This window comes from Chitinimonas prasina (assembly GCF_030160395.1).
Taxonomy (GTDB): domain Bacteria; phylum Pseudomonadota; class Gammaproteobacteria; order Burkholderiales; family Chitinimonadaceae; genus Chitinimonas; species Chitinimonas prasina.
This window is the reverse complement of sequence record NZ_BSOG01000001.1, coordinates 899,973-957,643: the sequence shown is the minus strand read 5'-3', so window position 1 is coordinate 957,643 and position 57,671 is coordinate 899,973. Positions and strand designations below refer to the sequence as shown.

Genomic DNA, 57,671 nt, shown 5'->3' with positions numbered 1-57,671 from the left:
TGGGCATCCCCTACAGCGACAAGCTGGGTCATCGTGGCGCCAGCCATGCACTGCTGACGGCATTGGTCGTGTCGGGGCTGGCCTGTGGGGTGGTGGCCCGCTGGCGCAGTGCGTGGGCGTGGTGGTTTCTGTTCTTCGCCATGGCGTCACATGGCTTGCTTGATAGCCTGACCGACGGCGGCAAGGGCGTGGCCTTGCTTTGGCCCTGGTCGGATACGCGCTGGTTTGCCGGCTGGCGCCCGATCGAGGTATCGCCCATAGGCTGGTCGCGGTTCTGGTCGGCGCGGGGCTGGGAGGTGGTGCAGTCGGAATTCGTCTGGATCTGGCTGCCTTGCGCAGCCTTGACGGCGATGTTGCTGCTTTGGCGGGCTAGCGTGCCGTGGCGGCGTAGCTAGTGGGTGGCAGGAGTGCGAGGCGTGTGTACCTGCCGGCTCCTGCCTGCCTGCACATGATCAGGCCTGCTGTTGGTTGGTGGCACGGGCCAGTTGCACGGTAGCGGTCTTCGCTGCGTCCTGGGCCAGGCTGCGTTCGATGCGGTGCTGCGACAGATTGCCTATGCCTTGCAGGGTGACCAGCATGACCATGGCAACGGAAGCAGCGGTAGTCAGGCGAACGATCAGGTCTTGGGTCTGGGTCTTCATGGTGTGGCTCCTGGGTAGTGGCGTTGTGTTTCGATAGGCGTATCTTGGCAAAAGCCGACACGCAAGGAACGCGGAAGGCGACGATATGCAGAAATCTGGGGACGAACTACAAGCTGGCCGGATAAATGACACGGCATGGTCTAGCAGGAGACGGATGGCAGGGCGTTTGCACATCCAACCGCGTTAGGCCGGGCAGGGTTGCCACTAGCGCAAGGCACGATAGGTGGCTAGGCAGTGAGTGCGGTTGCAGGATGGCGAATTGAGTCTGCCTTGATCATGCGATGCGATGTCAGGGCGACCGTCTGGCAGCATGGCGTGGCGCCCCAGTGTGCGTTGTCGCGCGTCTGACCATGGCTTGATCACGGTTTGCCTGCAGGCTATGCCTTTGGGCGGAATGCGGAAGGGAGCTTGCGTCGGTATCTGGCTGCCTTGCGCAGCCTTGACGGCGATGTTGCTGCTATGGCGGGCTAGCGTGCCGTGGCGGCGTAGCTAGCGGGTGGCAGGAGGGCGAGGTGTGAGTACCTGCCGGCTCCTGCCTGGTTGCACATGATCAGGCCTGCTGCTGGTTGGCGGCGCGGGCCAGTTGCACGGTAGCGGTGTGCGCTGCGTCCTGGGCCAGGCTGCGTTCGATGCGGTGCTGCGACAGATTGCCTATGCCTTGCAGGGTGACCAGCATGACCATGGCAACGGAAGCAGCGGTAGTCAGGCGAACGATCAGGTCTTGGGTCTGGGTCTTCATGGTGTGGCTCCTTGGTAGTGGCGTTGTGTTTCGATAGGCGTATCTTGGCAAAAGCCGGCACGCAAGGAACGCGGAAGGCGACGACATGTAGAAATCGTGGTGCGAATAGCGGGCAGGCGGGACAAATGACAGAGGGTGGCCCTTGCCACCCTCTGTTTGCCTAACTGTTTGCGCAATGAAACGGCAGCGCCGAGTGCGGTCCAGCGCCAGGGTTGCCCTGGCGCCTGCACTGCCCTCACCACCCTGATATGACTTGAGTCCAAAACAGGCGCTGAAGCCCATTCAGAAAGATATCGAGCGTCAGCGAGGCTCCCGCGCGGCGGCGCGGGCGGGGGGTGTGGATTCAATCAAGGGGAGAGCCTACTGGTTCAGACTGCGCAGGCGTTTAGCGCCAGGGTTGCCCTGGCGCCTGCACTGCCCTCACCACCCTGTTATGACTTGAATCTATATCAGGCTCTCACAGTACGTAGCGGGCCAGATCCTCGGACTGCGCCAACTCGCCCAGACGGCTATCCACGAAAGCCGAATCTACCGTGACCTGGCCTGCCAGGGCACCGAAGGCCACTTCTTCCAGCAGTCTTTCCATCACGGTGTACAGTCGGCGGGCACCGATATTCTCGGTTTTCTCGTTGACCTGGTAGGCAATCTCGGCCAGCCGGCGTATGCCGTCATCGGTCCAGTCCAGCTGGACCGATTCGGTGGCCAGCAGGGCCTGGTATTGGCGGGTGAGGCAGGCGTCGGTGCCGGTCAATATCTGCTCAAAGTCGGCCACGCTCAGCGAATCCAGTTCCACCCGGATGGGGAAGCGTCCTTGCAGTTCCGGTATCAGGTCGCTGGGCTTGGCCAGGTGGAAGGCGCCTGAGGCGATGAACAGAATGTGGTCGGTCTTGATCATGCCGTACTTGGTGCTGACCGTGGTGCCCTCCACCAGCGGCAGCAGATCGCGCTGCACGCCCTGGCGCGACACCTCGCCGCCCTGGCCCTCGCTACGGCTGGTGACCTTGTCTATCTCATCGATAAAGACGATGCCGTTCTGCTCTACCGCTGCCAGTGCCTCGGCCTTAAGGTCGTCCTGATTGACCAGCTTGCTGGCTTCCTCGTCCACCAGCAACTTGAGGGCGTCAGCCACCTTGAGCTTCTTGGTCTTGCGCTTTTGCTGTGCCATGCCCTGGAACATGCTTTGTATCTGGTTGCTCAGGTCTTCCATGCCGGGCGGGGCAAAGATCTCGGTGCTCATCTGGGCATCCAGCACTTCAATCTCGATCTCCTTGTCGTCCAGCTTGCCCTCGCGCAGCATCTTGCGGAATTTCTGCCGGGTTTCGCTGTTCTCCGGCGTGGCGGCCGGATGGATGCCGAACTGGGCCGGCGGTGGTGGCAGCAAGGCATCGAGCACGCGTTCCTCGGCAGCGTCTTCGGCCAGCGCCCGTACCCGGCGGGTAGCGATATCGCGGGTCTGCTTCAGCGCCATCTCCACCAGATCACGGATGATGCTGTCCACATCGCGGCCCACATAGCCCACTTCGGTGAACTTGGTGGCCTCCACCTTGATGAAGGGGGCGTTGGAGAGCTTGGCCAGGCGCCGGGCTATCTCGGTCTTGCCCACGCCGGTCGGGCCTATCATCAGGATGTTCTTGGGCGTGATCTCGCTACGCAGTGGCTCGGCCACCTGCTGGCGGCGCCAGCGGTTGCGCAGGGCGACGGCCACGGCGCGCTTGGCCCGATGCTGTCCGACGATATGCTTGTCCAGTTCGTGGACGATTTCCTGGGGAGTCATCTGGGTCATGGCGTGGCCTTACAGCGTTTCGATCAGGTGGTTCTGATTGGTATAGATACAGATGTCGCCGGCTATCTCCAGCGACTTCTTGACGATGTCGGCCGGTGCCAGCGCCGTATTCTCGAACAGGGCGCGGGCCGCCGCCTGGGCAAAGGCGCCGCCTGAACCTATGGCAGCAATGCCTTGCTCCGGTTCCAGCACATCGCCATTGCCTGTGATCACCAGGGTGGCTGTCTTGTCGGCCACGATCAGCATGGCCTCAAGCCGGCGCAGCATGCGGTCGGTACGCCAGTCCTTGGCCAGCTCCACCGCCGAGCGGAGCAGATGGCCCTGGTGCTTCTCCAGCTTGGCTTCGAACCGCTCAAACAGCGTAAAGGCATCGGCCGTGCCGCCGGCAAAGCCAACCAGCACCTTGTCGTGATAAAGCTTGCGTACCTTGCGGGCGGTGGATTTGATGACCACGTTGCCCAGGGTGACCTGGCCGTCGCCGCCGAGCGCGACCAGATCACCGCGGCGCACCGAGACGATGGTGGTGCCGTCGAATTGCTGCATAGGGGGAATCCCGTTGGTGTGAAACGATAGTTTCTAAGATGGGATTGGCTGGAGAAAATGCAAGCACGGCATGAGTTGGATAGACGGAATCCTGGCCTCTCAGTGCAGTGCATGCACCCAGCGCCGCTGGCGCTCATACGCCTCCCCCCGTTTGGTGGGCAGCAGCAGGTACACAAAGCGGGTGCGCAGCGGTGCAATCGCCAGGCCAGGCGATTCGTCAGGCGACGGTCGCTACGGGCTACTTCTTGCGAACTATCGTCGCGACATCCGAGATGCCCATGATGCGGAACAGCGCCACGATCAGCTCATTGGCGCCAAAAATGGTAACGCGCTTGGACTGGGCCGTGAGGCCTACCAGCACGTTCATCAGCATGCCTGCGCTGACAAAGTCCACCCGCGGCACATGTGAGAAGTCAATGCGGACTTCGTCGTGGCTGTTGGCATAGGTATTGAGCGCAGTAAACATCGCTTCGGTGGCGGAGATGATGGCACCATCAAAACGGTAGGCATCCAGCACCGGCTCAGGTGGCGGTGCCTCGGCACGCAGCTTGGCTTCTTCGGCAGCGACTTCTGCGACCGTCTTGGTTTTGGCTGTGGCATCCCATGATGGCGGCGACATTTCATAGGTCACGGCGTAATCCACTGCCGTATTCTCGAAGTCTTCCTGCAAGCCCAGCAACTGGAATATCTCCAACAGCAACAGCCAGTAAGGGGCTTCGTCGTCGACCTTGCGCATGACCTCGATGCGGGCCTTGAGTTTTTCCGCCAAGGCTGGGCCACCTGTGGGCTGGAACTTGGCTTTCTTTTTCTTGAATTTCACCCAGCGCGCCACGATGGCGGCGGCGGCGGCTGGTTCTATATCTTCAATACGGCCGAAATCCAGCCTAACCGCCACACCGCCTTGTGTGTGCTTTTCCAGCTGATCCAGCAAGACTTCGATGCCGTCGGCTATCACCTTCTGCGGGAACAGAAAGTATGGGCCGCCCGCCTTGGCTTGCGGCGTGGCTGCGGGCTTGGGCTTGCTAGTATCTGTATTGCGCCAGACCGGGGCGCTGCGTTCGTAAACCACCACGAACTTCATGGCCAGTTCGTCGAACTCGGCACGACGATTGCGCATTTGATAAAGGTCGAACAGCATCAACCAGGTATCGAAGGCATGCTGTCCTTCGGTGGTCTCGATATCGGCCGCCAGGATGCTGATGGCGTCGTCTATCTGGTCATTGGCGAAGCTGATGGCAGCCTGCTCCATGGCCGGAGAGAGTTGATCGCTGGATTCGACGACATCGATACGGGCGCCCGAGATGGTGGTCGGCCCTATGGTGGTGAAATCCAGTACCGGTAATTCGCGCTGGTCTTCGGCCTCTTCCTTGCTGGACGACGAACCACCTGCCTGTGCGCCGGGAGGCGGCGCTACAGGCTTGGGCTGGATAATGCGCGGCTGCCTGGGCAGCGGCTCATCCGGCTCTGCATCTTTTTTCTTGAAGAAGGAAAACACCACAGATTCTGACCCCGATTACCTGTGCAAAGCCGCACGGTGTGCCGATTCTACTGCTTGCGCCGAACGATGTTTAGCCCGGAATTGTATCAAAGTATGCTTATTGCATCATTTGTCGGCGTTTTTTTGCCTTGATGTCTCTTCTTTATCGGCCATATTGACCGCGTACTTGAAATATAACCTGCCTTTTTGTGCGCCCCTGGGCATCTTGCAGCGCCAGTTGATGCTGGCCTGGGCTGGGAGTCCAAGCCAGATCGGCATCAGCGCGCCCAAGCTGCTGACCATTCAATAGCCAGTGTAAGCCTTCTGCATTACTGGCACGTAACCATATGCGTTGCCGCGCGGCGGGGATATCCGGGTCCAGCGCCACGATCAGGCCCTCCGCAGGGTAGACAATGGCGGGGCCCGGTTGGTTGCCGGTCAACTCCACCGTATCGGTGGCGGTGCCGGCAAGAAAATACTCCTGCCTGGGGGCTTCGACGGCAGGCAGGTAGCGCAGCATCCTTTGCTCCAGCCCAACTGGCGGGCCGGGTGGTTCGCCCGGCTGGCCCAGTAGGGCGATGATGGCCCGCCAGGCCGGCGCCGCACCGCTGACACCGGAGACATCCCACATGGCTTCGCCATCGGCATTGCCTACCCACACGGCCACGGTATGGCGGGCGGTATAGCCCACCGCCCAGTTGTCGCGCATGTCCTTGCTGGTGCCGGTCTTGACGGCCGCCCATACCGGGGTGGCGAGCGCGTTGTCGAAACCAAAGGCGGCGGCGCGGGCGCCGCGGTCGGCCAGGATATCGCCCACCAGCCAGCTGGTGGCGCGGTCGCTGACCTGCCTGCCAGGCACGGGCGCTGCGGCAACCAGGCGCCAGGGACTGAGTTGGCCGCCGTTGGCCAGGCTGCGGTAGGCATTGGCCAGGTCGATCAGCCTGACCTCGGCCGAACCCAGCGCCAGGCCGTAGCCATAGTGGGCAGCGGGACGATCCAGCTGCAACCCCAACTGCCTGAGCCGGCCGTGGAAGTCGTCCAGGCCCACCAGCAGCAAGGTGCGTACAGCCGGGATATTGAGTGAGGATGCCAGGGAAGTGCGTACGCTGACCGGGCCGCGAAAACTGCGGTCATAGTTCTGCGGCACATATTGGCCGGCCGGGGTGGCCAGGGCAACCGGGCTGTCGTCCAGCAGGGTGGCGGCCGTGATCAGCTGCCGTTCCATGGCCAGGCCATAGAGAAAGGGCTTGAGCGTGGAGCCGGCCTGGCGGGGTGCGAGGACGCCGTCTACAAAGCGGGCGCTGCCGCCAGCACCGGGTGTGCCTACCCAGGCCAATACCTCGCCGCTGGCATTATCGAGCACCACGGCGGCGGCATCGCGCACATTGCGGCCGTACAGCTGCGCCAGTTGTTCGCGCAACTGCGCGCGGACCTGGCGCTGCAAGCGGGCATCCAGGGTAGTGCGCAATTGCTGGCCGGCCTGGGGCTGCAACTGGGGTAGCAGCTCGGGGCTGTCTGCGGGGCCGGGCAAGGGTTGCTGTGGCGCATTCAATACGGCCAGAGTGTAGGCGCGTAGTGCCGGGCAAGCTGGTGGCCTGGGCAGGCTCAGCGCCAGGGCGCAGGCCCGTTGGGCTACTCGCTCCGGTCTGGCATTGGGCGCGCGCAGCAGGCTGGCCAGGATCAGGCTGTCGCGTTGGTCCAGCTCGCTGGGCGCCTTGCCCAACAGCACCCGGCTGACGGCATCGATACCTACCAGTTCGCCACGGAACGGCGCCAGATTGAGATAGGCCTCCAGGATCTCGGGCTTGTTCCAATCGGCTTCCAGGTGTCCGGCCACCCGCATCTGCATGATCTTCTGCCAGAGGCTGCGGCGGCCATCGGCGGGGCTGAGGCTGTCGTCCAGCAGGCCGGCGAGCTGCATGGTGATGGTACTGGCACCACGGGTATCGCCACCGGCGGTATCGCGGGCAGCGCCAAACAGGGCTAGCCAGTCCACGCCGCCGTGTTCGTGAAAGCGGCGGTCTTCTGCGGCAAGTACGCTGCTACCCAGTTCGGCCGGCAACTGCTTGAGTGGCACCCAGGCCAGCCGTCGTGCCTGCTTGTCTACCCGAGTCTGTTGCAGTGGCTGACCATGTCGGTCCAGCAGCAGGGCCTCGGAGCTACGCCATGCCTGCTGCACGCTGGTGGGCGGCGGCGGGACGGAGCAAGCGGTCAGCCCCAGCAGAACCAAGCCCGTCATAAAAGTACGGAACCCAGGCCACCGGGCACGGTCGGAGACAGTGTTGCGCGAAGTGTTGCTCCGCTTCATCGCGTACTGCTCCTCGTATCCTGTCTCCCCAACAGGATAAGCTTGTCGGCGTGATCTTTTGATCGCGCCGCTTTTTTTGCGGTTTTCAGTAGCGTGCCATGGCGGGTTCGACTGCATCCGCCCAGGCGGCAACCCCGCCTGCCAGGTTGTAGATGTCGTCGAAGCCGGCACGCTCCAGAAAGGCAGCAACCTGGTAGCTGCGCATGCCGTGATGGCAGATCACCACGGTAGGCCGCTCGGCGTCCAGTTCGGTAACGGTGGCCGGTATGCTGTTCATCGGGCGGTTCTCCGAGCCGGCGATATGGCATAGCGCGTATTCCCAGGCTTCACGAACATCCAGCAACAGCGGTGCCGGTGTCTGGGTATCGGCCAGCCAACTGGCCAGCTCGGTGGGGGAGAGTTGCTTCATGGCTTGTCTAGGTAAAGTGCGGCGAAGACCGTGATGTTAACCGGGCTGGCCGTTCGGGGGCACGCATTAAAAATATCCCGTACCACCAGCCTACTCCGCCGCGCTATACAGCTCGCCCTGGCCATCGCGCAGTAGCGCTGTCAGGTTTCGGCCGGCATTCTTGGCCTGGTATAGCGCCCGGTCTGCTGCCTGCAGCAACTCGGTGGCGGCCTGGTCGGTGGCTTCCGCTGGCAATTGGGCCGGTAAGGCGGCGCAGCCAAAGCTCATGCTGACGGCGATGGGCTGGTTCTGCCATTGGGTGGCATCGCTCAGTATCAGGCGGCGCAGCCGGTCGGCCACCTCGGCGGCACCGTCCACATCGGTTTCAGGCAGCAGGATGGCAAATTCCTCGCCGCCCAGCCGGCCTACCGTGTCTATGGTGCGCTTGTTGTCATCCAGCAGTTTCGACACATGTACCAGTACGGCATCACCGGCAGCATGGCCCAGGGTGTCGTTGATGGCCTTGAAGTAATCGATGTCGGCCATCACCACAGCCATGGGCCGCTGGCTACGCTGGCTGCGGCGGGCCTCGGCATCCAGCGCGGCCAGGAAATGCCGGCGGTTGGGTATGCCGGTCAGGGCATCGGTGGTGGCCAGCTTGCGCATCTCGGCCTCTGCCTCGGCCAGCCGGGCATGCTGCTCCCCAAGGCGGGCATAGACGCGGGCATTGGAGACAGCCACGCCCACATAGGCACTCAGGGTGCGGAAAATCAGCTGCTCACGGGCACCGTAAGCATGTTCTTCGGCTGATTGTATGGTCAGCACGCCCACCAGGTCTTCGCCCACCAGTAGGGGGCCGAACCAGGAGGCGTGCATCTCGCGGGTGCCAGGGATATGGGAAGCCGCCCGCTGCCCGGCCGCGTATTCCAGCAGTATCTCGCGCCGCTCGCGGGCGCATTGGGCTGCCTTGGAGTTAGGGTCGTCCAGCGAGACACGCCGTTCCGGCATGGGTCGTCCATCCTCCACGCCGCGCCGTATCAGCAACCGGCCCTGCGCATCGAGTACCGACAAGCCCACATAGCTGACCCGTGCCAGCTTGCCCAGGTGTGCCACCAGGGTTTGCAGCACGCTGGAAAGATCGAGGTTGACAGTGATCTCGCGACCGATGCGGCCGAGATTTTCCAGCACCTGCAGCGAGGTGCTCAGCTCCTGTGCCCTGGCCGCTTCGGCCTCGGCCAGCATGCGCTGGTGCTGGGCCTCTTCGCGCTGCTGCTCGCCGCGATAGCGCATTTCCAGGGCCGCCATGCGATTGCTCAAACGGCGCTGTTCCGTCACCGCCAGGCGCTCGCGCGCCCGGCGCTCGTAACGCAAGGCCCGGGCGTAATCGCCTGCGCGCTCGCAGGCACTGGAGAGCGCATCCAGTATCTCCAACTGCTCCTTGTCATTGCCCTGCTTGGCGGTCAGTTCCAGCGCCCGCTCCAGATAGGTCATGGGCAGCTGCTGCTCATTGGGCCTGGGATGGTTGCAGTGTATTTCGGCCAGGGCGCGATAGATGTCGGGCTGCCACATCGGCAGCTCATGCTGTTCGGCCAGCAGCAGGGCCTCCTGCGCCAGCGAGCGGGCGGTGTCGACCTCGCCCAGCATGGCCTGCGCCCTGGCGGCGACCGTCATAGCGTCGATCACGCCGGCCCAGGCGCCAACGGGCCGTCCCAGCTGCTCGGCCCGTTGGGCGGTCAGCAGTGCCTGTTCGGCATGGCCGGCATCGAGTTCCGAATGCGCTAGATAAGCGTGGGCCAGCACATTGCCGCGGGATTCCGGTGCAATGCCCAGCCATTCCACGGCCTCCTTGAGCAGCAGCAGCGAGCGATCCAGCTGGCCGGTCTCCCGCGCCAGGCTACCCAGCAGTGCCAGAGCATCACCTATGGCCAACGGCCAGCCGGCCCGGCGTGCCAGGGCCAGGGCCTGGTCGGTCCAGGCATAGGCGTTGTCGTTGTCGTCGACATTGGAAAGCGCGGCCGCCAGCGACAGGCCTATGCGTATGCGCATATGCACCATGCCTGCCTGGCCTGCCTGTGTGGCCAGGGCCATCAGCTGGGCGGCGGCCTGCATCTGTTCGCCGGTATCGAACTGCCGCAGCGCTTCGGCCAGACCTAGCAGGGTCGCCACCGGCACCGATGGCCAGGGCGCCAGTGCCCGGGCTTCAGCCAGACGCCTCAGCGTGCTGTCGGGGGCGGCATAGACGCTGGCTTGGGCGGCCCAGGCGGCAGCAATGCGGCTGCGTTCCAGGTCTTCGGTCAGGCCATAGGCCTGGGCGGCCAGGCCGGCAGCGGCGAGGTTGCCCCTGTTGTCGCCCCGCAGGGCGGCCAGCAGGGCGGACAGCATATAGCTGTCGCCCACGCCCAGTGCGTCGTGCGCAGCCTCGAAGGCACTCTTGGATTGGGCCAGGAGTTGCGTGGCCTGCTCGAACTCGGCCAGCAGGCCCGCCACCTCGGCCCGCAGCAGATCCAGCCTGGCATGGAGTGGATGGCCGGGTGGCAGGGCCGCGGCGGCCTCGTCTGCAAGCTGCAGTGCCCGACGGCTGTCTCGCTGGCGTAAGAACCAGGCCAGCTCCACCCGCTGCTCCAGCAGAAGCTGGCCTAGGCTAAGGCGGGATTCAAGTGTGGCGACGTGGCTGTCGTCGGCGTAGAAGTCCATCTGCGCAATCTGGGTAGAGGTTGCATTGGGTGTACACCGGCCAGGCGTGCAATACAATCGCCATGCTCGGCCTACTCCCTGCTATCAGGCGTTTGCACCACAGCACTTCTTGTATTTCTTGCCGCTGCCGCAAGGGCAGGGGTCATTCCGACCCACCTTGGGCGCATCGCGCTTGATGGGTTGCTGTGGCTCGCGCTCGGTTTCCTCATCCTCGTCGTCATCTTCATCGGGGTGGAAGCAAGCCCAGCGGCCGATCTCGGCGGCGATGTCGCGGGGGTAGCCCCAGCCATGGTCCAGTTCCTCGGCCTGACAGGTGGCCCAGTCGCGCTGCATCCGCTGCTGGGATTCCTCCAGTTGCAGGAAGGCGTCATCCACCAGGCCGTCTTCAAACCATTCGGCTACCTGCTCAGCCAACTCGGCGGCACCGATTTCTTCCATCGTTACTACCAGCTCCGACAGGTAGTCGGTTGCGCTGCCCTGTTCCGGCTGCAAACCTTGGTCCACCATCCGCTCGGCTTCGCGCTGGCTGGCTTCCGTCAGCCAGGCCAGCAGGCTGGCGCGTGGGTAATCACCCTCCAGCGTGCGCAAGGCCAACGCCCGCAAGGCGGCCGAACGACTCCAGAAATACGCCTGGCTGTCGTCTGCCAGTGCCTGCAGGGCGGCTTCGTCGCCGGGGCAGGTGGCGGCCAGGGCGCGTGGAAGTCCCTCAGTCAGGTGATCGCCCAGCAATTCCTCCAGCGTCTCGCCGTCCAGGCGAGTCATCGCCAGCAGCGGGGCGAATGCCGCAGGTTCGCGCAAGGCCGCCAGCAGGTGCATGGCATACAGGTGCAGCATCCAGCCTTCATCGTCGTCTGTGCGCTTGCCTGGCTGGGCCGCGCAATCGGCCAATTCGGCCACCAGGCCGGGGATGACCAAGGCAGGTTGGCGCAGGGCGGCAGCCAGCGCCAGCAGCGGGAATTCACCGTGGTAATGGCTCAGTTGTGCGGCAATGGTTGGCCAATCCTGCGGTAGACGGGCTTCCTGTTCGGCAGTCAGAGCGGGTAGGGGGGCGGTCATTGGGGGTTCACAAGCTTTCTGATCAATAGGGGCAGGGCCAATAGGCCCGCTGCAGCTTTCAATTGTAGCTGGCCTGTCAAAGAACAAGGGCCGCATGCGCAGCCCTGGTTCCATGACTTGATGTTCGGTAGCAGGCTTATTCCTTGTGATACACCTCGGCCCCGCGCTGCACGAACTCGATGGATTTCACTTCCATGCCTTTTTGCAGTGCGGCTTCCGCCGCAATACCCTGCTTCTCGGCAAAGTCGCGCACGTCCTGGGTGATCTTCATCGAGCAGAAGTGCGGCCCGCACATGGAGCAGAAGTGCGCCACCTTGGCACCCTGCTGCGGCAGGGTCTCGTCGTGGTATTCACGGGCACGGTCCGGATCCAGACCCAGGTTGAACTGGTCCTCCCAGCGGAACTCGAAGCGGGCTTTGGACAGCGCGTTGTCACGTATCTGTGCGCCGGGATGGCCCTTGGCCAGGTCCGCAGCATGGGCCGCAATCTTGTAGGCCATGATGCCTTCCTTGACGTCATCCTTGTCGGGCAGGCCCAGGTGCTCCTTGGGGGTGACGTAGCACAGCATGGCTGTGCCATACCAGCCTATCTGGGCGGCACCGATGGCGCTGGTGATATGGTCGTAACCGGGGGCAATGTCGGTGGTCAGCGGGCCCAGCGTGTAGAAGGGCGCTTCATCGCACCAGTCCAGCTGCAGGTCCATGTTCTCCTTGATCAGTTGCATGGGCACATGGCCCGGCCCTTCTATCATGGTCTGCACATCGTGCTTCCAGGCCAGTTGGGTCAGCTCGCCCAGGGTCTTCAGCTCGCCCAGCTGCGCGTCGTCATTGGCATCCCAGCCCGAGCCGGGGCGCAGGCCATCACCCAGCGAGAAGCTGACGTCATAGGCCTTCATGATTTCGCAGATATCCTCAAAATGCGTGTAGAGGAAGTTCTCCTTGTGATGCGCTAGGCACCACTTGGCCATGATGGAGCCGCCGCGCGATACGATGCCGGTCATGCGCTTGGCCGTCATGGGCACATAGCGCAGCAGCACGCCTGCATGGATGGTGAAGTAGTCCACCCCTTGTTCCGCCTGCTCGATCAAGGTGTCGCGGAACAGCTCCCAGGTCAGCTCCTCGGCCTTGCCGTCCACTTTTTCCAGTGCCTGGTAGATGGGCACCGTGCCGATGGGCACGGGCGAGTTGCGGATGATCCACTCGCGCGTCTCGTGGATGTGCTTGCCGGTGGAGAGGTCCATGATGGTGTCGGCGCCCCAGCGTATGCCCCAGGTCATCTTGGCGACCTCCTCCTCGATGCTGGAGGTGACGGCCGAGTTGCCGATATTGCCGTTGATCTTCACCAGGAAGTTGCGGCCTATGATCATGGGCTCGCTTTCCGGGTGATTGATGTTGGCCGGAATGATGGCGCGGCCACGGGCAACTTCCTGGCGGACGAACTCGGGCGTGATGTCCTGCGGAATGGCCGCACCAAAGCTCTGGCCAGGGTGCTGGCGGGTCAGCAGCTCCACCATCCGGTCACCCAGCTTGCCGCCAGCCTGGCGCAGCGATTCGATATAGTCCTTGCGCTTGAGGTCTTCACGCAGCGCGATGTATTCCATCTCGGGGGTGATGATGCCGCGGCGGGCATAGTGCATCTGGCTGACATTGCTACCGGCCCTGGCGCGCAACGGTTTGCGGGTCAGCTCGAAGCGCAGTTCGTCCAGGCTGTGGTCGGCCTCGCGGCTGCGGCCGTAGTCGCTGCTCATGCCGTCCAGTTGCTCGGTATCGTTGCGTTCGGCTATCCATTGCGCCCGCAGCGGGCTCAGGCCGCGACGCACGTCTATCTGCACCGCAGGGTCGGTGTAGGGGCCGCTGGTGTCATAGACATAGATAGGCGGATTCTTTTCGCCGCCAAAGCTGGTCGGCGTATCGGTCTGGCTGATTTCCCGCATGGGCACGCGGATATCGGGCCGGCTGCCTTCTACATAGACCTTGCGGGAGGCTGGGAAAGGCTGGACCGAGGCTTCGTCGACGTGGGCCGTCTGGGAGAGGAACTTGCTGGGCGCGTTCATGCGGGCTTCCTATGAACGGCGCAGGGGCGGAGACGGGGCAAGCCGTGCGACGCTTCCCTACGCCGGTGTTAACCGGATCAGGTGCTGAGGGTTTTTCTCATCCGCCGATCTGGCGGAACCCCTAGCGTCTTGGTGCCCGGCCGCGGTATGGACCTTCTCCAGGCACCTTCATGGCTGCCAAATACAGCCAGAGATCGTGTGAAGCTAAGGCAAGTATGAAATAATTACAAGGATTTGATACAACACAAGCAGTCGCCACCCGTCCGGTGGCGCCTTCGTCTGGAAAGGATGCACGAGATGGATTGGGATCAAGCCCGCTTCAATATGGTAGAGCAACAGATACGGCCCTGGGATGTGCTCGACCTGACCGTGCTTCAGCTCTTGTCTGTCGTCAAGCGTGAGGATTTCATCCCCGCCGCGCACCGCGAGTTGGCGCTGGTGGACATGGAACTGCCCCTGGGCCCAGGCCGCAAGACCTGGTCGCCCAAGCTGGAGGCCCGCGTGGTGCAGGAAGTCGCCTTGACCGGCAAGGAGCGCGTACTGGAGATAGGCACGGGCACCGGCTATGTCGCCGCCCTGCTGGGCAAGCTGGCCAAGCAGGTCTACACCGTGGAGAGCGACGCCGCCCTGGCCGCGCAGGCCGCTGAACACCTGGCTGCAGCAGGTATCCAGAATGTCACCGTGGAAACCGGCGATGCCGTGCGCGGCTGGAGCAAGCATGGCCCTTACGACGTGATTGTGGCCTCCGGCTCCTACCCCGTGGCGCCCGAGTTCCTGTTCGAACAACTGGTCGAAGGCGGCCGCCTGTTCGCCATTGTTGGTGACGAACCCGCCATGAGCGGCACCCTGTTCCAGAAACAGGGCGGCTCGGTGGTCGCCACCAAACTGTTCGAGACCGTGGTGGCGCCATTTGCCAATGCACCGCAGCCGGCAAGGTTTGTGTTCTGAGACCGGCGCGCGCCAATTAGAGCCGCTACGCAGGGTTGTGCTCGCAACGCTTAAAAGCACTGGTTTTCACCAGTGCTTTTTTGTTGGCGTTTGCAGGTTGTGTTTCGGGCGGCTGGTTTGGGCTTACTCCGTTCCTTGGCAGGTGCCAGTGCGCAATTGCTATCTATTGTTTCATGCACTAGGTAGGTGCTATCGCTAGGGTATCCGCAGTGCCTGGTCGTAATTGCAATGTGCTGGGTGTGATGTATAGTAACTATTGTCGCCATAGGTGAGGCTGTGTGTGATTTTGTTAGTCAGGCAAACAAATGGCACGTCTTGTTGTGAGTCAAGAAAAATCCAATCTATTGATTTTTATGTGAATTTTCTTGAGTTGTATGCGCTATTTGGCTCTCGCATTAATAGGCTAAAGTATGGGGGGTGCGAATGTCTCACTCTCGCTATTTAATTTTGTTTCTAATGTCGCTTGGTGCACAAGCTGCAGCCCCGCTTTACTTTAATTTGGGGTCGTTTTTCCACGACCTTGCTCTTTACCTATTGGTGGCTATTTCGCTTGCGGCTGTTTTTATGGCCGCAAAAACTAAGTCGGTGAAGATGTCTGCGGGCCTGCTGTTTTCTCTGTGCTTTCTGGGGCCTCCGGCATATATAGTTTTTTCATTAAAAGAAGCTTCCATGAGCCGTGAGAGGGAGCAGAAGGAAAGTGAGGCGGGAAAGCAAAAAAACCTAGAAGCATTTGGGCGCTATTGTAAGGGTGGGAAGCAAGTCATTTATGACAGAGTGCCTGCAAAGGAGGAGCTTTCGATCTTTGTGCGGATTGAGAAAAAATTCATGGGCGATGAAATAGAATGGGGCGCCCATTCGTATGATGAGTATTTCAATGCAATGTCTGATTTGTGCAAAAAAACAGGCATAGTTTATATGGAAGGGATGTACAGCTCATATAATAAGGCAAAGAAAGGCTTTGATATAGAATTTAGGCGCCACCCAATATGCGCTAGGGCTGGAGAGGAGTGGGTTGTAGGCTCGGAAATTCAGTCAAGATATGAATTGGTACTTGGGCAGACTGGGCGTAAGGATCCAGCGCCATGGCGGGGGAGCCTTGCAAGTTCATCCATTCAAATAATGGACCGACAAACCGGAAGGGTATTGGCTGAAGATGACATGTATTTTCTTTCGGGCCATCCGTCGGGGGCTGATTGCCCTTGGGGAGGGGGTCAATTGTCGGAGCTTTTGGTAAAAGTTTTTGGCCGGTCTCCTCTAGAGGTCAATTGAGAAACGTTCGAGTTTGGCTGAGGCTCTGACTTAACCAATAGGAATTACAGAGTCTCAATACTGTTCGGTTAGACTGTTCGTACGATCAACTCTATCTACCACGACAGCCACTGGATTGCACCGTAGTCATGGCTTGGCCAAAATTGATTCATCCGCGGCAGAAATGCTGAAATCATTCTAACCGAACAATATTGGATATTGCCCCCGTTTTCTATTTGTGGTCAGCCTCGCGTCAGTCCCCGTAAAACCGCGCCTCGCCCTCTGGCCGGGTCTTGAAGCGCTTGTGCAGCCAGAAATACTGTTCGGGCGCCTGCCGTATGCGGGCTTCCAGTTCGGTATTCATGCGCAGGGCGTCGGCTACGGCATCGTCGCTGGGGAAGTTGGCCAGCGGGGCGTCGAGCACCAGTCGGTAGCCGTCGCGTTCGCGATAGACAAAGCAGGGCACCACGGCCGCGCCGCTGACGCGGGCCAGGCGTGACATGCCGGTGATGGTGGCGGCCTTGACGCCGAAGAAGGGCAGGAATTCAGCGTCGCGGGGGCCGTAGTCCTGGTCGGGCAGGTAGTAGAGCCGCAGGCCTTCGCGCAGGCCCTTGATCATGGGGCGCACGCCCTCGGTACGCACCACCAGCCGGCCGCCGAAGCGGCCACGCATGGCGGCCAGGCGGGCATCCAGGCCGGCATTGCTCTGGCGGGTGTAGAGATCCATCATCGGTACATCGGCCGATAGCCGCAGTCCGCCTATCTCCAGCCCGACAAAATGGCCGGCGAACAGGATGACGGGCTGATCCTTGAGGGCGTCGAGATGCTGCATGCCTTCGACCCGCACCAACTGGCGCAAGCGCGTCGCCGGGGCATACCAGCAGTAGCCATATTCCAGCATGGCCGTGGCCATCAGCTGGAAGTGACGGCGCAGCAGTTGCGCACGTTCCGCCTCCGAGAGGTGGGGAAAGCACAGCTGCAGATTGATTTCACCGACGCGGCGGCGGCGGCCGGCCACGCTATAAAGCAGGCTGCCGAGCACCTTGCCCAGCAGGGCGACAGTGCGGAAGGGCAGCCAGCGCAGCAGCCAGAGGAAGGCAGAGAGTAACCAGATCATTGTTTGTCTTGTTCTACGGCGGGCGGTGCGCCAGCCGGTTGTTTGTAGCGGTTGTAGCTCCACAGGTACTGGCTGGGAGCCAGCCGTATCAGGGCTTCCACATTGGCATTGAGGGTGGCGGCATCGTCCTGCCGGTCACCGGTGAACTCGCCTTGCATGGGTTGGATACGGACTTTGTAGCCACGGCCCCAGTCCAGCCGCTCGGCAAAGAAGAACAGTACCGTGGCCCCGGTGGCCTGGGCCAGCCTGGGCAGGAGGGTCATGGTATAGGCCGGCCTGCCGAAAAAAGGTGACCACACGCCTTCGCCGGCGCCGGGTGCCTGGTCGGGCAGGATGACGGTGGCTTCGCCGGCCTTGAGTGCTTTCATCAACAGGCGTACGCCGGCCCCGGTGGCCGGTGCCGTGCGCGCATTGTCGCGTGCGCGGCCGGCCTGCATCAAGGGCTCCAGCCAGCGCAGCTTGGGTGGCCGGTACATGGCGGTGATGGGGAAGGGCAGCCGGCCGCTGACATAACGGCCGGCGATATCGAAGGCGCCCAGGTGCGGGGTGACGAAGATCAGCGGTCGGCCGGCAGCCAGGGCGGCCTCGGCATGCTCCCAGCCCTGGCACTCGCGCACCAGCCGGCTGACGGCGTCGGCCGGCCGGCCCCAGGCCGCCAGTAGCTCCAGCGCGCCCTTGCCATGCTGGGCAATACTATTGCGTAACAAGTCGTTATAATCGCTCAAGCCGGACTGACGCAGGTTGTCGGCCAGTTGGCGGTGATAGCGGCGATCCAACAGCCATGCCAGCCAGCCCAGGAGAATACCCGCAGCGTGGAGGACCAGCAGCGGGAATCGGGCGAGGAACTTCAGTAGTAGAGTCAGCATCCACATCACATTTCAAATCTAATCCGCTCATTTTAGCGGGTTGCCCATTTCGCCGCCGATCTGGTGGCATAGCGACAAGAGGAAAAATCCATGCGCGAGTTCCTGTTCTCTTCCGAATCGGTTTCGGAAGGCCACCCTGACAAGGTTGCCGACCAGATTTCGGATGCCATCCTGGACGCCATCCTGGCCCAGGACAAGCACGCCCGTGTGGCCGCCGAGACCCTGGTGAATACCGGTCTGTGCGTGCTGGCAGGTGAGATCACTACCCATGCCAATGTCGATTACATCCAGGTGGCTCGCGAGACCATCAAGAAGATCGGTTACGACAGTTCTGATCTGGGTTTCGATTACAAAGGCTGCGCGGTGCTGGTGGCCTATGACAAGCAGTCGCCCGATATCGCCCAGGGGGTGAACGAGGGACAAGGCCTGGATCTGGACCAGGGCGCCGGTGACCAGGGGCTGATGTTCGGCTATGCCTGCGATGAGACGCCCACCCTGATGCCGGCTGCCATCTATATGGCCCATCGCCTGGTGCAGCGCCAGTCCGAATTGCGCAAGGATGGCCGTCTGCCGTGGTTGCGCCCGGATGCCAAGTCGCAGGTCACCCTGCGCTACGACGCCGATACCGGCCGTCCGGTGGGCATAGACACCATCGTGCTGTCGACCCAGCACCACCCAGATATCGCCTATGACGTGCTGAAAGAGGCGGTGATCGAGGACATCATCAAGCCGGTGCTGCCGCCCGAACTGATCAACGGCGACATCAAGTACTTCATCAACCCCACCGGGCGCTTTGTCATCGGTGGCCCGCAGGGTGATAGCGGCCTGACCGGCCGCAAGATCATCGTCGACACCTATGGCGGTGCTGCACCTCATGGTGGCGGTGCCTTCTCGGGCAAGGACCCCAGCAAGGTGGACCGGTCGGCTGCCTACATGGGCCGCTACATCGCCAAGAACATCGTGGCGGCCGGTATTGCCCGTCAATGCCAGGTGCAGGTGGCTTACGCCATCGGTATCGCCAAGCCGGTGTCCATCATGGTGGATACCTGGGAGACCGGCAAGATCAGCAATGAGAAGATCGTCGAGCTGATCCAGCGCCATTTCGACCTGCGTCCCAAGGGCATCGTGCAATCGCTGGACCTGTTGCGTCCCATCTACGGCAAGACGGCGGCCTATGGTCACTTTGGCCGCGAAGAGCCGGAGTTCAGTTGGGAAGCGACCGACAAGGCCGAGGCACTGCGCGCCGACGCCGGTCTGTAATACGCTGATATATCGGCACCACACCCCAGCCAGTCTGGGGTGTTTTGTTTTATACTGCTGCCTTACCGGGGAGCGTTGCGAGATCGATCGATCCCAGGCCCGGTATCTCAAAACTGCGCTCACCTGACCAACCCCCGTGCCGGGCACGGGATGCAAACAGGTGAGAACCGCATCCCGCATTTCCCGGCCACATGCACAAGGAATACGCTGTGGCTGACTTCAACGACTATGTTATTGCCGATCTCTCCCTGGCCGATTGGGGCCGCAAGGAGATACGCATCGCCGAAACCGAAATGCCGGGCCTGATGGCCATCCGCGAGGAGTTCGCCGCGGTTCAGCCGCTCAAGGGCGCTCGCATTACCGGTTCGCTGCACATGACCATCCAGACCGCCGTGCTGATCGAGACCCTGCAGGCACTGGGCGCCCAGGTACGCTGGGCTTCGTGCAACATCTTCTCCACCCAGGATCATGCCGCCGCCGCCATCGCGGCCACCGGCACCCCGGTGTTCGCCGTCAAGGGTGAATCGCTGGCCGATTACTGGGAATACACCCACCGCATCTTCGAGTGGGCGGACGGCGGCTACTCCAACATGATTCTGGACGATGGCGGCGATGCCACCGTACTGCTGCACCTGGGTGCCCGTGCCGAGCAGGATGAGACCGTGCTGAGCAAGCCCGGCAGCGAGGAAGAAACCATCCTGTTCGCGGCCATCCGCGCCAAGCTCAAGACCGATCCGCACTGGTACTCGACCCGCTTGGGCAAGATCCAGGGCGTGACCGAGGAAACCACCACCGGCGTGCATCGCCTGTACCAGATGCACCAGCGCGGCGAGCTCAAGTTCCCCGCCATCAACGTCAACGACTCGGTGACCAAGTCCAAGTTCGACAACCTGTACGGCTGCCGTGAATCGCTGGTCGATGGCATCAAGCGCGCTACCGATGTCATGGTCGCCGGCAAGGTGGCCGTGGTGTGTGGCTACGGCGATGTGGGCAAGGGCTCGGCCCAGGCCTTGCGCGCCCTGTCGGCCCAGGTATGGGTGACCGAGATCGACCCCATCTGTGCCCTGCAGGCCGCCATGGAAGGCTACCGCGTGGTGACCATGGATTACGCTGCCGACAAGGCTGACATCTTCGTCACCGCCACCGGCAACTACCACATCATTACCCATGACCACATGGCACGGATGAAGGATCAGGCCATCGTCTGCAATATCGGTCACTTTGATAACGAGATCGAAGTGGCGGCGCTGGAGAAGTACCAGTGGGAAGAGATCAAGCCGCAGGTTGACCATGTGATCTTCCCGGACGGCAAGCGCATCATCCTGCTGGCCAAGGGTCGCCTGGTGAACCTCGGTTGCGGTACGGGCCACCCCAGCTATGTGATGTCGTCCAGCTTCGCCAACCAGACCATAGCCCAGATCGAGCTGTACACCCGCCATAGCGACTACCCGGTGGGCGTCTACACCCTGCCCAAGCACCTGGATGAGAAGGTGGCTCGCCTGCAGCTGCGCAAGCTCAATGTGCAGCTGACCGAGTTGTCCGATGCCCAGGCCGCCTATATCGGTGTGCAGAAGCAGGGCCCGTACAAGCCTGACCACTACCGCTATTGATCGTCCCGCGCTGTAGCTATGGTGCTGGCCTGGCTGTGTCACTGCCGCAGCGGCGCAGCCTGGGGTAGATTGCCCCCTGGCGCCTGGATCACAAAACCCCGCCAAGTGCGGGGTTTTGTTTGGCCAGCGCAAGCAAGCCTATGACGGAGCGACCATGCAATTGCACATACCCGTACTGCAGACCGACCGCCTTGAGCTGGTGGCGCCGGCTGAATCCCACTTAGATGTCTATGCAGCCATGTATGGCGACCCCGAGCTCATGGCTCATATCCGGGGCGGGCAAACGTTTGACCGGGCTGGCAGCTGGAACAAGATTGCCGTGGCGCTGGGGCATTTTCTGCTGCGCGGCTATGGCTTGTGGTCGGTACGCGAGCGCGCCAGCGGCGAGATCGTGGGCCAGGCTGGGCTGATCAACCCGACCGGTTACCCGGCCATGGAGATCGGCTGGCTGATACACCGGGACTACTGGGGCCGTGGCTATGCCAGCGAAGCGGGCCAGGCGGCGCTGTCCTATGCGCTGGAGGTGGTACAGGTGGCAAGGGTGGAGGCGCATATCGAGCCCGCCAACCTGGCCTCTCTGGCGGTCGCCCGTAAACTGGGCATGGTGGTGGATGGGCTGGCATCCAGCCCGACGATGACCATACTGGAGAAAACACGGTCTGCTGCATAAGAACATGCATCGAATTCATTAGCTGGCTTGTTTTACGGTGTTAGCATTCATTTAACGATTGCATTGATTGGGTATCCCATGAGCCAGACCTTCAGTTTCGAATTCTTCCCGCCCAAGACGCCGGAAGGCGTGGAAAAACTGCGCAATACCCGCCGCCAGCTAGCGCAGTTCAAGCCGGCGTTCTTCTCCGTTACCTTTGGTGCCGGCGGTACCACTCAGGAGGGCACGCTGGCTGCCGTGCGCGAGATACAGGCCGAGGGCTTTGCTGCTGCGCCGCACCTGTCCTGTGTCGGTGCTACCCGCGCCAATGTGGCCGAGCTGCTGCAGGTTTACCGTAATGAAAACATCCATCGTATTGTCGCGCTGCGGGGCGATATACCCAGCGGTATGGTGGAGTTCGGTGAATTCCGTTACGCCAATGAACTGGTTGAATTCATCCGACGCGAACACGGCGACTGGTTCCATATCGAGGTGGCGGCCTACCCCGAATACCACCCGCAGGCACGTTCGGCCCATGATGATCTGGCCAATTTCGTGCGCAAGGCCCAGGCCGGCGCCAATTCGGCCATTACCCAGTATTTCTTCAACCCCGATGCCTACTTTGCCTTTGTCGACGAAGTGCGAGCACGCGGCGTAACCCTACCCATCGTGCCGGGCATCATGCCCATCAATAATTTCTCGCAGCTGGCCCGTTTCTCCGACAGCTGCGGTGCCGAGATACCGCGCTGGCTGCGGCTCAAGCTGCAGAGCTACGGCGATGACACGGCTTCCATCAAGGCGCTGGGCCTGGATGTGATCACCGACCTGTGCCGCAAGCTGCTGGAGGGCGGTGCACCAGGCCTGCACTTCTACACGCTCAACGCCGCCGGCAACGTTTCCACCATCTGGCAAAGACTGGGCCTGTAGCCCGCCCCGGCGCCCGTGTCGCTGGCGCCGGTGCTGAGCGTGGACACGCGAATAAGCTGCTAAGCTGAAAGTCTATGCAGCACCGTTCGACCGGTCAAGCATGCGCTTGGCCGGTTGGCGTTTATAATCGCTCGCTTATTCCAGAATTTCCTCGCTACATGCTCAAGTATCTCGGCCTCGATAGGCCTTTTTTGTTGCTCGCCAAAAAGCTGCTGTTCAGCGTGGTGCGTACCCACGTCATGTCCGACGGCTTGCAAAGCCTGGGCTTGTCGCCAGACAAGCCGGTGGTCTATGTGCTGCAGCGGCGCTTCCTCAGCAATATCCTGGTGCTGGACAAGGAAGTCAGCGCAGCAGGCTTGGCCTCGCCCCTGGCCGAGCTGACGCACCAGGGCGTGCGTGAGTCGCGGGCCTTCTTCTTTACCACCCGGGCAGAGCGCTGGTTTGGCCGCAGCAGCAATGTCGGCTACTCGCCCCGGCTGGCCCGCCTGGTGCAGGCCGCACGCAATCGTGCCGACTTCGATGTGCAACTGGTGCCGGTCAGTATCCTGTGGGGGCGCACGCCCGACAAGGAAAGCTCGATCTGGAAGCTGATCTTCTCGGAAAGCTGGGCGCCCCGTGGCAGCCTGCTGCAGCTGTTCACCATCCTGCTGCATGGCCGCCAGACGCTGGTGCGGTTTGGTCAGCCCATCTCCTTGAAGGAGCTGGTGACCGACACCGAGGACGAGGAGCGCGCGCTGCGCAAGATCGCGCGGGTGTTCCGGGTGCATTTCCGGCAACAGCGCGAAATGGCCATCGGCCCCGATCTATCGCACCGCCGCACGCAGGTTGAAGGCTTGCTGGAGACCGAGTCGGTGCGGGCCGCCATTTCAGCGCTGGCCGCCGAGCAGGGGGGCGGGGCAAGCGCCATGCTCAAGGCCGAAGAGAAGGCCCGCCACTACGCCTGGGAGATTGCTGCCGACTATAGCTACCCGGTGGTGCGGGTATTCCATCGCTTCCTCACCTGGGTGTGGACACGCCTGTACGATGGCGTTGAGCTGAGCAACTTCGAGACGGTGACCGGCGTCGCGCCGGACCATGAAATCGTCTATGTACCCTGCCATCGCAGCCATATCGATTATCTGCTGCTGAGCTATATCGTCTACCAGCAGGGCTTGATGATTCCGCACATCGCGGCGGGCGCCAACCTCAACCTGCCTATCGTCGGCGGCATATTGCGGCGCGGCGGGGCTTTCTTCCTGCGGCGCTCGTTCAAGGGTAATCCGCTGTACGGTGCAGTGTTCAATGAATACCTGCATATGGTGATTGCCCGTGGCAATCCCATCGAATACTTCGTCGAAGGCGGCCGCAGCCGCACCGGACGGCTGCTGCAGCCGCGCCCTGGCATGCTGGCCATGACGGTGCAGAGCTTCTTGCGTGACTCCAACCGGCCCATCGTTTTCATCCCGGTGTACATCGGCTACGAAAAGCTGTTTGAAGGGCGCAGCTATGTGGGCGAGCTGATGGGCAAGCCCAAGCAGAAGGAATCGCTGTTCAGCCTGCTGATGAGCGTGCGCGAGCTGAAGAAGAACTTCGGCAAGGTGCATGTGAATTTTGGCGAGCCCATCAAGCTGGCTGAAGTATTGGGGCAGTCGCACCCCGAGTGGCGCAATGAACCGCCGCTGGAGGAGAGCCGACCGGCCTGGTTTACCCAGGGTATACGCGAGTTGGGTCAGCGTATCGCCGATGGTCTCAATAGCGCTGCCGTGGCCAACCCGGTCAACCTGGTCAGCCTGGCTCTGCTGGCCACACCGCGGCATGCCATGGATGAGGATCAACTGGTGGCCCAGCTGGATGGCTACCGCCGCCTGCTGTCTGCCGTGCCCTATGCTGCCCGTTCGCAGCTGACTGCCATGGATGGTCGCGCCATGGTGGATCATTGCGAGAAGCTGCGCCTGATACAGCGCCACCCTCATGCCCTGGGCGATGTCATGCACTTCTACCCGGAAGATGCAGTGCTATGCAGCTATATGCGCAATAACGTGCTGCATTGCGTGGCGCTGCCGGGCCTGATTGCCTGCCTGTTCTCGCGCAATGCCAGCCTGAGCCGCGAGCAGCTGGCCAACCTGACCCGTACCGTCTATCCCTTCCTGCGGGCGGAGCTCTACCTGCGCTGGCAGCCCGATGAACTGGAGGCGGCGCTGGACAGCTATCTGGCTGCCCTGGTGGAGATGGGCTGGCTGTCCAGCAGCCCTGGGCGCGAGGGTATCTTCCATGCACCCAACCTCAATAGCGATGAGTACGCCCAACTGGCCTTGCTGGGCCAGGCGGTCAGGCCTGCGCTGGTGCGCTATTTCATCTCGCTGTCAGTGCTGACACAGCAGGGCAGTGGTGTGGTCAGTACCGACGAGCTGGAAGGTCTGTGCCATCTGCTGGCCCAGCGGCTGAGCCTGCTGCGCGAGTTCAATGCGCCGGAGTTCTTCGACCGGGCCATCTTCCGTACCTTTATCACAACGCTGAAGCAGGCAGGCCTGGCGGCCGAGGACGAGGCCGGCAAGCTGACCTTCAATGGCGCGGTGCGTTCGGCTGCCGCTGAATCACGCTATGTGCTGTCGCCAGACGTGCGCCAAAGCGTGCTGCACCTGACCCGGCTGGATCGCCCCACGGTGGAGCAGGCCTTGGCCAGGTTGGCCAGCAAATCCTGATACACAGGCCGCATCAAGCAAAAGAGACGCCTAGGCGTCTCTTTTGCTTGGTGTTCAAGTGTAGTGGGGTGCGCCGAGGCGTAACCGCAGGTATAAGCCTTTGCCGGTACTCACTCTACATCGATGGCGAGGGCACACCGGCCCCTCAGAATTTCTCGAATGGCCCCAGGTAGCGCCATTGGCCCATGGGCAGATCGGACAGCGGAATGCGGCCTATGCGTATGCGCTTGAGGCCGATGACCTTGAGCCCCACCAGCTCACACATGCGGCGTATCTGGCGCTTCTTGCCCTCGCGCAGTACAAAGCGCAGTTGATGCTCGTTCTGCCAGCTGACCTTGGCAGGCCGCAATGCCTGACCATCCAGGCTAAGGCCATGGTTGAGCAGCTTCATGCCGGCTTCGTCGAGCTGGCCTTCCACCCGCACGAGGTATTCTTTTTCAACCTTGGTATCGTCGCCTATCAGGGCCTTGGCCACGCGGCCGTCCTGGGTCAGTACCAGCATGCCGGTGGAGTCGATATCGAGGCGGCCTGCCGGTGCCAGTCCATTGAGGTGGCGGCGCGAGAACTCAATGCCGGAGCGGTCGCCCACATAGCGGTTCTCCGGGGTGATCAGCAGCGAGGCAGGCTTGTAGCCTTGTTCGGCCTGTGCCGAGACAAAGCCTATCGGCTTGTTCAGCAGTATGGTGACGCGCTGGGTCTGTGCCAGGGCGGCGCGCTTGTCCAGCTCGATGCGCTGGGTGGGCAGCACCCGGCTGCCGAGCACATCGACTACGATGCCATCGACCTTGACCCAGCCGCGTTCGATGTAATCGTCCGCTTCGCGCCGCGAGCATAAGCCCAGTTCGGCCATGCGTTTGGATAGGCGTAGGGTTTCCTGCGCGTCGGTCATGATGGTGTTCCCTGCACTAAAACCCTATTTTAACCCCTGCTGCGGTGACTACCCAAGGAAGCCGGCGAATATGTCGCCGCCAGCGGCAACGTGGCCCGGCGGCTTGCGGCGGCTACAGCTTGGATGCCGGCACGATATTCCCGCCATCACAGGGTAAAATGCCGCCATGGAAAGCTCTGATGATCTGGAATACCAACGCCGTTTCGGCGGCATTGCCCGGCTGTATGGCGCAGCGGGCCTGGCGCGTTTCGAGGCGGCGCATGTTTGCGTCATCGGCATCGGTGGGGTGGGCTCCTGGGCCGCCGAGGCGCTGGCGCGCAGTGCGATAGGGCGCCTGACCCTGATCGACCTGGACCATATCGCGCCTTCCAATGTGAACCGCCAGCTGCATGCACTCAGCAGCACCCTGGGGCAAGCCAAGGTCGAGGCCATGCGCGAGCGCATTGCCGAGATCAACCCGCGTGCCCAGGTGGCCGTGGTGGATGACTTTCTGACGGCCGACAACCTGGCCAGCCTGATTGCGCCGGGGCGGTTTGACTACGTGGTCGATTGCATGGACCAGTTGCGTGTCAAGGTGGCATTGGTCGTGCATTGCAAGCGCCACAAGATACCGTTGGTGGTGTCGGGCGGTGCCGGCGGGCGCCTGGACGCCAGCCGGGTGGCCATTGCCGATATCGCCCAGACCAGCGGCGATGCCTTGCTGTCCAAGGTGCGTGCCGAACTGCGCCGCAACCATGGCTACCCACGCGAGGGCAAGAAGTTCGGGGTGGAGGCGGTGTACTCCACCGAGCCCATCATCCGCCCCAAGGCCGAGGCATGCGAACCGGTCTCCGGCGGGCTTAGCTGTGCGGGTTATGGCTCGGCCGTGGCGGTGACGGCCAGCTTTGGCATGACCATGGCAGGACGCGCCTTGGTAAAGTTGGCGAACCTGGCTTGAGCTTGACTGTCATAGCCCATGCTATGATCGCGAATATTCTTGCTACGCCAATGTCATGCAGTTTCTCTACCTAATACGCCCTACACGTACCGACATGCTGCGCACCGGCCTCACCGAGGCCGAGAGTGCTGCCATGTCCGCGCACTTTGCCTATCTGCAGTCGGCCCAGGCCGAAGGCCGGCTGATACTGGCTGGCCGTACTCTGGAGGCGGATGAACGCGGTTTCGGTATCGCGATCTATAACGCAGCTGATGCGATCGAGGCAGCGGACTTTGCCCGCCACGACCCCGCTGTGGCGGCAGGCGTGGTACAGGCCGAGGTCTACCCTTACCGGGTGGCGCTGATCAGCGCCGAGAACGTGGAGGCAGGGGCATGAAGCGCTATCTGATTCTGGCACTACTGGCCATGCCGGCCATGGCCGATATCTACAAACATGTCGATGCCGAGGGCCGCATCACCTATTCGAACGTGCCCATCAAGGGCGCCAAGAAGCTGGATCTGGGCCCCATACCGCTGAGTGTGCCGGCACCGCGTAGCAGTGGCGGCGGCAAGTCCAGCGGCGGCAGCAATGCCCGCCAGCCTACCCCGGCCAGCTTCCCCCGCGTGGATGCAGCCACCCAGCATAGCCGCGACCAGACCAAGCTGCAGATACTGCAGGACGAACTGGGCAACGAGCAGCGCCTGCTGGCACAGGCCAAGCAGAAGGCGGCCGCCGCCCCTGCCGATACCAAGCAGCGCGACAATGTGCTGATGCACGAGAAAAACATCGAAACCCTGCATAAGGAAATAGCCAGGGTGAAGTGAACAGCGGCCTGCGGGCCGCTTTTTCATGGGCGACATCCGGACGCCAGCGATGATCTCTGCCCCGAATTGGGGCGGTTCACTATAGCCCGCCCGTTTGTGCACTAAAATGGTGCGATGACCTGCCCGTTTTTTGTGCCTGGGCGGCGCACGCCGATGGTTTGCCAGCAGGATTTAGGTAAGCCATTGATTCAGTTTGGCCTTTGCAAAGACCTAGGGCGTGGCCCGGTAATTGCTAAGACCCAACCAATGCTTAGCTGAATGACGCCATGTCCCACCCTGCCTTCCTAGGCCTGGAGTTGCTGGAAACCGCCGTGATGGTGCTGGACACCGCCCGTACGGTGCGTTACCTCAATCCTGCTGCCGAGACCCTGTTTGAGCTGCCGGCGCGCGAGACGGTAGGGCGGCCGCTGTCGGCCTGTTTTTCGGAGCCGGCCGAGATACTGGCGGCGCTGGATGCGGCCGAGAAGCAGAATGCCAGCGTGACCGAGCATGATGTGGCACTGGCCGTCAGGCTGACCAATACCATCCATGTGGCGTTTACCGTGCGTGAGGTGGAGTCGCCCCCCTATACGGTGCTGGAGTTCCGCCAGACCGACCAGCAACGGCGGATTGCCAATGAGGAGCGGCTGGCGGCGCAGCAGCAGGCGAATCGGCAGCTGATACGCAATCTGGCGCATGAGATCAAGAACCCGCTCGGTGGCATAAGGGGGGCGGCGCAATTGCTGCGCAAGGAGCTGCCCGACCCGGCCCTGCATGAATACACCAAGGTGATTACCGACGAGGCCGACCGGCTGCAAGGGCTGCTGGACAGGCTGTTGACGCCGCACCGCTTGCCGCAGCTGGGTGAGTTGAATATCCACGAAGTATTGGAGCGGGTGCGCAGCGTGTTGCTGGCCGAGTATCCCAATGGCCTGGCTGTGCGGCGTGACTACGATACCAGCGTGCCGGACCTGTATGGCGACAAGGAGCAACTGATACAGGCGGTACTCAATATCGTGCGCAATGCGGCCCAGGCCATGCATGGCGCTGGGCAGATCGTACTGAAGACCCGTATTGCCCGGCAGGTGACACTGAACCGGCGGCGCTTTCCCCTGGGATTGACGCTGGAGATCATCGACAACGGCCCCGGCATACCCGAGCACATACGCGAGACGATTTTCTATCCGCTGGTATCGGCCCGTCCCGGTGGCACCGGCATAGGCCTGCATCTGGCGCACACCTTTATCCAGCAGCATAACGGCACCATCGATTTCGAATCGCAGCCGGGCCGCACCTGCTTTACGCTGACCTTGCCGTTGAACGGCTGGACCCCGCTGGATGCCAGCAAATAACAAGATGACCGCTACATGAAACCTGTCTGGATCATTGATGACGACCGTTCCATCCGCTGGGTGTTCGAGAAGGCACTGGGCCGCGAGGGCATTGCCTTTCACAGCTATGCCTCGGCCAGCGAAGCAGTCGATGCCCTGCGGCGCGAAACCCCCTCGGTGGTGGTCAGCGATATCCGCATGCCTGGTGAATCGGGGCTGGATTTACTGGCCCAGCTGAAGGAGCGCTTTCCTCGGCTGCCCGTCATCATCATGACGGCCCATTCCGACCTGGAAAGCGCGGTGGCGGCGTTCCAGGGAGGGGCGTTTGAATACCTGCCCAAGCCGTTTGATGTGGACCACGCGGTAGAGCTGATACGCCGGGCCATGGATGAAAGCCTGAAGCAGGAGGTGGTCGATGCCCCGCTGGAGGAAACCCCGGAGATACTGGGGCAGGCGCCGGCCATGCAGGAGGTGTTCCGCGCCATCGGCCGCTTGAGCCAGTCGGCCGCGACCGTGCTGATCACCGGGGAATCGGGCGCCGGCAAGGAACTAGTGGCGCGTGCCCTGCATCGCCATAGCCCCCGCGCCAGCAAGACTTTTGTGGCCATCAATACGGCGGCCATCCCCAAGGATCTGTTGGAAAGCGAGTTGTTCGGACACGAGCGCGGCGCCTTTACCGGTGCCCAGGCCCAGCGCACCGGCCGGTTCGAGCAGGCCGAGGGTGGCACGCTGTTCCTCGATGAAATCGGCGATATGCCGCCCGAGCTGCAGACCCGCTTGCTACGGGTGCTGTCGGACGGCTATTTCTACCGCGTGGGCGGGCATGCGCCCATCAAGGCCAATGTGCGGGTGATCGCCGCGACCCACCAGGCCCTGGAAGAGCGGGTCAAGGCCAATCTGTTCCGCGAGGATCTGTTCCATCGCCTCAATGTGATACGGCTGCGCCTGCCAGCCTTGCGCGAGCGGCGCGAGGACATACCGCTGCTGGCCCGGCATTTCCTGGCCAAATCGGCCCGCGAGCTGGGGGTTGAGGTCAAGCGCCTGACTGAGGATGCCATGCGCCTGCTGGCCGGGTTTGATTTCCCCGGCAATGTGCGGCAACTGGAGAACCTCTGCCACTGGATTACCGTGATGGCCCCCGGCCAGGCGGTAGGAGTGAACGACCTGCCGCCTGAACTCAAGGGCGAGGGGGCAAGTGGCGGCGGGGTGGGTGATTGGGTGACGCAACTGGCCGCCGAGGCAGACCGTCGGCTGCGGGCCGGCGAGCGGGGGTTTATCGACGACCTGACCCAGCTATTCGAGCGCACCCTGATACTGCGGGCGCTGGCGGCCACCGGCGGCAAGCGTATCGAGGCGGCCGAAAGGCTGGGGCTGGGGCGCAATACCCTGACCCGCAAAATCCAGGAACTGGGGCTGGAGCGCGAAATCGGCGGTGAGTGACCACGAGGTGCGGATAACAAAGCATGAACAAAGGCGCATGAGGGTATGCGCCTTTTGCTTTTTGGGGGACGTCTGCATGAATTGCATTCATATGCTTAGTACCCTTTGGCCGCCGGAGGGGCACGCCCGGCGTGTTAGAATTTGCGCCTTTCCCTCGCAATATCAAACGCTTCCATGACCTCACGCCGCACCCAGCTGACCGACCTGTTGCAACAGCGCATCCTGATACTGGATGGCGGCATGGGGACCATGATACAGCGTCATCTACTGGACGAAAGAGGCTACCGGGGCACCCGTTTTGCCGACTGGCCCAGTGACCTAAAGGGCAACAACGACCTGCTGACGATTACCCGCCCCGACATCATAGGCGGCATCCATCAGGCCTATCTGGATGCCGGCGCCGACATCATCGAGACCAACAGCTTCAACGCCACCAGCATCGCCATGGCCGATTACGACATGCAGTCGCTGGTGCATGAGCTGAACTTCGAGGCAGCCAGGCTGGTAAAGGAATTGTGCCAGGCGCAGACGGCCCGCACGCCGGAGAAGCCGCGCTTTTGTGCCGGGGTGCTGGGGCCGACCAATCGCACCTGCTCCATCAGCCCGGACGTGAACGATCCTGGCTATCGCAATGTTACTTTCGACGCCCTGGTCGAAAGCTATACCGAGGCCATTGATGGCCTGGTGCTGGGGGGCGCCGATCTGCTGCTGGTCGAGACGGTGTTCGACACCCTCAACGCCAAGGCGGCGGTGTTTGCCATCCATCAGTACTTTGATGAGCGCCCCGGCGTCGAGCGGCTACCCATCATGGTATCGGGCACCATTACCGACCAGTCTGGCCGCACCCTGACCGGCCAGACTACGGAAGCTTTCTATAACTCCCTGCGCCACGCCGATGCCATCAGCTATGGCTTGAACTGCGCGCTGGGGCCGGATCTGCTGCGCCCCTATGTGGAAGAGATCGCCCGGGTGGCCGAGAGCTTTGTCTCGGTGCATGCCAATGCAGGCCTGCCCAACGAGTTCGGTGGCTATGACTTGTCACCCGAGGTGATGGCCGTACAGGTCAAGGAGTGGGCCGAATCGGGCCTGGTCAATATCGTCGGTGGCTGCTGTGGCACCACGCCTGAGCATATCGCCGCCATCGCACAGGCGGTGGCGCAGGTCGCACCGCGACCGCTGCCCGAGATCGAAGCCAAGGCCAGGCTGTCCGGCCTGGAGCCTTTCAATATCGGCGACGGTGATCTGTTCGTAAACGTAGGGGAGCGTACCAACGTCACCGGCTCGCGCGCTTTTGCCAAGCTGATCCTGGCTGGCGACTATCCAGCTGCGCTGGAGGTGGCCCGCCAGCAGGTGGTGAACGGTGCCCAGGTCATCGACATCAATATGGACGAAGGCATGCTGGATGCCGAGAAGGCCATGGTGACCTTTCTCAACCTGATTGCCTCCGAGCCTGATATCAGCCGGGTGCCCATCATGATCGACTCGTCCAAGTGGACGGTGATCGAGGCAGGCCTCAAGTGCATACAGGGCAAGGGCATCGTCAACTCCATCTCGCTGAAGGAAGGCTACGAGGAGTTCGTCAAGCACGCGCGCCTGGTCAAGCGCTATGGCGCAGCCGTGATCGTGATGGCCTTCGACGAAGCTGGCCAGGCTGATACCTATGCCCGCAAGGTAGAGATCTGCGAGCGCAGCTACCGTGTGCTGGTGGACGAGGTCGGGTTCGATCCGGCCGACATCATCTTCGACCCCAATATCTTTGCCGTGGCCACAGGCATAGAAGAGCATGCCAAGTACGGGCTGGACTTCATCGAGGCGACCGGCTGGATCAAGCAGCACCTGCCGCATGCCAAGATATCGGGCGGCGTCTCCAATGTGTCGTTCAGCTTCCGCGGCAACAACAAGGTGCGCGAGGCCATCCACGCGGTGTTCCTCTATCACGCCATCCAGCGCGGCATGACCATGGGCATCGTCAATGCCGGTGCGCTGGAGGTGTATGAGGAGGTGCCAGCGGAACTACGCGAGGCCATCGAGGATGTGGTGCTGAACCGGCAGGCACGGGACGGCGGCGATACCACCGAGAAACTGATCGCCCTGGCCGAACGCTTCAAGGGCGATGCGGCCCAGGCCCAGGGCGAAGACCTAGCCTGGCGTAGCGGCAGCCTTCAGGATCGCATCACCCATGCCCTGGTCAAGGGCATCACCACCTTCATTGTCGAGGATACCGAAGAGGCGCGACTGAGCCTGCCACGGCCCATCAATGTGATTGAAGGCCCCTTGATGAATGGCATGAACCATGTGGGCGACCTGTTCGGCTCGGGCAAGATGTTCCTGCCTCAGGTGGTCAAGTCGGCCCGTGTCATGAAGGCGGCAGTTGCCTATCTGGAGCCTTTCATCGAGGAAGAGAAGCGGCGCCTGGGCATATCGGATTCGTCGGCCAAGGGCCGTATCGTGATGGCCACGGTCAAGGGCGATGTGCATGATATCGGCAAGAACATCGTGGGCGTGGTGCTGCGCTGTAACAACTACGAGGTGATAGACCTTGGGGTCATGGTGCCGGCGCAGAAGATATTGGATACCGCCCGCGAGGTGAAGGCTGACATCATCGGCCTGTCCGGCCTGATCACCCCTTCGCTGGAGGAAATGGCCCACATGGCCAAGGAAATGGCGCGCCAAGGCTTTGATATCCCGCTGCTGATTGGTGGCGCCACCACCTCCAAGGTGCATACCGCCGTCAAGATATCGCCCAACTATGGCCACCCGGTGGTCTATGTGCCCGATGCCAGCCGTGCAGTGGGCGTCTGCTCCAACCTGCTGTCGGAAGACCTCAGCGCACCCTTTGTGCAGAAGGTGGCGGAAGAGTACGACAATATCCGCACCATCCATGCCAACAAGGGCAAGCTGGATCTGCTCAAGCTGGCTGATGCCCGCGCCAATGCCTTTGCGGTGGACTGGGCTGCCTATACACCGCCCCGTCCACGGCAGTTGGGGGTGATGCGATTCGAGCACTACCCGCTGGCCGAGATTGCCGAGTACATAGACTGGAGCCCCTTCTTCAATGCCTGGGAACTGTTTGGCAAGTACCCGCGCATCCTGGAGGACGAGGTGGTCGGGGAGTCGGCCCGCAGCCTGTTTGCCGAGGGCCAGGCCATGCTGGCGCAGATGATTGCGGGCGACTGGGTGCAAGCGAACGGCGTAATCGGCTTGTTCCCAGCCAATAGCGTGGGTGACGATATCGAGTTGTACGACCCCGCCAGCGGCGACAAGCTGATGGCCATGCACTGCCTGCGCCAGCAAAACCGCAAGGCGGAAGGCAAGCCTAACTGGTGCCTGGCCGACTTCGTGGCACCTAAGGCCTGCGGCAAGGCGGATTACGTGGGCTTGTTTGCCGTTACCGCCGGACTCAACATCGATCCCCATGTGAAGCGCTTTGAGGATGCCAACGACGACTACAGCGCCATTATGGTCAAGGCGTTGGCCGACCGCCTGGCCGAGGCCTTTGCCGAATTGATGCATACCAAGGTGCGGCGCGAGCTGTGGGGCTATGCCGAGGGCGAGCAGCTGGACAACGAGGCCATGATAGAGGAGCGCTACCAGGGCATACGCCCGGCGCCCGGCTACCCCGCTTGCCCCGACCACACCACCAAGACCGACCTGTTCCGCCTGCTGGGTGCCGAAGGCATAGGCATGGAGCTGACCGAGGGTTATGCCATGTTGCCCACCGCCGCAGTCAGCGGGCTGTATTTCAGTCATCCCCAGTCGCAGTACTTTGCCGTGGGCAAGCTGGAGAAAGATCAGGTCGAGGATTACGCCGCACGCCGTGGCGTCACCGTGGAGCAGGCCGAGCGCGATCTGGCGCCGAACCTGGGGTACAACGCCTAGGCGGCGCCGCGCAGCTCATCTATGGCTTGATATGGATGGTGGCTGAGCTGGCTCAGCCCGGTGCCGGGCCGTCCGAATCGCCAGCCTGCAGCTCGGGCTGGCACAGCATCTGCAGTTCGCTGAGTGGATGGCCGCCCGCCAGCAGGCGGCTCATCAGCGTGGCCATGTGCTTGCCGGTGCGGTGCTGGGTGGGCTGCACCACCGATGTGATGTGCTGGGTCAGCAGGGTATCGGGCGGGATGCCGTCGTAGACGATGACAGAGATATCCCGGCCCATGACGATGCCGCGATCCAGCAGGGCGCGGACGGCGCCCACCCCCGCCAGGTTGTTGTCCACGATGACGGCGCTGGGGCGCTGGTCCTGGTCCAGCAGGCCCATCATGGCCTGATAGCCGCTGCGGCGCGCCAGGCCCGCCTGCAACAGCCATTGGCCGGCGACCGGCAGGCCTGCCTCGGCCATGCCGCGTAGAAAGCCGGCGTGGCGTTGATGGGCGAAGTTGTAGTGCAGCGAGGCGTGGATATAGCCGATATGGCGATGGCCCAAGCCGGCCAGCCGCGCTACTGCCAGAACGCTACCGGCTTCGTTGTCGAAATCGAACCAGGGGTAAGCCTGGCAGTCGGTGCTGCGGCCGTAGGCGAGAAAGGGCACGCCCGCCTGCTGCAGATAATCAATGCGCTCGTCCTGGCAGAGGGTACGGGCCACGATAAAGGCATCGACCCGGCGCCCATGCACCAGCCTGTCGTAGGTATCGAGTTCACCCTTGTGGGTGGCCGAGGCCAGCAGCAGGTCCATATTCACTTCCATCAGGCCTTCGGTCAGGCCAGACACCACCTGCAGAAAACGCGGGTCGGCCACATCGTCAGCTTCCAGTGGGTAGACGATGCCGATGGCGTTGGCACGCCCCATGGCCAGGCTGCGCGCGACCGGATTGGGCTGGTAGCCCAGGGCCTGGGCAGCCTCCACCACGCGTTGCCGCGTTTTGGCGCTGACGTCGGAATAGCCGTTGAGTGCGCGGCTGACGGTAGTGGCGGAAAGGTTGAGATGGGCGGCGAGGGCTTTGAGATCCATGGCGGTGCAACGTTATCACGGCGGCGCGCTGGGCTGCACAAACGGTTGCCACAAAAAAAGCAGGCGCGTAGCAAGCTGTGGTTTAAGCAGCCAACTAACCGCGCCAGAGAGGAGTGAACAGCAAAGCAGCCCTGGGGGCTACTTCAAAAAAAGTGTCGGACATACCCTGTTGGGGTATTGCCATGGGGATTCCCACGCCGGTGGTAAAACACCCAAAGCGGTTTGGATGATAACCCAAAACGCTTTGGTAAGTAAGCTACATTTTAATGGCGGTTTTTACAGGATAAACAGGTAGAGAAATAACAACAAAGCCCCGCTTGTGGCGGGGCTGTCGGGGCTGTCGGGGTGGCGGCGAGGAACCGATCAGAGCTTGGGTATGCGGATGCGGCTGATCATCAGTGAGCCGGAAATAGCAAACATCAGTACCAGCGGATGGAAGCGGAAACCGCCGATATGGTAGACACCGAACCACAGCTCCGTGCCCAGGGCGCCTTGCCAAACAGCGACGGCCAGCACGCCCACCAGCAATAGCGAGGTGGGGATGGGAGTGCCTTCGAAGTATTTGACCTTGTCGCCACCATCCGACAGTTTTTCTGCGGTGACGTTGTAGCGGGCCAGGCGCGAGACGCCGCAGGCGACAAAGAACAGCAGCACGATGCGATCGAACAAGCCTTGCATGCCGCAGCCATAGGCGATGACGGCTGGCGCCACGCCAAAGGAGATCACATCGGCCAGCGAATCCAGTTCGCGGCCCATGGCCGAGCTTTGCTGGCGCCAACGGGCGATGCGGCCATCCAGCACGTCGAACAGCAGGGCAAAGGGGATTAGACCGCAGGCGAAGTAGAGGTGCAGGACATCGTGGGTCTGCAGGTAGGTCATGACCGCGAACAGCGAGCCTACGCCACAGAAGGCGTTAGACAGGGTGAACCAGTCTGCCAGGTGGAACTCGCGGATCATCGAGAAGGGTTTGGGGCGATTCATGGTGCTATCCAAAGGCAATATGCCGGGCATGGTAATGGAAAGCGTGCAATTGTGGCGAACGGGAAGTTATGTGATTTTGACGGTTGCTTTGGCTGGCCTATCTATCAACCGCTTGGTGCCTATCGCAAAAGGGCCGGCAGTTGCCTGCCGGCCCCTCTGGCAAGGGGCCATCACCCCCTGCCGGGCTAGGTTTACTGGCTGCGCCGCCAGCTCCCCTCGCTGCCTTCGTCCGTGTAGTCCACCCAGACCGAGGCGTAGCCCGCTGCCGCTTTGGCCTGCTTGAGGGCTTCGTTCTCCAGCGGGGTCGCAGGCATGGCGAAGCGGTAGGCCCCGCCGGTCTCGTTGCTGCATGTCAGCCGGCCATCCTGCCAGCGGCCCTGGCTGCGGCTGATCAGCCAGCCGTCGCCATGCAGCTGCTTGCAGGCAAAGGGTTTGGCCTGGCCGCAACTGGCATCGTTATAGCGGCCGTTGTACCAGTTCTCAGCACAGTGCTCACCGCCGCCCCAGTTGTTGGGCTCGTTCACATCCCAGCTCCACACCAGCCTGGCCAGGCGGCCATCACCGGGGGTGAGCATGTCAAAGCCGAACAGATTGGCACCACAACGCATCAGGCCCTCGGTGACGTCGGCGTCTATGCGCATCTTGGGTGCGAACACATCGGCGATTTTGGTGCGGTCTTCATTGAAGCGTACCAGTAGCCGGCGGAAATCGGCGGCGCCAAACTGGGCCGAGGTACAGCTGGGGTAGCGCTGGTACTTGTCCTGATTGTCGGTGGGGTAGCCGCTTTCGCTGGTGGCGCCGGTAAACACCCAGCGATTGAAATGGGCGGTGTCCTTGCAGCCATCGGTGATGATCAGCACCCGCTTGCCGGCATTGAGCACGGCCTGTTTGCTCATGCTGGCGGGTATGCCTTGGCAGGCCCCGCCAGGGGGCTGGTAGACATCGCTGCCCAGTATGTTCTGGATATGGCGCTGGGCATCGTCATAGTCGCCACCATTCAGATGGCTTTCCAGGTAGAGCAGCAATACCTCGGGGTCGTTGCGGGTTTCATCCAGCCAGCGGCGTATCTCGTTCAGACCATCGACAAAGGGGCGGTCGCCAGGTGAGCAGCCGACATTGTTGCCGCCGGCATGGCACAGCAGGATGTCGTTGCGCCACTGCCAGGGCCAGCCCCGCATATTGAAGTAGGAATGGATATCCAGCTCCAGCCCACGGGCTCCCATGCGCAACTGATCGTAGATGCTATGGACGTGGTTGGGATCGTAGTAGCTCACCGCATTGGCGTAGGCCTTGCTGTTGTATGAGTTGTGCGTGGCCGGCCAGAGCGCCTCGCCTATCGGCGCCTGCCGGTCTATCCGCTCCTGCAGGCGCAGCGCCTTGCGCACCCAGCTGTGCTGAAAATCATCTACCTCGCCTGCCAGCAGCGGCAGTGCCATGCAAGTGGCCAGCGCGCCGGCCAGCCATGTACCCAGCTTCACCATGTTGTCTCCTTTGTTGTTTTGACACGGTCAAGCAAACGCTTGGCCGAAACATTGTTTTAGCAGAGAACGTGGACAATGCGATGACAGCGGAGCGGGTGTGGCTATGCCGCCTCATATGGCGAGAGGGGGTATCCACACGACGCTGCTGGCACGCGCAGGGCGAGCAAGCAGCAAAAAGCCGACCCCGGCTAGACCGGAATCGGCTTGTCTTGCCACGGTGGCACTGCCACCGTTGGCGGGTACTGCGCTGATCAGCCTGGTTGGCGGATCAGTTCACCGTGCGGTTGGCTGCACGGGTACCAGGCAGGTAGGCGTTACCGAAGTAACGGGCACTACCCTGGCCCAGACGGGACTGGAAGCTGACCTGGAATTGGCGACCTACGCATTCCACGGCCAATACTTCAAAGCGGATGGACTCGCCGTGACGATCCTGGACGAAATGGTCGCCGGCCTTCAGTTCTTGAACTTTCATACTTGTTTCCTATTTTTTGTTTTTTGTAGCGCACCGGTGCGTTGCCGGGCTGCATTGCAGCTAGACCGTGTGTTCCAGGCCGAGTTCAATTTCGACAACATGGGACGAACGCGATCAGACCCTATCCATGGGTGGCGTAATACGCCACGGCCACGGCAGGCCATGCACTTGCGCCGCTGATATGGACCAAGCCATATCGGGTCAAATTAGCCAGAACGAGACGGTGTTATCGTAATGCTCGATTGTTACGAGCAGGTTTCGTTTTGGCACGAACCTTCATTACAGCAGAAGTGGGTGCGGATTGCACCATTCGATAAACAAGCTGAAGACATCAGGGAAGGCTGTTCCACGCGTTGGAACATGGCCTGAGAGGACGGCTTGAAGTACTGCAAAGTAAGGCAAACAGCCGGACTGATCCGACTGAAGGCCGAACTTTAACACAATGCAATTGGGCTTGTAAAGCTAAGTGTTTGTTTTTATTAAACGGCGTGTGTTGCGGCTGCGGCTTGTGCAGAATCGGGTACGCCGAACACCCGGTCAAATCCCCACTGGAAGGCGAAGGCATAGAAGAAGAAAAACACGAATAAGGCGATGTCGGCGAACAGCGCCTGTATGAGACTTATTTGCAACCACCAGGCCATCAAAGGCACCAGCAGGATCACCAAGCCACCCTCGAAACCGGTGGCATGCAGGGTGCGCCGCCAGAAAGTACGCTCGCGCCGCGACTGCCGCCGCTCCCAGGCTTCGAAAAGCAGGTTGAACAGCATGTTCCAGCCCAGCGCCACGGTTGAGATCATCAGCGACAGGGCGGCCGAGTGCGCCAGCTGCTGCTGGTACACCAGGGCCATGGCCGGAGTGATGACCAGCATGGCAATGGCCTCGTAGCTGATGGCCTGGATGATTTTGCGCAGCGGGCCTTGCATGGTTATGGGGAGATTCCGATATGCTGGGTCGTGCGTACAAGCCTGCTTCGGGCCGGGTACGGCCGTCAAAGGGGAGTGCATGCAGATCAAAGTGGGCACGGATTACGAATGTGTCGAGATTACCTTATTGGAGAAAACGCCGCAGTGGGCCATACACGAGGGGGATGTCCGTGTGTCCGTCAGTGTGCGGCTACAGGATTTTGCGGGTAGGTATGACGCAGTCTGGTTGGAGGCCGATGCGCTGCAGGCATTTGTGGTGGACTTGCGCGCGCTGGAGGCGCGTCGGCAGGGGGTGGCGACCTTGCGTAGCATGAGCCCGGATGAATTCGTCCTGACCCTGCGATCCCGCGATACTCTCGGACATCTGGTGGCGGAAGTGTGTTTGGTCAGGCATCAGTACAGCAGTGGGCCGGCGCCGTGGCGCACCGTGGTTTCAGGCGGTTTTGAGTTGGAGCCTGGCGCATTGGCGGATATCACCGAGGGGGTCGCCAGCTTGTAATGGCTTGCCTGCCCGAGGGGCCATGCCCCATAGTTCACCGCGCTGTGAGCATACACAGGCTAGGCTGGCTGCTAGCGCAGCACTGCCTTTATGGATACCCATACCCAGGAGGAAGCAGATGAAGCAATGGATAGGTCGCTGGCTTATCGGCGTCGCCGTCATCCACACCGTCTTTGGCGTGGTGGTGTTTGGCAAGGAACTGCTGGGCATAGTGCAGCGCGGAGTCTTCGACACCGTGGGCACCGACCCCATGACGGGTGCGGTGGTCTGGTTCGTACTCTTTGGTGCCGTGCTGTTCATTTGCGGGCAAGCCGTCTCCAGGTTGGAGGCAAGCTCGCCAGCGGGACTGCCCAAGGGCATGGGCTGGAGCTTGCTGGCATTGGGCGTGCTGGGCGTGGTGCTGATGCCGGCATCCGGATTCTGGCTGGTGTTCCCGCCGGCCATTGCGATGCTGGTGAAGCGGGGTGGCGCGAAGCCGGCGCTGGTATAGCGGCGGAGGGCGTGGAGTAAATCGGCGTAGCGTGTGCCGTCTCAGGTTGCGCTGCCTGTCACGCCCGTCAATGACCTAAGCCTGTAACAGGCGCTCAGGGAACATCGGCGTAGGCCATGCGGCGCTGGATGATGGCGGCTTTGCGCAGCAAGCGGCGATGGTTGCGGTTTTTGTCGAAGTAGCGCGGGTTGGGCACCATGGCGGCCATCTTGGCGGCCTGGCTGGCGCTGAGGTTGGCTGCGCTGGTCTTGTAGTAATGGCGGGCTGCCGCCTCGGCGCCAAACACGCCATTGCCCCACTCGATCACATTCAGATAGATCTCGAAGATGCGCTGCTTGTCCATCACTGCCTCCAGCATCAGCGTGATGGCAGCCTCCTCGGCCTTGCGGAAATAGCTGCGCTTGCCGCTAAGGAAGAGGTTCTTGGCCAGTTGCTGGCTGATGGTGGAGCCGCCGGCCGAGATGCGGCCCTTTTTCTGGTTCTTCTCCCAGGCGGCCTGCATGCCTTCCCAGTCAAACCCCTCGTGCTCCAGAAACTTAGCATCTTCGCCTGCCACCAGCGCCCGTTTCAGATTGGGCGAAATCTTGGCGTAGGGCACCCACACATGCTTGAGCTCCGCATCCGGGTTCTTGTCTTGCAGCACATCGAGCTGCTGATCCATGAACGAGGTTTCGGACGGGTTGTAATACTTCCACCACACCACATGGCCGAACAGCCATAGCTGGTAGGCCAGCAATAGCAGGATAAGAGCCAGCAGGGCACGGCCGATCAGGCGTAGGGGTTTCATGGCGGCCGATTATAGCGGGATGGGGTGGCTGTCGGTGCAGCGCGGAGGCGCCAGCCTCAGGGCTTGGGTTTAGACTTCTGCTGGTTGACCTTGCGCAAGAAGGCTGCTTGGCGCGAGAAGTCGCTGCAGTAGTGACAGATAAACATATGCAGCCTTAGCCGCAGGCGCTCGCCGGTGCTCAGCGGCCTGTCCATGGATTCGGAGATATAACGGGTGGCTTCCTTGCAGTTCATGCGCTTAGTCTTCCCGGCCAAACCAGTTTTTTTCCAGGCACAGGCGCAAGCTCATGCGCGCCCGGTACAACAGCACTGAACAGTTGGTCGCTGTGATATCGAGGTTCTGACAAATTTCTTCAATTTCGTGGCCTAGCGATTCGCGCATGGCGAACACCAGGGCGGTGCGTTTGGGCAGGCGCTGGGCGCACTCTTCGTAGACTCGCCAGAAGTCTTGCTGTTCCAGCGCGGCTTCGGGGTTGGCCCAGGTGCGCGGGCCGTCGCTGCCCCAGTGGCCGGTCTTGTCAAACAGGCTGTCAAAATCGCTCAATTCGCCTTCTTCATCGAGCTTGTCGTCCAGTTGGAACGGGTCTCGGCATAGCTTGCGCTGGGCGTCGATGATCTTGTGCTTGAGTATGCCGGTTAGCCAGGTCTTGATGCTGGATTGGGCGGCAAAGCCGGATTTGGCCTGTATGGCGGCGAGCAGGGTGTCCTGCACGGCTTCTTCGGCGGCGGCTTCATCACGCAGGCGGTATAGGGCATAGCGCAGCAGATAGTCGCGGAACTCCGCCAGCTGGCGGTCATCGGGCGTAGTCAAAGGTTGTCGGCTTCCACACGGTTGCGGCCATTGGCCTTGGCACGATAGAGGGCGGCATCGGCTGCAATCAGCAACGACTGTAATTCCTTGTCGTCGTCCTGCATCTGCGCCGCGCCCACGCTTACCGTGAACTCGATCAGGGTGCCATCTTCCAGGGTCAGCGGCGCATTTTCAACTGCTTCGCGTATCCGTTCGGCCGCTTCGATGGCGTGCTCCAGATTTGTTTCGGGCAATACCGCCACAAATTCCTCGCCCCCCAGCCGCACCGCCAAGTCGCCCTGGCGCAGGGTGACCTCCAGCAGGCGGGCCAGCCGTATCAGCACCTCGTCGCCCACCGCGTGGCCGTGGATATCGTTTACCTGCTTGAAGTGATCAATGTCTATCATCAGCAAGGAGAACGGACGCCGGTGCCGTCGTGCCAGTTCGAAGGTCTCGCTGCCGCGCTCGAAGAAGCGTCGGCGGTTGGCCAGGCCGGTCAGTGAGTCGGTGCCGGCTTCGTGGCTCAGCCGGGTTTCGCGCACATGGCGGCTGGTCACATCGATCAGGCTGACCAGCACATCGTCGCCTTCTTGGTCACCATCGCCATCCAGCACGGTGGCCGACAGAATGACCCAGCGCTCGCTGTCACCATTGCGTACGGCGTATTCCAGCTCGCGTAGCGTGGTGGCTTCGCGCAGGGCCTTGCGGCAGGCGCGCCACTCCTCTGGCCGTACAAACAGCTCGGCCAGCTCCTTGCCGGCCATGTCCTCGGCGGCCATGCCAAACAGCAGGCCCATGTCCGGGTTCACATAGCGTATGCGGTCTTGGTCGAAATCAATCAGGCCCAGTGCGCAGGGCGAGGCTTCGACCATGCTGCGCATGCGGGACTCCTGGGCTGCCAGCCTGGCCTCGCGTTCGGCTAGCAACTTGGCATGTCGGCCGCTTTGCCACAGCAGGTACATGAGCCAGCCACCGAAGGCCAGCAGGCTGATCATGCCAAACACGCACACCAGCAAGGCGGCGCGCCATTCCGCCAGGTAATCCTTTTCCGACAGGCCCACGCCCAGGATAAACGGGTATTCGGCCAGATTGCGCACCCCCGACAAGCGCTGCTCGTGATCGAGCGGCGATACGACGAAGTAGGTGTTGTCACGGAGCCCGCTGGGCCGCATCTGGCTGGGCTGAACCTGGGTGCCCAGGTTTTCCCGATCGGTCAGTGGTTCACGAGCGATCAGGCGATACTGGGTATCCATCAGGATGACCGAACCGTACTGGCCCAATTCGATATCTGTAAGGTGGCGTTGCCAGGCATCCAGGTGTACTCCGGCCAGCACGATGGCGTGCAGCTTGCCCTGGTCATCGAGTACTGGCCGGGCGAACACCATGCCCAGCTTGCCTGTTGTCCGCAGCTTATAGGGCGGCGAGATGACCAGTCGCTGGCTGGGGGCGGCGATCAGTTGCCGGATGAAGGGTAGGTCGGAAAAGTTGTCGCCACGGTTGGCCTTGGCTGAGTAGGCTACCCTGCCTTGCGGATCCAATATGCTCAGTACGGCCACATGGGGGAGGCGATCCGGCTTGTGTTGCAACATCATGATAGTTTCAAAACCGGTCGGCTCGCTCCACTCCAGTGGCGGCGCCATGGGCATGCGTGCCGCATCGCGGGCGACATCGTCCAGCATCAAGTCGATCTCGCGATTGGTGGCCAGTACTCTTTGTTCCAGCAGGCGGGCGGCATTGTCTGCTTCGGCAGCCGCCCTTTGCCCGGCGCTCTGGCGGCTGTTCTGCAACCACCAGATCGTCATCGACGCTACCAGCACCAGCAATAGCGTGACACCCGCCATGGCCAGCCGGGTGCCGCGCGGTAGCGCGTGGTAATAGTAGGCAATCAGTCGCTTGGGCACAGTCAATCAGTCATGCACGGGACAGGACATATACATCCTAGAGCCTGGCAGCGTTGATTGCATCCACGTATGGCGGATAGCGGCATCGCGCAGGTCATGTCGCCGGCAAACTGGTCAGCGCCTCATGGTTTGCGCGGCAGGATCGTGGTGTCCCACAGCAGGGGCCAATCCATCAGCGCCATGCCACCGCAGCGGCCCTGGTGGCTGTATTGGCTCAGCAGAAAATGGCTACCGTCGAACACCCAGCTGGTGCTGTCGCCGCAGTCGCCTAGGCCACGGCCCTTGCCATACTGGCTCAGCGTCTGGCTGGCGCTGTCATAGCTGGCATTCATGACCCAATAGCCCGGCTGCAGCAAGGTGCCCAGGCCCGGCAGATTCACCCGCACCGGCCTGGCCTTGCCCTGCCGTTGGGTACGATACACCACGTAGGAGGTGTTGTAGGCGCCCTGGCCGCACTGCAGCAGGACGATGGCCTCGCGGGGGGAGAGCGCCGATACCTCGCCATCGGGCTGCGTATCGCCCTCCATCACGCAGTCGGGCTCCAGCTTGCGCACGGCGTGCAGCAGGCGGGCAGCTTCCTCGTCGTCTACGGCCGGGCTACCCGGCGCGCCTGGGCGCAGCACGGGCAGGGCTCGGGCCGGTGGAATGCTGCTGGCGGGCTTGTTGCCAACTCGCAGCAGGGCATTACGGCTGCCCAGTCGGCCCTGTGCTTCGTCTACCAACAGGAGCGAGGCGGCCAGGCCGTCAGCATTGAAGTTGGCCAGCACTTCGCCCTGGCTGCCGGTCAGCGCCAGCGTCTGCTTGCGGCTGATGGCCGCCAGCAGCTTGCGTGCCTCAGCATCGTCCAGGCTATGGATTTCGGCATAGTCGTCGGCTTCCTGCTGTAGCGCCCATGCCTCCGAGGACAAGGGCAGGCCTCCCAGTCGTAGTGGCTGTGGCGGCACTTTACCGGTGGTCTGAAAGCCCAGTGTCAACGAGGTCTCGCCCGCCGGCCCGGGCGCCTGCTCAAGCAGCATCACGGTGGTGCCCGCGTACTGGTCAAAGCCCTTTGCTACGCAGTGACCGCTGTTGCTGCAGGCCACCAGCCATTCCTTGAACTCGCGGTAAACCGGCAAGGTGGCGGCCTGGCTGGCCAGATGGGTGACGGCAAGAGCGGCAATTAGCAGAGTAGGGCGCATGGGGGCAGTGGTATGTGGGTGATGGGCGACGCCAGGCATCACGCGTCGTCGCGATACAGCCTGGCTGCTTGGACGCTGAGGCATCTGGAAGCGCCCTGGCGGGCTCAGCAGCCCGGGTCATCAGGTGCAATGTAGTTGAAAGCACCGGCCTCGCCTACCAGCTCGCCCGCCTGGGCCAAGCTGGAGAGATAGAGCACCAGCTTGCCGCGTGCCTGGTCCTGGTCCAAAAGCAGGTCCAGCCGGCCATCGCCGTCCAGATCGCCGGCCCAGTGCAGATAGCTCTTGGCCAGCAGCGGCATGCCGCCATCAATGCCAAAGGTCACCACGCCCAGGTTCTGCTTGCGGCCATAGGCGCGCAGCTCCAGCAGCGACTCGGTGGGCTGGTTGGTCTCGCCGTGTCGCTCGGGCTCGTCGGCCAGGATGGGCACGATGGTGGCTATTCCTTTGTCCAGCTTGATGCGAACGGTCTCCGAGCCGGTTCCCTTCTTCTGGCTGACCGGGTACGCATCCATGCCTTGGTGCAGCCAGGTCTTGACCGGGCCAGGCGCCAGCTTCAGCGCCACCTGGGCCGGCTTGGGCTTGAACAGCGCCAGCAGCACAGCGTTGCTGGACGTAGCGGCATCGGGCTGGTCCAGCTGGTAGGGCAGCGGCGACCAGCTCAGGTACTGGCCGGGCATGGACGGCCCATCATAGGTAGGGTGCTTGAGGTGGCGCAGGCTCAGTTGGGTGGCGGTCAGCGTGCAGGTATCCTGGCAGGCCAAGGCCCACCAGCCACTGCCGGCCTTGAAATGGCGGCCCGCCAGATGCTTGCCGGCCGGCCATTGGGCAGCGGTCGCATCGGCAGGGTGGGACAGGCGGCCATCCATCAGCACGATGGCGCCGTTGGTGGGGTCGGGGTGGGTGGCGCTGGGGTCGTAGCCCCGCTCCATGTCGTCGGCCAGGGTAAGGGCGCTGGTCAACAGCAGGCCAAGCAGGGTGGGGCGGTACAGAAGTGTCAGGGGCATGGTAGCCAGTGGCTCAAAGGGTTTGCGGCAACGGCCACCATGATAAAGCCTGCCACCCAAGGTGGCCGGCGGTGTTAGTACCATGCGGCCTTGTGTCAGGCGGCGGCTGGCGCCGGTTTGGCGTAGGCCAAGGCTAGGCCTGTGGGCGAGTAGCGCTGTTTGAAGCTGAAGGCATGGGGGCTGGGGCCGTGCTCGCCCAGGTATTCCAGCCTGGCCTTGGCATCAGCCACCGTGGGCAGTTCGCCCGCCTTGACCCACCAAAGCGCCATATGCGGCATGCCCAGCTTGGCTTTGATGTCCTCAAACCAGCGTTTGCGTGCTGCAAACACCTCGGCGTGGGCGCTGCGGTAGGTATAGGCGTGCAGGGCCTCCACGCTATCCCATACCGACATATTGAACAGCACCAGCTGGTCGCCAAACTCCTGTGGGTAGCCCGCGTCGGTCTGGTAGCGCCAGACAAAGCCGGGGCTGGCCTCGGCCAATGCATTGATCTCGGCAATGCGCGCTACGAAGTCCGCCATCAGGGGCGCGTCTATGGGCTCGCGGGCATAGGCGAGGTTGACCTGGGCAAGGTGGTAGGACATGGGGGCACCGGGAAGTGGGGGATAGGCAGAGGGTGGGGGGGCGGGGGAAATCAAGAACGTGACACTTAGAACTGAGTCGTTAGCTATGGCTGTACTTTATAAAAAGTCCAGTTGCATCCTTCGATTTAATCATCATGCTTGAATGCACGCCGGCAGTCTTGGTTGGCACCTTGCTGCTGATGTTTAATTTGCCATAATTGGTATACAGCCATGGCCCCAGCACTCAACTATCTTGGCGATTTCTTCAAAAATCGGCCGAAAATCGGTATCAAGAAAAGATAATCCATCATCTTCTAATAGTGACTCATAGTCCGTTGTTATCTGCTCGCCAAGGCCTGTAATTGAGGCGGATTGAGTTAGGCATATTTGTGCTGCCTTAAATATTCCTTCCCAAAATTTCTTCTCTGCTGGGTTGCTGGTGCGATGATGCTTTGCTGGGCCTTCCTTAAGGTCTAGATAGTTTAGAGAGTATCTTGTGTTGGGTGATATGTTTAGGCTTGAAATCGCCATGGCCGTGTCGGGGTGTGTGCTTTCGTATAGTAGTAAAAGGTGGCGAGTTGGAATTAGATTTTCCAATTCGTGACAGGGAAGGATTTCCACGTGAGTTGTATTTTTCTGACGGTCCCTTATTAGGTTTTTGGCTTTGGCGCTGATGTTATCTTTATGGTATTTCTTGTCGGAATCTACTAGGCACAATAACAGACAGGCTTCGTGGCACTCAATTTCCCGGAAGACCCTGGTAATCCTTGAGCCGCCGCCATGTTCATATCTAAAGGATAATCTTGGGTTGCGATGCTTGCTGGCTGCAAGGTAATTTTTTGTAAGCGCGGCAATTATCTTTCCATCTAAAGAGTCTTCGCATAGTAATTTTGTTGGCTGTATGGTGGAAGTGCTACAGAAGAAAGTGATGCTTACCATTATTTCATTGGGTCTGTTGACTGAAAAGTAATCAGGCGATACTACCCGGATATATGCTTTTGATTTTACTGTTGCGGCAAGCTCTTGGATGGATTTGTTTTTAATGGTGTAGTACACTCTTTGCGCCCGATTGGATAATCGGGTTGCAAGAATTTGGCTTGCGATTTCTGGCTCGCAGGTGACTAGATGATTGCCTTCTGAGCGTGCAATGGCAATATTCTCTATGGCCTCAAGCACATGGCTGCTCTCGGCGGATAGTAGCGAGGAAATGCTAGAGTCTAAAATGATAATCATGGTGCGCCTCAATAGTCAAAAAAATCTATCGGCCAGTTTTCCAGGAAACCATTGTTGGTGTAATTTGTCCGTGAAATTTCGACGCCAGATGTGGATCTGTTAAATAGGTATATGCCAACCCGATCGCTGTCAATGGTAGAGGAATTGATCAGCATTCCCATTTTATTTATAAGGGCTTCGCTGTGCGTTTCTATAATAAATCGGAGGTCGGATTTCTGACTTATTGCTTGACTTACTGACCGAGAGAGTACCAGCGCAAGCTTGGCTTGAAGCTTGGGGTGCAAATGTAGTTCGGGCTGTTCAATGCAAATTATTTGCGTGAAAGATTGGCCTTTGGTCCTTTCAAGGGCGCTCCATATTTGTGTCAGTATTGGTAGGACTTGAGAGAAGCCAAATCCCATGTCCGCCATATTGAAATCATCACCGCTTGATAGCTCTTGTAGAGTTATGTTTATATGACCTTCCGCAAGATTGGATTGTGCTTGTATGTCGAAATTTTCACTTAGCCACAATTGAAATCGCTGTTTTTGCGCTTTTGATAAACTATTCAGGAATATATGCAGATTTCGCCCTTCAGGGTCGATTTCATCTACTGCCAATTCTTGAGCGCGATAATATCTCTCAGCGGTTGCGCGTAAGGGGCTGATGTATCGTGTGTTCGTGCTGGTCTTTGAGATTTCAAGGTTGATTGATTCAAGAATATAGGGCAGCATTAATAAGTTAAAGGTGTCTATTATGGTGAGAAATGTTTCTGTGCTTGTAGTCAGGCCGCGGGTGAAATTTATCCATGATTGCGGACCCTTTATGCCTTGTAGTCTTTTGAGGAATGCGGTCTTCTCTCCGGGGCGGAACTGAGATATTAATTGCGCTATGGTGTGGTTGGAAACTTTGTGGTGCAGATTGTTTCGTAGGATTGATGTGAGTGAGTTTAATGCTGGATTTTCTGCAATTTTGTATTGATTTACTCGATCTGTTTTCCATGTGATGTGCCGAAACAATCCCTTTCTGACGGCGCTATTAAATTTTTGACTGTACTCGGAGAAGTTGGTGTTGTTTATTAAAATTTCGGCAATTCCGCTGTCGTCGTTAAATTCAATGACTATATGATTGTCTGGTAGATTGATTTCGTACTTGTGGGCGGCTGTGGATTTGGATTTGCCTTCTTTTAAGTGAATTCTCACGTCGAAGTTTATTCGACCCCCCTGTTCTCTAGGGATATATCCTGTTTGCTGATAGAAGCTGTAATGGTCTTGAATATAAGAAGATATAGTTCCTGAGATTCCTATCATCATGCTGCGCTCGTCAGAGCTGTTTTTTATTGCTGATGTGATATCTCCAAAGTCAACTAATCTGCCATACCATAAGATAGGAGCAGTGGTTCGCGTCTCAATGCTTTGCTTTAGCAGAGGGAAAAGTCTAATTACGGAGCTTTTCCCAGTGCTATTTGATCCAAGGAAAAAGTTTATATTCTTTATTTCGATGTCGTTGGAGTCATTTATGCTGCGTAAATTTCTAACGCGGATGGAATTTATGGTCATACTCAAGAGCTTTCGTTATCGACATTGTGGGTGGTTTATGTGATTGCTTATACGGAGTCCTCTCCTAAAAATCCCCCACTCTGATGCGCCCACAACCGCACATACAACCCGCCTTGGGCCAGCAACTCTGCATGGCTGCCTTGTTCCACTATCCGGCCTTCGTCCATCACGATCAGCCTGTCCATGGCAGCTATCGTAGACAATCTATGAGCAATTGCCACCACGGTCTTGCCTTCCATCAGGCGGTAGAGGCTGCTCTGGATGGCGGCTTCCACTTCGCTGTCGAGTGCGCTGGTGGCTTCGTCCAGCAGCAGGATGGGGGCGTCCTTGAGCATGACGCGGGCGATGGCGACGCGTTGGCGCTGGCCGCCGCTGAGCTTGACGCCACGCTCGCCCACATGGGCCTCGTAGGCGGTACGGCCCTTGGGGTCGGTCAGGAGTTCGATGAATTCATGCGCTTCGGCGCGGCGGGCGGCGGCGATCATCTGTTCGTCGCTGGCATCGGGGCGGCCGTAGAGCAGGTTGTCGCGCACTGAGCGGTGCAGCAGCGAAGTGTCCTGGGTGACCATGCCGATCTGGCGGCGCAGGCTGTCTTGCGTGACCTGGGCAATGTCCTGGCCGTCGATCAGGATGCGGCCCTGCTCCACGTCGTAAAAGCGCAGCAGCAGGTTGACCAGGGTGCTCTTGCCGGCCCCGGATCGGCCCACCAGGCCCACTTTTTCGCCGGGGTGGATGGTGAGGTTGAGATCCTGCAGCACGGCCTTGCTGCCGCCGTAGGCAAAGTGCACCTGCTCGAAGCGGATTTCGCCCTGGCTGACCTGCAGCGGCTGGGCGCCCGCCTGGTCCTGGATGGTGATGGGGCGGGCCAGGGTGCTGATGCCATCCTGCACGGTGCCGATCTGCTCGAACAGGGCGGCCATCTCCCACATGATCCAGTGCGAGATGCCGTTGAGCCGCAGGGCCATGGCGGTGGCAGCCGCCACGGCGCCTATGCCAACCTGGCCATGGCTCCATAGCCAGAGGGTGGCACCGGCTGTGCTGCCTATCAGCAGCATGCTGAGGATGTGGTTGATGACCTCGAAGCCGCTGACCAACCGGTTTTGCTGGCGGGCGGTGAGCATGAATTCTTCCATGGCGTGGCGGGCAAAGGTGGCTTCGCGCTGGCTATGGGCAAACAGCTTGACGGTGGCGATATTGGTGTAGGCGTCGGTGACGCGGCCTGTCATCAGGCTGCGGGCATCGGCCTGAGCACTGGCCACCTTGCCCAGGCGGGGGACAAAGAACCACAGCGTCAGCCCGTAGGCCAGCAGCCAGCCCATGAAGGGCAGCAGCAGGATCAGGTCGAAGCCGCCGACCACGGCCACCATGGTGATGAAGTAGATGACCACGAACACCAGGATGTCGCAGACGATGACTACGGTATCGCGCACCGCCAGTGCTGTCTGCATGACCTTGGCGGCGACCCGGCCGGCGAACTCGTCCTGGTAGAAGCCCATGCTCTGGCCCAGCAGATGGCGGTGGTAATGCCAGCGAAGCCGCATGGGGAAGTTGGCAAACAGGCCCTGGTACTTGCACATGGCCTGCAGGGCGATGACCAGGGGGCTGGCCAGCAGGATGCCGCCCAACAGCAGCAGGTTGCTGCGCTCCTTCTGCCATAGCTCGCTGGGGGCGGTGGCCGATAGCCAGTCCACCACGCTGCCCAGCATGCTGAACAACAGGGCTTCGAAGGCGCCGATGCTGGCCGTGAGCAGGATGATGGCGGCAATCAGCCCACGCATGCCGCGGGTGGCGGACCAGACGAAGGGGAAGAAGCCATGGGGCGGTTGGGAAGGTGGGGCGTCGGGGTAAGGGTTGACGCGGTTTTCAAACCATTGGAACACGCTGCGGCCTGCACTTTGCGATAGTGTGACTGAGGCGGCAGTGTAGCAAGGGTGGGGCGGGTGCAGCATCCACCAGGGTGGGGATGGCGGCGCTTGCAGGTGCAGGCTGCTTGGCGGCGAGTGCGCTGTGAGGCCAGCGGCACACCCCGCCCTCGAAAAGGGAGAGCGGGGTGAACAGGCTCTTACTGTCCCAGTCGCCGCAACTGGATGCGGGCCTGGACGGTTTCCTCGTAGCTGGGCATGCCATTATCGGCCACCCACTGGAAGGCCTTGCGGGCTTCCTCGGGCTTTTGCTCGGCCAAGCGCTGCAGGCCGATGTAGTACCAGGCTTCCGATAAGGCCAGATCGCGTTCATCGGCCGGCAGGCTCTGCAGCTGCTTCAGTAGGGTCTCGGGGCTGATCAGGCCGGCCTGCATGCCCAGCAGAGGGCGGGGCCAGGGGCCGTTGGGCAGTTGCTGGGCATACTGCAGGGTATCGGCAGGTATCTCGCGTCCAGCCAGTTTCAGCAGGGCCAGCTGGTTGACGGCCACGAAGCCGGGTAGGGCGCCGCTCTCCTCGCGCATGGCCTGACTGTAGCGCGCCATGTCCTGCAGTGCCTTGTCGGTATCGCCAGCGTAATAGCGGGCCCAGGCAAGATCCTGCACATTGCTGTCGTCATCGGCCAGTTCGCCGGCCTTCTCGTGGGCGGCCACACTCTCGGCAAACCGGGCATCCTCGAGCAGGGCGCGGGCCTGGCAGCGCTGCGCGGCCACGCTCTTGCGGAACTGCCGGACCAGCGATTCCACAGCCTGCACCTGGCTGCGTGCGGCCTTGTTGTCCTTGAGTTGGTTGACCGTCAACAGGGCATGGCAGAGCGTGGCGATGTCTTCCTCGCTGCTAGGCCGCGTCTTGGCGGCCTGGCCGACTTTCTGTTGGGCATCCTGGCTGGTGGACTTGCCATCCAGCGCCCGCATGGACAGCTTGCCGTCTCGCTGCTGGTTGGCAAAGTGCGCATCCACGTTGAAATTGCCGCTGGTGTAGTTGGTCAACTGCTTGGCCTGCTGCTGCAGGTCCGGTACGTCCTTGGCCGCCACGCTGTCGACCTTGACTTGGTAGTCGAGCAGGTAATCCATGCTGTTGCCGCGTATCGAGTATTCCTCGGCGGCGCGGAAATATGGTGTATCGAGCGTGGTGCTCTGCGGATCCTTGTTCAGGCGCACGCTATCTGGCCATTGCAGTCGCAGCCGGTAACGGGCAGTGAAGGCGCCGCGTGCCAGTTGCAGCGGGTAGTTGCGGACTATCTTGTCCGGAATGCCCAGCGATCCGCTGATGATGCTGCTGTCGTACTCGATGCGGTAGCGGCCATCCTTTAGCTGCAGCGGCTTGGGCAGCTTGAAGCGGGCCTTCAGATAGAACTTGTTGTTGGCGACATCGTCGCGGTACTCGGGATCGGCGGCCAGGGTAATGCCGGGGTATTGCTTCTCGTAGATGGCCAGCAGGTCTCGCTTGAACTCGGTGCGCGACATGCTGGGGAAATTGAGCCGGGCCGATTCGGCATGGCTGTCGCTGAAGGTCTCGTTGGTTTCCAGGGTGGCGTCGCCATCAAAGCTCTGGACGACGATGCGCTCGTCCCGCTCGAACCGTATCGCGCTATTGTCGCGCTCGGGCAGGGTGCTGAGCGCGGTGGTGTCGGCTGCCACCAGCAGGCCCTTGGCGCCGGGCAGCGGCAGGGCCAGCTTGTCCAGCGGCGATGGCTGGCCGGTGCGGGTGGGGTCGACATGGTAGGTCTTGCCGTCCACTTGCAGTTGCACGATGACATGGTCGAACAGTGTGGGCGAGGCCATCATCCGGCCGGGCAAGAGCGGGGCTTGGGCCGATACCAGCAAGGGGTGGGCGGTAATGCCCATGGCGCGCAGCAGGGTGACTAGCAGATAGGTCTTGTCCTTGCAGTCGCCATAGCGGCGCTTGATCACCACATTGGGGTCTTGCGGCTTGTGCGAGTTCTCACCGATGGAGACGCTGAAGTAACGCACCTCGTTCTGCACCCAGCGCAGCGCAGCGGCAGCACGCGCAGCCGGGGTGGCTTCGGCATTGAACTGCTTCACCAGCGCGGCCAGTGCCGGGGTGGTCTTGGGCTCGGGGAACAGGCCGGTGGCCCAGCGCGCCACTTCGTTCCAGTCGCGGTATTCGCTGAACTGCAGGAAACGGGCGGGGAAGTATTCTGCCGGGATGCCGCCTTCGTACTCCAGGGCATCCACCCCACGTGCCTCAAAGCGCAGGCGCTTCATGCTGTTGTAGTCATCTACTTTGGGGCTGATGGCATCGGTGCGGAAATCACCAAACTGCTGCCAGCGCACCGGCCGCTGCGCCGGGTAGAAGACTGTCAGGCTACGTAGTTCCACCGGGTCGGCGCTATCCCAGGCGTAGTCCTCGGTCAGGCGGTTGCCAAATACCGGGTTGCTGCCCTCGATGCTGTAGGTCAGCCAGAGGGTATCGCCCAGGCGGACGTCTTCGACCAGCAGTTGTACCGTGCTTGCACCGGTGTACATGCCTTGCTCCAGTGCCTGCTCGCGCTGCAGCAGGCGCGCGTTGACGGTGCGGGTATGGTCCAGCGGCTTGTCGTCGCGCAGTATGATCAGGCGGTGCAGCTTGAGCTTCTGGTAATCGGGGTAGTAGGTCAGCGAGAGCTGGCCGATACGATCAAGCATATTGCGGTCGTTGACCTGCACGGCGCGGTTGATCAGGGTGGCCTGAGTGGCGCCGGCATAAGACTGGGTTTCGGCTAGCCTAACCACCAGTGGATCTTCGCGCCGGGTGGCGGGAATCTCGGCCAGGGGTTGCGCCCACTGGGGCAGTGGCGCACCCCGGCTGAAGCTGCGGGCCAAGATATCCTGCTCGCGGGCCGTGTCGGCGGTGGCTGCGTGGGCTTGCAGGGGGGAGGTGTAAGCAACGCCCAGCAGGGCGGTCAGCAATAAGCCATGAAATCGCATGCGTATGAAACCAATACTCGATCAATGAAACAACAGGGTGAGGTACGACGGGGCAAGACGTTGGTGGCCTATCCACCTGGGAATAAGAAGCAGGCGCAGCCAGCCTCTGCTATGGCACTCAGGATTCCCGTGGCCACAGCAGGGTAAGTTGCTGATTATATTGCAAGTGGCGGTTCAGTAGCGTTTCAGCTTGCAGACCACTTTGACGTAGCCTAATTCCAGCTCCAGCGCGTAGGCTTCCTTGGTCACCACCATGCTCAGCACATCGGTGGAGAAGTTAAACATGGACTTGAGATAGGCCTTGAGATCGTCTTTGCTGGCGTGCGCCAGGCCATTCTCGCGGCCTTGCAGAAAACGGTCGATATGGGTCAGCACGCTGGCTATTTCCTTGCGAGCGTCGTCGGCGGGAGAGAGTTCGAAGTCGAGGATCATGATGGCGACAGGGTAGGCTGGTGGTGGGTCTGGCCCCCGGCCAGCGCCTTGCACCGAGCAGGCGCAACATGCGGCAGCTAGCACATGCCGTGGGCGGATAAACGCTACCCGCAATGCCTTACAGGGTAGCACAGGGCCAATCCTACCGCGCTCCAGGGGGCGTTGCGTACCCCCGGGGTGCTATTGCCAGTGCCGGTTTGGCCTCATGCCGTACCCAGCTGGCCACCTGCTGGGCCAGCCAGAGCGGGTCGTCCAGCGCCAGATCGTGGCCCGCATAGGGGTGTTGCCGTAGCGGCCAACCGCTGGCCTGGGCCAGCCGCTGCGAGCAGCGTGGGTGTACCAGTTGGTCTTGCTGGCTGTTCAGCAAGAGTGCCGGGCAGTGAGGCCAGGCTGTAGGGGGGCGGTAGCGGGCGGCAGCGGCCAACTGGCGCAGCAGGTTGCCGGCCGAAACGGGACAGGCCTGCTGCCACCGCTGCCAGTCGTGCAGCACTGCCTGGCGCCGCACCGGCAGATTGCTGGTGATCTGCAAAATACCGTGCTCACGCTTTGCCATGTCTTGCCACAGCAGGCGCAGCAGCGCCGGATAGCGCTGCCAGCGCAGTCGTTGCCAGGGGGGAGCCAATCCCGCCAAGCTGGTGTTCACCAGCGCCAGCCGCGCCACCTCCTCGGGATGGTGCGTGGCCCACTCCAGCGCCACCATGCCGCCCAGCGAGATCGCCAGCACTTGTACCGGCCCATGGCTCAAGGGCGAGGCCAGTTGCAGGCGCAACTGGCGTAGCTGCCCCGCAATACTGCTGGCGCTCGGCTGACGCCATAGCCGGCCATTGCCGGGCAGATCCGGGGTGTAGATACGGCTGCCGGTTGCTGCCGCCAGCAGGCCCGGCAGGCTACCCCAATGGCGTGCCTCCCGCCCCAGCCCGCGTAGCAGCACCCAGGGGCGAGGCTCAGGCATCGCGATACCATAGGTGCATGGCATCCATGCGGTGGCGGGCACTGCGCAGGTGGCCGGCCAGCCAGCGCTGTTCACTGCCGGCCAGGCGGGTCAGAAATTCCATGAAGGCAAGGTGGGTGCGCATCACCCGCTGCTGCCTATGCGGTGCCACCGGATTGAACACTCCCAGGCGCGAGAACAACTGGCGCGGGTTCTTGCGTACCCAGTTCCACGAACCCATCTCCAGCGTCAGTGGCAGGAACAAGCCCTGCCCCAGCTGGCGCGACTGCAGGTAGAGGTGGTCCCACAAATCACCATGGGTCAGGTATTGCCGGCTTTGCGGCTCGAATACATAGCGATGGTGCGGGTAGGCCTGGTCGAACAGGGTCTTGAGGGTGTAGATCTCGCCCAGTACATCAATAGGCCGGCGGCTGCCGGCGAGGGGAAACCAGATACGGTCGCGCAGCCCAAAGCCGGAATGGCAGTCTAGCGCCAGCGCCAGCGGCCGTCCCAGCATCTCGGCTGCCACCACCTCGCACAGTGCACTACTCTCGGCAGCCATGTCCTCGCCATCGGGGCCACGATACCAAGGCAGCCAGCCGCCCAGACGATGCCCGCCCACCAGCCAGGCCACCGGCTCGCTGGCATTGATGGGGGCATTGCGCATCAGGTCTATCCCGGCTGGGTTGGCGCGGCGCCGCTGCAGCATGCCGCCAGGATTCACCAGCGGCATGAACAGCAGCCGTATCTGGCTCAGTTGGTGTTCCAGTAGCGGGTCCCAGCGCAGCCGCATCAGCAGGTTGTGTATGAAGGCCAGCACCACCTGGGTGCCTATGCGTTCCAGCCCATGCACACCGCCAAAGAAACCCACCACCGGCGCATCCGGCCGCTCGCTACCCATGCTCAGCAGCTTGACCGGCAGGGCATGCCCACCCGCGCACACTTCCGCTACGGTCTGCGCCCGCAAGCAGCCCTGGCCATGCGCGATCAGGCGCTCCAGTTGGGCAAGTTCGGGCAGGCGGTCATAGAGCATGGCGGGCTGATCTGCAGGGGGCTGCATCCCAGCATAGCCAGCCTGTGGGCCGGTGGTCGTGACGGTTTTCTTACAAGTCCCGCCTTGGTCTATCCGACCAGCTTGGGCACGATGCCCGGCATCCGTATCACCTTGCCATCAGGAAGGGTCAGGGGGATGAACATCTCGCGGGCGTGGAAGTGTGGGTCGGCCAGCATGTCGGCCACCGAATAGACCTTGGATGCGGGGACTTCGGCTTGCTTGAGGGCGGCCATGACTTCGTCGTGACTGTGACGGCCAACCCACTGGTCTATCACGGCATAGATCTCGTCGCGGCGGGCATCGCGGCCGGCGTTGTCCGCTAGGTCGGGTGCTGCTGCCAGATCATGGCGGCCTATGGCGCGCATCAGCCGGACAAAGATGGCATCGCCATTGGCACCGATGGTGATATGCCGGCCATCGGCGGTGGTATGGGTGTTCGAGGGCGTGATGCCGGGCATGATGTTGCCGCTGCGTTCGCGGATAAAGCCGTCGTGGTCGAACTCGGGCACCAGGCTCTCCATCATGGCGAACACGGCCTCGTACAGCGCCACATCGACTATCTGCCCCCGGCCGCCGTTGACCTCGACCTGACGCAGGGCCATCAGGGCACCCATGACGGCGTAGAGTGCCGCAATGGAATCGCCTATCGACACCCCGGTGCGTACCGGTGGCCTGTCGGCAAAGCCGGTCACATAGCGCAGGCCGCCCATGGATTCTCCCACCGCGCCAAAGCCGGGCAGATCGCGATAGGGCCCGCTCTGGCCAAAACCGGAGATACGCACCATCACCAGCCTGGGGTTGAGGGCCGAGAGGGTATCCCAGCCCAGGCCCAGTTTCTCCATCACGCCGGGGCGGAAGTTCTCCACCACGATGTCGGCGCCGGCACAAAGCTCGCGGGCGCGCTGGCGGTCGGCATCGAGCTTGAGATTGAGGGTGATGCAGCGCTTGCCACGGCTCTGCACATACCACCACAGCGACGTACCCTGATGCAACCGCCGCCAGCGCCGCAATGGGTCGCCCTCGGGCGGCTCTATCTTGGTGACTTCCGCGCCGAAGTCGGCCATCAGGCGGGTACAGAACGGCCCGGCGATCAAGGAGCCAAGTTCGACAATCTTGACGCCAGCCAGTGGTTGTTTGGGGTCTGCCATGGAATGCACTTTCAACAATAGAGCAGGAGGGGGCCATGCCGAGCGTAGCAGGTGGATTGGCACTGGCATGCCACAGTTTGCCATTACTGACGCGAACGTCTA

Annotated in this window: 48 protein-coding genes, 2 pseudogenes and 2 riboswitches (1 of these 52 only partly in view); of the genes and pseudogenes, 16 read left to right on the top strand and 34 right to left on the bottom strand. The window is 61.4% G+C overall.

Annotated features, from left to right (window positions below):
* On the top strand, positions 1 to 395 hold the 3' portion of the coding sequence (locus tag QQK16_RS04535; protein ID WP_284195236.1) for a metal-dependent hydrolase. It extends 139 nt beyond the left edge of the window; only the last 395 of its 534 coding nucleotides appear in the window; the start codon falls outside the window, past its left edge; its stop codon occupies positions 393 to 395.
* A gap of 57 nt (positions 396 to 452) precedes the next feature.
* Here QQK16_RS04535 and QQK16_RS04530 read toward each other — a convergent pair whose 3' ends face one another.
* The 11 genes and pseudogenes from QQK16_RS04530 to thiC all read right to left on the bottom strand — a co-directional run bounded on the left by QQK16_RS04530 (position 453) and on the right by thiC (position 13,682).
* Positions 453 to 641: a hypothetical protein gene (locus QQK16_RS04530; RefSeq protein ID WP_284195235.1), complete on the bottom strand. Its 189-nt coding sequence runs from the start codon at positions 639 to 641 to the stop codon at positions 453 to 455.
* Between the two features lie 550 nt (positions 642 to 1,191).
* Positions 1,192 to 1,380, bottom strand: coding sequence for a hypothetical protein (locus QQK16_RS04525; RefSeq protein ID WP_284195234.1), 189 nt, complete (start codon positions 1,378 to 1,380; stop codon positions 1,192 to 1,194).
* A gap of 457 nt (positions 1,381 to 1,837) precedes the next feature.
* Entirely contained in the window at positions 1,838 to 3,163 is a 1,326-nt protein-coding gene (gene hslU, locus QQK16_RS04520; protein WP_284195233.1) for an ATP-dependent protease ATPase subunit HslU, read from the bottom strand.
* Positions 3,164 to 3,172: 9 nt separating this feature from the next.
* Positions 3,173 to 3,706, bottom strand: a complete 534-nt coding sequence (hslV, locus tag QQK16_RS04515) for an ATP-dependent protease subunit HslV (protein WP_284195232.1) — start codon at positions 3,704 to 3,706, stop codon at positions 3,173 to 3,175.
* 238 nt (positions 3,707 to 3,944) lie between these two features.
* Positions 3,945 to 5,201, bottom strand: coding sequence for an STAS domain-containing protein (locus QQK16_RS04510; protein WP_284195231.1), 1,257 nt, complete (start codon positions 5,199 to 5,201; stop codon positions 3,945 to 3,947).
* Between the two features lie 145 nt (positions 5,202 to 5,346).
* Positions 5,347 to 7,422, bottom strand: a complete 2,076-nt coding sequence (pbpC, locus tag QQK16_RS04505; protein ID WP_284195230.1) for a penicillin-binding protein 1C — start codon at positions 7,420 to 7,422, stop codon at positions 5,347 to 5,349.
* A gap of 154 nt (positions 7,423 to 7,576) precedes the next feature.
* Entirely contained in the window at positions 7,577 to 7,900 is a 324-nt protein-coding gene (locus QQK16_RS04500; protein WP_284195229.1) for a rhodanese-like domain-containing protein, read from the bottom strand.
* Between the two features lie 90 nt (positions 7,901 to 7,990).
* The gene (locus QQK16_RS04495) at positions 7,991 to 10,573 is read right to left on the bottom strand and encodes a sensor domain-containing diguanylate cyclase (RefSeq protein WP_284195228.1); all 2,583 of its coding nucleotides are present in this window, start codon (positions 10,571 to 10,573) and stop codon (positions 7,991 to 7,993) included.
* An 84-nt stretch (positions 10,574 to 10,657) separates the two neighbouring features.
* Positions 10,658 to 10,738: pseudogene (locus tag QQK16_RS21215) on the bottom strand (SEC-C metal-binding domain-containing protein); the annotation flags it as partial.
* Between the two features lie 81 nt (positions 10,739 to 10,819).
* A pseudogene (locus tag QQK16_RS04490) lies at positions 10,820 to 11,629 on the bottom strand (DUF1186 domain-containing protein); the annotation flags it as partial.
* 136 nt (positions 11,630 to 11,765) lie between these two features.
* A complete protein-coding gene (gene thiC, locus QQK16_RS04485) occupies positions 11,766 to 13,682 on the bottom strand; it encodes a phosphomethylpyrimidine synthase ThiC (RefSeq protein WP_284195226.1) in 1,917 nt (638 codons plus the stop codon).
* 37 nt (positions 13,683 to 13,719) lie between these two features.
* A riboswitch (TPP riboswitch) is annotated at positions 13,720 to 13,815 on the bottom strand.
* Positions 13,816 to 13,979: 164 nt separating this feature from the next.
* Here thiC and QQK16_RS04480 point away from each other — a divergent pair.
* Together QQK16_RS04480 and QQK16_RS04475 are read left to right on the top strand one after the other, a co-directional pair.
* A complete protein-coding gene (locus QQK16_RS04480; protein WP_284195225.1) occupies positions 13,980 to 14,630 on the top strand; it encodes a protein-L-isoaspartate O-methyltransferase family protein in 651 nt (216 codons plus the stop codon).
* 423 nt (positions 14,631 to 15,053) lie between these two features.
* Positions 15,054 to 15,899 (top strand): hypothetical protein, encoded by an 846-nt coding sequence (locus QQK16_RS04475; RefSeq protein WP_284195224.1) that lies wholly within the window; start codon positions 15,054 to 15,056, stop codon positions 15,897 to 15,899.
* A gap of 232 nt (positions 15,900 to 16,131) precedes the next feature.
* On the opposite strand, the gene QQK16_RS04470 is transcribed toward QQK16_RS04475, so the two are convergent.
* Positions 16,132 to 16,995, bottom strand: coding sequence for a lysophospholipid acyltransferase family protein (locus tag QQK16_RS04470; protein ID WP_284195223.1), 864 nt, complete (start codon positions 16,993 to 16,995; stop codon positions 16,132 to 16,134).
* Positions 16,992 to 17,861, bottom strand: coding sequence for a lysophospholipid acyltransferase family protein (locus tag QQK16_RS04465; protein WP_284195222.1), 870 nt, complete (start codon positions 17,859 to 17,861; stop codon positions 16,992 to 16,994). Before QQK16_RS04465 ends, QQK16_RS04470 begins: the two co-directional genes overlap by 4 nt.
* A gap of 90 nt (positions 17,862 to 17,951) precedes the next feature.
* Between QQK16_RS04465 and metK the strand changes: the two genes are divergently transcribed.
* The 5 genes from metK to plsB all read left to right on the top strand — a co-directional run bounded on the left by metK (position 17,952) and on the right by plsB (position 24,988).
* A complete protein-coding gene (metK, locus tag QQK16_RS04460; protein ID WP_284195221.1) occupies positions 17,952 to 19,121 on the top strand; it encodes a methionine adenosyltransferase in 1,170 nt (389 codons plus the stop codon).
* Positions 19,122 to 19,182: 61 nt separating this feature from the next.
* Positions 19,183 to 19,249: riboswitch (S-adenosyl-L-homocysteine riboswitch) on the top strand.
* Between the two features lie 63 nt (positions 19,250 to 19,312).
* Positions 19,313 to 20,731 carry an adenosylhomocysteinase gene (gene ahcY, locus QQK16_RS04455; RefSeq protein ID WP_308446981.1) on the top strand — a complete coding sequence of 473 codons (1,419 nt, stop codon included), beginning with the start codon at positions 19,313 to 19,315 and terminating at the stop codon, positions 20,729 to 20,731.
* 154 nt (positions 20,732 to 20,885) lie between these two features.
* On the top strand, positions 20,886 to 21,401 hold the full coding sequence (locus QQK16_RS04450; RefSeq protein WP_284195219.1) for a GNAT family N-acetyltransferase: 516 nt from the start codon (positions 20,886 to 20,888) through the stop codon (positions 21,399 to 21,401).
* A 78-nt stretch (positions 21,402 to 21,479) separates the two neighbouring features.
* A complete protein-coding gene (metF, locus tag QQK16_RS04445; protein ID WP_284195218.1) occupies positions 21,480 to 22,307 on the top strand; it encodes a methylenetetrahydrofolate reductase [NAD(P)H] in 828 nt (275 codons plus the stop codon).
* 194 nt (positions 22,308 to 22,501) lie between these two features.
* Positions 22,502 to 24,988: a glycerol-3-phosphate 1-O-acyltransferase PlsB gene (plsB, locus tag QQK16_RS04440; protein WP_284195217.1), complete on the top strand. Its 2,487-nt coding sequence runs from the start codon at positions 22,502 to 22,504 to the stop codon at positions 24,986 to 24,988.
* A 145-nt stretch (positions 24,989 to 25,133) separates the two neighbouring features.
* On the opposite strand, the gene QQK16_RS04435 is transcribed toward plsB, so the two are convergent.
* Positions 25,134 to 25,877 carry a pseudouridine synthase gene (locus tag QQK16_RS04435; protein ID WP_284195216.1) on the bottom strand — a complete coding sequence of 248 codons (744 nt, stop codon included), beginning with the start codon at positions 25,875 to 25,877 and terminating at the stop codon, positions 25,134 to 25,136.
* A gap of 166 nt (positions 25,878 to 26,043) precedes the next feature.
* Here QQK16_RS04435 and QQK16_RS04430 point away from each other — a divergent pair, with 166 nt between their 5' ends.
* From QQK16_RS04430 to metH, 6 genes are all read left to right on the top strand, one after another.
* Entirely contained in the window at positions 26,044 to 26,814 is a 771-nt protein-coding gene (locus tag QQK16_RS04430; RefSeq protein WP_284195215.1) for a tRNA threonylcarbamoyladenosine dehydratase, read from the top strand.
* A 55-nt stretch (positions 26,815 to 26,869) separates the two neighbouring features.
* A complete protein-coding gene (locus tag QQK16_RS04425) occupies positions 26,870 to 27,190 on the top strand; it encodes a YciI family protein (RefSeq protein WP_284195214.1) in 321 nt (106 codons plus the stop codon).
* Positions 27,187 to 27,618 (top strand): DUF4124 domain-containing protein, encoded by a 432-nt coding sequence (locus QQK16_RS04420; protein ID WP_284195213.1) that lies wholly within the window; start codon positions 27,187 to 27,189, stop codon positions 27,616 to 27,618. Before QQK16_RS04425 ends, QQK16_RS04420 begins: the two co-directional genes overlap by 4 nt.
* 266 nt (positions 27,619 to 27,884) lie before the next feature.
* Positions 27,885 to 28,949 (top strand): nitrogen regulation protein NR(II), encoded by a 1,065-nt coding sequence (glnL, locus tag QQK16_RS04415; protein ID WP_284195212.1) that lies wholly within the window; start codon positions 27,885 to 27,887, stop codon positions 28,947 to 28,949.
* Between the two features lie 15 nt (positions 28,950 to 28,964).
* A complete protein-coding gene (gene ntrC, locus QQK16_RS04410; protein ID WP_284195211.1) occupies positions 28,965 to 30,368 on the top strand; it encodes a nitrogen regulation protein NR(I) in 1,404 nt (467 codons plus the stop codon).
* Between the two features lie 174 nt (positions 30,369 to 30,542).
* Positions 30,543 to 34,247, top strand: a complete 3,705-nt coding sequence (gene metH, locus QQK16_RS04405) for a methionine synthase (RefSeq protein WP_284195210.1) — start codon at positions 30,543 to 30,545, stop codon at positions 34,245 to 34,247.
* Positions 34,248 to 34,299: 52 nt separating this feature from the next.
* Here metH and QQK16_RS04400 read toward each other — a convergent pair whose 3' ends face one another.
* From QQK16_RS04400 to QQK16_RS04380, 5 genes are all read right to left on the bottom strand, one after another.
* The gene (locus QQK16_RS04400) at positions 34,300 to 35,316 is read right to left on the bottom strand and encodes a substrate-binding domain-containing protein (RefSeq protein WP_284195209.1); all 1,017 of its coding nucleotides are present in this window, start codon (positions 35,314 to 35,316) and stop codon (positions 34,300 to 34,302) included.
* Positions 35,317 to 35,679: 363 nt separating this feature from the next.
* Positions 35,680 to 36,297: a CDP-diacylglycerol--serine O-phosphatidyltransferase gene (pssA, locus tag QQK16_RS04395; protein ID WP_284195208.1), complete on the bottom strand. Its 618-nt coding sequence runs from the start codon at positions 36,295 to 36,297 to the stop codon at positions 35,680 to 35,682.
* Positions 36,298 to 36,488: 191 nt separating this feature from the next.
* Positions 36,489 to 37,778, bottom strand: a complete 1,290-nt coding sequence (locus QQK16_RS04390) for a hypothetical protein (RefSeq protein ID WP_284195207.1) — start codon at positions 37,776 to 37,778, stop codon at positions 36,489 to 36,491.
* A gap of 268 nt (positions 37,779 to 38,046) precedes the next feature.
* Positions 38,047 to 38,250, bottom strand: a complete 204-nt coding sequence (locus QQK16_RS04385) for a hypothetical protein (RefSeq protein ID WP_284195206.1) — start codon at positions 38,248 to 38,250, stop codon at positions 38,047 to 38,049.
* A 479-nt stretch (positions 38,251 to 38,729) separates the two neighbouring features.
* Positions 38,730 to 39,173, bottom strand: a complete 444-nt coding sequence (locus QQK16_RS04380) for a PACE efflux transporter (RefSeq protein WP_284195205.1) — start codon at positions 39,171 to 39,173, stop codon at positions 38,730 to 38,732.
* A gap of 79 nt (positions 39,174 to 39,252) precedes the next feature.
* On the opposite strand from QQK16_RS04380, the gene QQK16_RS04375 reads away from it, so the two are divergent.
* On the top strand, positions 39,253 to 39,672 hold the full coding sequence (locus QQK16_RS04375; protein WP_284195204.1) for a WapI family immunity protein: 420 nt from the start codon (positions 39,253 to 39,255) through the stop codon (positions 39,670 to 39,672).
* A 118-nt stretch (positions 39,673 to 39,790) separates the two neighbouring features.
* Positions 39,791 to 40,162, top strand: a complete 372-nt coding sequence (locus QQK16_RS04370; RefSeq protein WP_284195203.1) for a DUF6463 family protein — start codon at positions 39,791 to 39,793, stop codon at positions 40,160 to 40,162.
* 94 nt (positions 40,163 to 40,256) lie between these two features.
* Here the strand turns inward: QQK16_RS04370 and mtgA are convergent, their stop codons facing one another.
* The 15 genes from mtgA to QQK16_RS04295 all read right to left on the bottom strand — a co-directional run bounded on the left by mtgA (position 40,257) and on the right by QQK16_RS04295 (position 57,569).
* Entirely contained in the window at positions 40,257 to 40,949 is a 693-nt protein-coding gene (mtgA, locus tag QQK16_RS04365) for a monofunctional biosynthetic peptidoglycan transglycosylase (protein WP_284195202.1), read from the bottom strand.
* A 56-nt stretch (positions 40,950 to 41,005) separates the two neighbouring features.
* Positions 41,006 to 41,182 (bottom strand): zf-HC2 domain-containing protein, encoded by a 177-nt coding sequence (locus QQK16_RS04360; RefSeq protein WP_284195201.1) that lies wholly within the window; start codon positions 41,180 to 41,182, stop codon positions 41,006 to 41,008.
* A gap of 4 nt (positions 41,183 to 41,186) precedes the next feature.
* A complete protein-coding gene (locus QQK16_RS04355) occupies positions 41,187 to 41,759 on the bottom strand; it encodes a sigma-70 family RNA polymerase sigma factor (RefSeq protein WP_284195200.1) in 573 nt (190 codons plus the stop codon).
* A complete protein-coding gene (locus tag QQK16_RS04350) occupies positions 41,756 to 43,639 on the bottom strand; it encodes a diguanylate cyclase (protein WP_284195199.1) in 1,884 nt (627 codons plus the stop codon). The genes QQK16_RS04355 and QQK16_RS04350 overlap by 4 nt, the downstream gene beginning before the upstream one ends.
* A gap of 122 nt (positions 43,640 to 43,761) precedes the next feature.
* Positions 43,762 to 44,817, bottom strand: coding sequence for a DUF1176 domain-containing protein (locus QQK16_RS04345; RefSeq protein WP_284195198.1), 1,056 nt, complete (start codon positions 44,815 to 44,817; stop codon positions 43,762 to 43,764).
* Between the two features lie 104 nt (positions 44,818 to 44,921).
* Complete coding sequence (locus QQK16_RS04340) at positions 44,922 to 45,821, bottom strand: hypothetical protein (protein WP_284195197.1); 900 nt, start codon at positions 45,819 to 45,821, stop codon at positions 44,922 to 44,924.
* 95 nt (positions 45,822 to 45,916) lie between these two features.
* Positions 45,917 to 46,405: a DUF3291 domain-containing protein gene (locus QQK16_RS04335; RefSeq protein ID WP_284195196.1), complete on the bottom strand. Its 489-nt coding sequence runs from the start codon at positions 46,403 to 46,405 to the stop codon at positions 45,917 to 45,919.
* Positions 46,406 to 46,588: 183 nt separating this feature from the next.
* Positions 46,589 to 47,617 carry a hypothetical protein gene (locus tag QQK16_RS04330; protein ID WP_284195195.1) on the bottom strand — a complete coding sequence of 343 codons (1,029 nt, stop codon included), beginning with the start codon at positions 47,615 to 47,617 and terminating at the stop codon, positions 46,589 to 46,591.
* A gap of 8 nt (positions 47,618 to 47,625) precedes the next feature.
* Entirely contained in the window at positions 47,626 to 49,155 is a 1,530-nt protein-coding gene (locus QQK16_RS04325; RefSeq protein ID WP_284195787.1) for an AAA family ATPase, read from the bottom strand.
* 47 nt (positions 49,156 to 49,202) lie between these two features.
* The gene (locus QQK16_RS04320; protein ID WP_284195194.1) at positions 49,203 to 51,035 is read right to left on the bottom strand and encodes an ABC transporter ATP-binding protein; all 1,833 of its coding nucleotides are present in this window, start codon (positions 51,033 to 51,035) and stop codon (positions 49,203 to 49,205) included.
* A 182-nt stretch (positions 51,036 to 51,217) separates the two neighbouring features.
* On the bottom strand, positions 51,218 to 54,004 hold the full coding sequence (locus tag QQK16_RS04315) for a DUF3857 domain-containing protein (RefSeq protein WP_284195193.1): 2,787 nt from the start codon (positions 54,002 to 54,004) through the stop codon (positions 51,218 to 51,220).
* 174 nt (positions 54,005 to 54,178) lie between these two features.
* Entirely contained in the window at positions 54,179 to 54,568 is a 390-nt protein-coding gene (locus QQK16_RS04310; RefSeq protein ID WP_284195192.1) for a hypothetical protein, read from the bottom strand.
* Between the two features lie 10 nt (positions 54,569 to 54,578).
* A complete protein-coding gene (locus QQK16_RS04305; RefSeq protein ID WP_284195191.1) occupies positions 54,579 to 55,388 on the bottom strand; it encodes an alpha/beta fold hydrolase in 810 nt (269 codons plus the stop codon).
* The gene (locus QQK16_RS04300) at positions 55,381 to 56,427 is read right to left on the bottom strand and encodes a M14 family zinc carboxypeptidase (RefSeq protein ID WP_284195190.1); all 1,047 of its coding nucleotides are present in this window, start codon (positions 56,425 to 56,427) and stop codon (positions 55,381 to 55,383) included. The genes QQK16_RS04305 and QQK16_RS04300 overlap by 8 nt, the downstream gene beginning before the upstream one ends.
* A gap of 62 nt (positions 56,428 to 56,489) precedes the next feature.
* The gene (locus QQK16_RS04295; RefSeq protein ID WP_284195189.1) at positions 56,490 to 57,569 is read right to left on the bottom strand and encodes a CaiB/BaiF CoA transferase family protein; all 1,080 of its coding nucleotides are present in this window, start codon (positions 57,567 to 57,569) and stop codon (positions 56,490 to 56,492) included.
* Positions 57,570 to 57,671 lie beyond the last annotated feature (102 nt).

Coding starts and splice junctions, on each gene's coding strand:
- QQK16_RS04470 (WP_284195223.1), bottom strand. CDS start 16,995: ATGATCTGGTTACTCTCTGCCTTCCTCTGGCTGCTGCGCTGGCTGCCC.
- QQK16_RS04495 (WP_284195228.1), bottom strand. CDS start 10,573: ATGGACTTCTACGCCGACGACAGCCACGTCGCCACACTTGAATCCCGC.
- hslU (WP_284195233.1), bottom strand. CDS start 3,163: ATGACCCAGATGACTCCCCAGGAAATCGTCCACGAACTGGACAAGCAT.
- QQK16_RS04330 (WP_284195195.1), bottom strand. CDS start 47,617: ATGATTATCATTTTAGACTCTAGCATTTCCTCGCTACTATCCGCCGAG.
- QQK16_RS04475 (WP_284195224.1), top strand. CDS start 15,054: ATGTCTCACTCTCGCTATTTAATTTTGTTTCTAATGTCGCTTGGTGCA.
- mtgA (WP_284195202.1), bottom strand. CDS start 40,949: ATGAAACCCCTACGCCTGATCGGCCGTGCCCTGCTGGCTCTTATCCTG.
- QQK16_RS04530 (WP_284195235.1), bottom strand. CDS start 641: ATGAAGACCCAGACCCAAGACCTGATCGTTCGCCTGACTACCGCTGCT.
- QQK16_RS04370 (WP_284195203.1), top strand. CDS start 39,791: ATGAAGCAATGGATAGGTCGCTGGCTTATCGGCGTCGCCGTCATCCAC.
- pssA (WP_284195208.1), bottom strand. CDS start 36,297: ATGAATCGCCCCAAACCCTTCTCGATGATCCGCGAGTTCCACCTGGCA.
- QQK16_RS04400 (WP_284195209.1), bottom strand. CDS start 35,316: ATGGATCTCAAAGCCCTCGCCGCCCATCTCAACCTTTCCGCCACTACC.
- QQK16_RS04375 (WP_284195204.1), top strand. CDS start 39,253: ATGCAGATCAAAGTGGGCACGGATTACGAATGTGTCGAGATTACCTTA.
- QQK16_RS04435 (WP_284195216.1), bottom strand. CDS start 25,877: ATGACCGACGCGCAGGAAACCCTACGCCTATCCAAACGCATGGCCGAA.
- metH (WP_284195210.1), top strand. CDS start 30,543: ATGACCTCACGCCGCACCCAGCTGACCGACCTGTTGCAACAGCGCATC.
- QQK16_RS04340 (WP_284195197.1), bottom strand. CDS start 45,821: ATGCCCCTGACACTTCTGTACCGCCCCACCCTGCTTGGCCTGCTGTTG.
- QQK16_RS04430 (WP_284195215.1), top strand. CDS start 26,044: ATGGAAAGCTCTGATGATCTGGAATACCAACGCCGTTTCGGCGGCATT.
- pbpC (WP_284195230.1), bottom strand. CDS start 7,422: ATGACGGGCTTGGTTCTGCTGGGGCTGACCGCTTGCTCCGTCCCGCCG.
- QQK16_RS04315 (WP_284195193.1), bottom strand. CDS start 54,004: ATGCGATTTCATGGCTTATTGCTGACCGCCCTGCTGGGCGTTGCTTAC.
- QQK16_RS04465 (WP_284195222.1), bottom strand. CDS start 17,861: ATGCTGACTCTACTACTGAAGTTCCTCGCCCGATTCCCGCTGCTGGTC.
- QQK16_RS04450 (WP_284195219.1), top strand. CDS start 20,886: ATGCAATTGCACATACCCGTACTGCAGACCGACCGCCTTGAGCTGGTG.
- hslV (WP_284195232.1), bottom strand. CDS start 3,706: ATGCAGCAATTCGACGGCACCACCATCGTCTCGGTGCGCCGCGGTGAT.
- QQK16_RS04480 (WP_284195225.1), top strand. CDS start 13,980: ATGGATTGGGATCAAGCCCGCTTCAATATGGTAGAGCAACAGATACGG.
- metK (WP_284195221.1), top strand. CDS start 17,952: ATGCGCGAGTTCCTGTTCTCTTCCGAATCGGTTTCGGAAGGCCACCCT.
- QQK16_RS04300 (WP_284195190.1), bottom strand. CDS start 56,427: ATGCAGCCCCCTGCAGATCAGCCCGCCATGCTCTATGACCGCCTGCCC.
- ahcY (WP_308446981.1), top strand. CDS start 19,313: ATGCACAAGGAATACGCTGTGGCTGACTTCAACGACTATGTTATTGCC.
- QQK16_RS04385 (WP_284195206.1), bottom strand. CDS start 38,250: ATGAAAGTTCAAGAACTGAAGGCCGGCGACCATTTCGTCCAGGATCGT.
- QQK16_RS04525 (WP_284195234.1), bottom strand. CDS start 1,380: ATGAAGACCCAGACCCAAGACCTGATCGTTCGCCTGACTACCGCTGCT.
- metF (WP_284195218.1), top strand. CDS start 21,480: ATGAGCCAGACCTTCAGTTTCGAATTCTTCCCGCCCAAGACGCCGGAA.
- ntrC (WP_284195211.1), top strand. CDS start 28,965: ATGAAACCTGTCTGGATCATTGATGACGACCGTTCCATCCGCTGGGTG.
- QQK16_RS04335 (WP_284195196.1), bottom strand. CDS start 46,405: ATGTCCTACCACCTTGCCCAGGTCAACCTCGCCTATGCCCGCGAGCCC.
- QQK16_RS04420 (WP_284195213.1), top strand. CDS start 27,187: ATGAAGCGCTATCTGATTCTGGCACTACTGGCCATGCCGGCCATGGCC.
- QQK16_RS04425 (WP_284195214.1), top strand. CDS start 26,870: ATGCAGTTTCTCTACCTAATACGCCCTACACGTACCGACATGCTGCGC.
- QQK16_RS04500 (WP_284195229.1), bottom strand. CDS start 7,900: ATGAAGCAACTCTCCCCCACCGAGCTGGCCAGTTGGCTGGCCGATACC.
- QQK16_RS04380 (WP_284195205.1), bottom strand. CDS start 39,173: ATGCAAGGCCCGCTGCGCAAAATCATCCAGGCCATCAGCTACGAGGCC.
- QQK16_RS04360 (WP_284195201.1), bottom strand. CDS start 41,182: ATGAACTGCAAGGAAGCCACCCGTTATATCTCCGAATCCATGGACAGG.
- QQK16_RS04305 (WP_284195191.1), bottom strand. CDS start 55,388: ATGCCTGAGCCTCGCCCCTGGGTGCTGCTACGCGGGCTGGGGCGGGAG.
- glnL (WP_284195212.1), top strand. CDS start 27,885: ATGTCCCACCCTGCCTTCCTAGGCCTGGAGTTGCTGGAAACCGCCGTG.
- QQK16_RS04295 (WP_284195189.1), bottom strand. CDS start 57,569: ATGGCAGACCCCAAACAACCACTGGCTGGCGTCAAGATTGTCGAACTT.
- thiC (WP_284195226.1), bottom strand. CDS start 13,682: ATGAACGCGCCCAGCAAGTTCCTCTCCCAGACGGCCCACGTCGACGAA.
- QQK16_RS04390 (WP_284195207.1), bottom strand. CDS start 37,778: ATGGTGAAGCTGGGTACATGGCTGGCCGGCGCGCTGGCCACTTGCATG.
- QQK16_RS04345 (WP_284195198.1), bottom strand. CDS start 44,817: ATGCGCCCTACTCTGCTAATTGCCGCTCTTGCCGTCACCCATCTGGCC.
- QQK16_RS04325 (WP_284195787.1), bottom strand. CDS start 49,155: ATGACCATAAATTCCATCCGCGTTAGAAATTTACGCAGCATAAATGAC.